Annotated in this window: 44 protein-coding genes and 1 riboswitch (2 of these 45 cut by a window edge); of the genes, 23 read left to right on the plus strand and 21 right to left on the minus strand. The window is 74.1% G+C overall.

Going from position 1 to position 57,671, the window contains the following annotated elements; genetic code table 11:
• Nucleotides 1-3,145, plus strand: the 3' portion of a protein-coding gene (locus tag ABUL08_RS10205) for a glycosyl hydrolase (protein WP_350936820.1). The gene continues 398 nt to the left of window position 1, outside the view; 3,145 of the gene's 3,543 nt are visible here — the last part of the coding sequence; its start codon lies beyond the left edge, outside the window; the stop codon is at nucleotides 3,143-3,145.
• 61 nt (nucleotides 3,146-3,206) lie between these two features.
• On the opposite strand, the gene ABUL08_RS10210 is transcribed toward ABUL08_RS10205, so the two are convergent.
• On the minus strand, nucleotides 3,207-3,587 hold the full coding sequence (locus ABUL08_RS10210; RefSeq protein WP_350936822.1) for a VOC family protein: 381 nt from the start codon (nucleotides 3,585-3,587) through the stop codon (nucleotides 3,207-3,209).
• A 172-nt stretch (nucleotides 3,588-3,759) separates the two neighbouring features.
• Between ABUL08_RS10210 and ABUL08_RS10215 the strand changes: the two genes are divergently transcribed.
• Complete coding sequence (locus ABUL08_RS10215; protein ID WP_350936825.1) at nucleotides 3,760-4,608, plus strand: S1 family peptidase; 849 nt, start codon at nucleotides 3,760-3,762, stop codon at nucleotides 4,606-4,608.
• Between the two features lie 58 nt (nucleotides 4,609-4,666).
• On the opposite strand, the gene ABUL08_RS10220 is transcribed toward ABUL08_RS10215, so the two are convergent.
• The 3 genes from ABUL08_RS10220 to ABUL08_RS10230 are packed head-to-tail and all read right to left on the minus strand — an operon-like array spanning nucleotide 4,667 to nucleotide 7,564.
• Entirely contained in the window at nucleotides 4,667-5,767 is a 1,101-nt protein-coding gene (locus tag ABUL08_RS10220) for a glycoside hydrolase family 18 protein (protein ID WP_350936826.1), read from the minus strand.
• A 53-nt stretch (nucleotides 5,768-5,820) separates the two neighbouring features.
• Nucleotides 5,821-6,594, minus strand: a complete 774-nt coding sequence (locus tag ABUL08_RS10225; RefSeq protein ID WP_350936828.1) for a nucleotidyltransferase domain-containing protein — start codon at nucleotides 6,592-6,594, stop codon at nucleotides 5,821-5,823.
• 34 nt (nucleotides 6,595-6,628) lie between these two features.
• Nucleotides 6,629-7,564, minus strand: coding sequence for a diacylglycerol/lipid kinase family protein (locus ABUL08_RS10230; RefSeq protein WP_350936830.1), 936 nt, complete (start codon nucleotides 7,562-7,564; stop codon nucleotides 6,629-6,631).
• Between the two features lie 197 nt (nucleotides 7,565-7,761).
• On the opposite strand from ABUL08_RS10230, the gene ABUL08_RS10235 reads away from it, so the two are divergent.
• Nucleotides 7,762-8,907, plus strand: coding sequence for a hypothetical protein (locus ABUL08_RS10235; RefSeq protein WP_350936832.1), 1,146 nt, complete (start codon nucleotides 7,762-7,764; stop codon nucleotides 8,905-8,907).
• Nucleotides 8,908-9,077: 170 nt separating this feature from the next.
• Nucleotides 9,078-9,770, plus strand: coding sequence for a hypothetical protein (locus ABUL08_RS10240; RefSeq protein WP_350936834.1), 693 nt, complete (start codon nucleotides 9,078-9,080; stop codon nucleotides 9,768-9,770).
• Nucleotides 9,771-9,837: 67 nt separating this feature from the next.
• Here ABUL08_RS10240 and ABUL08_RS10245 read toward each other — a convergent pair whose 3' ends face one another.
• Nucleotides 9,838-11,097 carry a glycoside hydrolase family 6 protein gene (locus ABUL08_RS10245; protein WP_350936836.1) on the minus strand — a complete coding sequence of 420 codons (1,260 nt, stop codon included), beginning with the start codon at nucleotides 11,095-11,097 and terminating at the stop codon, nucleotides 9,838-9,840.
• A gap of 817 nt (nucleotides 11,098-11,914) precedes the next feature.
• Here ABUL08_RS10245 and ABUL08_RS10250 point away from each other — a divergent pair.
• From ABUL08_RS10250 to ABUL08_RS10285, 8 genes are all read left to right on the plus strand, one after another.
• Nucleotides 11,915-13,021 carry a HesA/MoeB/ThiF family protein gene (locus ABUL08_RS10250; RefSeq protein WP_350936837.1) on the plus strand — a complete coding sequence of 369 codons (1,107 nt, stop codon included), beginning with the start codon at nucleotides 11,915-11,917 and terminating at the stop codon, nucleotides 13,019-13,021.
• The gene (locus tag ABUL08_RS10255) at nucleotides 13,018-14,232 is read left to right on the plus strand and encodes a PqqD family protein (RefSeq protein WP_350936839.1); all 1,215 of its coding nucleotides are present in this window, start codon (nucleotides 13,018-13,020) and stop codon (nucleotides 14,230-14,232) included. The genes ABUL08_RS10250 and ABUL08_RS10255 overlap by 4 nt, the downstream gene beginning before the upstream one ends.
• The gene (locus ABUL08_RS10260; RefSeq protein WP_350936841.1) at nucleotides 14,229-14,798 is read left to right on the plus strand and encodes a DUF3105 domain-containing protein; all 570 of its coding nucleotides are present in this window, start codon (nucleotides 14,229-14,231) and stop codon (nucleotides 14,796-14,798) included. Before ABUL08_RS10255 ends, ABUL08_RS10260 begins: the two co-directional genes overlap by 4 nt.
• 55 nt (nucleotides 14,799-14,853) lie before the next feature.
• Nucleotides 14,854-17,220 carry a transglycosylase domain-containing protein gene (locus ABUL08_RS10265; protein ID WP_350936843.1) on the plus strand — a complete coding sequence of 789 codons (2,367 nt, stop codon included), beginning with the start codon at nucleotides 14,854-14,856 and terminating at the stop codon, nucleotides 17,218-17,220.
• Nucleotides 17,221-17,248: 28 nt separating this feature from the next.
• Nucleotides 17,249-18,652, plus strand: coding sequence for a CoA transferase (locus tag ABUL08_RS10270; RefSeq protein WP_350936845.1), 1,404 nt, complete (start codon nucleotides 17,249-17,251; stop codon nucleotides 18,650-18,652).
• A 233-nt stretch (nucleotides 18,653-18,885) separates the two neighbouring features.
• On the plus strand, nucleotides 18,886-19,851 hold the full coding sequence (gene nadC / locus ABUL08_RS10275; protein WP_350936847.1) for a carboxylating nicotinate-nucleotide diphosphorylase: 966 nt from the start codon (nucleotides 18,886-18,888) through the stop codon (nucleotides 19,849-19,851).
• 68 nt (nucleotides 19,852-19,919) lie between these two features.
• Nucleotides 19,920-20,213 (plus strand): DUF1330 domain-containing protein, encoded by a 294-nt coding sequence (locus ABUL08_RS10280; protein WP_350936849.1) that lies wholly within the window; start codon nucleotides 19,920-19,922, stop codon nucleotides 20,211-20,213.
• Between the two features lie 97 nt (nucleotides 20,214-20,310).
• Nucleotides 20,311-21,255 (plus strand): PhzF family phenazine biosynthesis protein, encoded by a 945-nt coding sequence (locus ABUL08_RS10285; RefSeq protein WP_350936851.1) that lies wholly within the window; start codon nucleotides 20,311-20,313, stop codon nucleotides 21,253-21,255.
• 26 nt (nucleotides 21,256-21,281) lie between these two features.
• Here ABUL08_RS10285 and ABUL08_RS10290 read toward each other — a convergent pair whose 3' ends face one another.
• The 7 genes from ABUL08_RS10290 to ABUL08_RS10320 are packed head-to-tail and all read right to left on the minus strand — an operon-like array spanning nucleotide 21,282 to nucleotide 30,252.
• Entirely contained in the window at nucleotides 21,282-23,063 is a 1,782-nt protein-coding gene (locus tag ABUL08_RS10290; protein ID WP_350936852.1) for a hypothetical protein, read from the minus strand.
• 6 nt (nucleotides 23,064-23,069) lie between these two features.
• Nucleotides 23,070-24,500: a VWA domain-containing protein gene (locus tag ABUL08_RS10295; RefSeq protein WP_350936854.1), complete on the minus strand. Its 1,431-nt coding sequence runs from the start codon at nucleotides 24,498-24,500 to the stop codon at nucleotides 23,070-23,072.
• Between the two features lie 29 nt (nucleotides 24,501-24,529).
• On the minus strand, nucleotides 24,530-26,386 hold the full coding sequence (locus ABUL08_RS10300) for a serine/threonine protein kinase (RefSeq protein WP_350936856.1): 1,857 nt from the start codon (nucleotides 26,384-26,386) through the stop codon (nucleotides 24,530-24,532).
• A gap of 27 nt (nucleotides 26,387-26,413) precedes the next feature.
• Complete coding sequence (locus ABUL08_RS10305) at nucleotides 26,414-26,671, minus strand: hypothetical protein (RefSeq protein ID WP_350936858.1); 258 nt, start codon at nucleotides 26,669-26,671, stop codon at nucleotides 26,414-26,416.
• Nucleotides 26,668-27,786, minus strand: a complete 1,119-nt coding sequence (locus ABUL08_RS10310) for a hypothetical protein (protein ID WP_350936859.1) — start codon at nucleotides 27,784-27,786, stop codon at nucleotides 26,668-26,670. The genes ABUL08_RS10305 and ABUL08_RS10310 overlap by 4 nt, the downstream gene beginning before the upstream one ends.
• A gap of 10 nt (nucleotides 27,787-27,796) precedes the next feature.
• Complete coding sequence (locus ABUL08_RS10315; protein WP_350936861.1) at nucleotides 27,797-28,843, minus strand: transporter substrate-binding domain-containing protein; 1,047 nt, start codon at nucleotides 28,841-28,843, stop codon at nucleotides 27,797-27,799.
• Nucleotides 28,844-28,866: 23 nt separating this feature from the next.
• Nucleotides 28,867-30,252 carry a hypothetical protein gene (locus ABUL08_RS10320; RefSeq protein ID WP_350936862.1) on the minus strand — a complete coding sequence of 462 codons (1,386 nt, stop codon included), beginning with the start codon at nucleotides 30,250-30,252 and terminating at the stop codon, nucleotides 28,867-28,869.
• 261 nt (nucleotides 30,253-30,513) lie between these two features.
• Between ABUL08_RS10320 and ABUL08_RS10325 the strand changes: the two genes are divergently transcribed.
• Together ABUL08_RS10325 and ABUL08_RS10330 are read left to right on the plus strand one after the other, a co-directional pair.
• Complete coding sequence (locus ABUL08_RS10325; protein WP_350936864.1) at nucleotides 30,514-30,723, plus strand: hypothetical protein; 210 nt, start codon at nucleotides 30,514-30,516, stop codon at nucleotides 30,721-30,723.
• A 188-nt stretch (nucleotides 30,724-30,911) separates the two neighbouring features.
• Entirely contained in the window at nucleotides 30,912-32,939 is a 2,028-nt protein-coding gene (locus ABUL08_RS10330) for a M4 family metallopeptidase (protein ID WP_350936866.1), read from the plus strand.
• Between the two features lie 89 nt (nucleotides 32,940-33,028).
• On the opposite strand, the gene ABUL08_RS10335 is transcribed toward ABUL08_RS10330, so the two are convergent.
• The 5 genes from ABUL08_RS10335 to ABUL08_RS10355 form a co-directional block, all read right to left on the minus strand.
• The gene (locus ABUL08_RS10335) at nucleotides 33,029-33,460 is read right to left on the minus strand and encodes a YbaB/EbfC family nucleoid-associated protein (RefSeq protein WP_350936867.1); all 432 of its coding nucleotides are present in this window, start codon (nucleotides 33,458-33,460) and stop codon (nucleotides 33,029-33,031) included.
• A 61-nt stretch (nucleotides 33,461-33,521) separates the two neighbouring features.
• Complete coding sequence (locus ABUL08_RS10340; RefSeq protein WP_350936869.1) at nucleotides 33,522-34,535, minus strand: radical SAM protein; 1,014 nt, start codon at nucleotides 34,533-34,535, stop codon at nucleotides 33,522-33,524.
• 132 nt (nucleotides 34,536-34,667) lie between these two features.
• Complete coding sequence (locus ABUL08_RS10345) at nucleotides 34,668-35,357, minus strand: transglycosylase family protein (protein ID WP_350936871.1); 690 nt, start codon at nucleotides 35,355-35,357, stop codon at nucleotides 34,668-34,670.
• Nucleotide 35,358: 1 nt separating this feature from the next.
• Nucleotides 35,359-35,532, minus strand: a riboswitch (cyclic di-AMP (ydaO/yuaA leader).
• A gap of 164 nt (nucleotides 35,533-35,696) precedes the next feature.
• Entirely contained in the window at nucleotides 35,697-37,520 is a 1,824-nt protein-coding gene (locus ABUL08_RS10350) for a glycoside hydrolase family 3 protein (protein ID WP_350936873.1), read from the minus strand.
• A 118-nt stretch (nucleotides 37,521-37,638) separates the two neighbouring features.
• Nucleotides 37,639-40,332, minus strand: a complete 2,694-nt coding sequence (locus tag ABUL08_RS10355; RefSeq protein ID WP_350936875.1) for a helix-turn-helix transcriptional regulator — start codon at nucleotides 40,330-40,332, stop codon at nucleotides 37,639-37,641.
• A 112-nt stretch (nucleotides 40,333-40,444) separates the two neighbouring features.
• Here ABUL08_RS10355 and ABUL08_RS10360 point away from each other — a divergent pair, with 112 nt between their 5' ends.
• Together ABUL08_RS10360 and ABUL08_RS10365 are read left to right on the plus strand one after the other, a co-directional pair.
• Nucleotides 40,445-40,792: a nuclear transport factor 2 family protein gene (locus ABUL08_RS10360; RefSeq protein ID WP_350936877.1), complete on the plus strand. Its 348-nt coding sequence runs from the start codon at nucleotides 40,445-40,447 to the stop codon at nucleotides 40,790-40,792.
• The gene (locus ABUL08_RS10365; RefSeq protein WP_350936879.1) at nucleotides 40,789-42,195 is read left to right on the plus strand and encodes an MFS transporter; all 1,407 of its coding nucleotides are present in this window, start codon (nucleotides 40,789-40,791) and stop codon (nucleotides 42,193-42,195) included. Before ABUL08_RS10360 ends, ABUL08_RS10365 begins: the two co-directional genes overlap by 4 nt.
• A gap of 58 nt (nucleotides 42,196-42,253) precedes the next feature.
• Here ABUL08_RS10365 and htpG read toward each other — a convergent pair whose 3' ends face one another.
• Nucleotides 42,254-44,155 carry a molecular chaperone HtpG gene (gene htpG / locus ABUL08_RS10370; RefSeq protein WP_350936881.1) on the minus strand — a complete coding sequence of 634 codons (1,902 nt, stop codon included), beginning with the start codon at nucleotides 44,153-44,155 and terminating at the stop codon, nucleotides 42,254-42,256.
• A 137-nt stretch (nucleotides 44,156-44,292) separates the two neighbouring features.
• Between htpG and ABUL08_RS10375 the strand changes: the two genes are divergently transcribed.
• The 6 genes from ABUL08_RS10375 to smpB all read left to right on the plus strand — a co-directional run bounded on the left by ABUL08_RS10375 (nucleotide 44,293) and on the right by smpB (nucleotide 49,742).
• Nucleotides 44,293-45,021, plus strand: a complete 729-nt coding sequence (locus ABUL08_RS10375) for a FadR/GntR family transcriptional regulator (RefSeq protein ID WP_350936883.1) — start codon at nucleotides 44,293-44,295, stop codon at nucleotides 45,019-45,021.
• Nucleotides 45,018-45,845: a sterol desaturase family protein gene (locus ABUL08_RS10380; protein WP_350936885.1), complete on the plus strand. Its 828-nt coding sequence runs from the start codon at nucleotides 45,018-45,020 to the stop codon at nucleotides 45,843-45,845. Before ABUL08_RS10375 ends, ABUL08_RS10380 begins: the two co-directional genes overlap by 4 nt.
• Complete coding sequence (locus ABUL08_RS10385; RefSeq protein WP_350936886.1) at nucleotides 45,842-46,522, plus strand: lysoplasmalogenase; 681 nt, start codon at nucleotides 45,842-45,844, stop codon at nucleotides 46,520-46,522. The genes ABUL08_RS10380 and ABUL08_RS10385 overlap by 4 nt, the downstream gene beginning before the upstream one ends.
• 285 nt (nucleotides 46,523-46,807) lie before the next feature.
• Nucleotides 46,808-48,571 carry a S8 family serine peptidase gene (locus ABUL08_RS10390; RefSeq protein ID WP_350936889.1) on the plus strand — a complete coding sequence of 588 codons (1,764 nt, stop codon included), beginning with the start codon at nucleotides 46,808-46,810 and terminating at the stop codon, nucleotides 48,569-48,571.
• 44 nt (nucleotides 48,572-48,615) lie between these two features.
• Nucleotides 48,616-49,173, plus strand: a complete 558-nt coding sequence (locus tag ABUL08_RS10395) for a hypothetical protein (RefSeq protein WP_350936890.1) — start codon at nucleotides 48,616-48,618, stop codon at nucleotides 49,171-49,173.
• Nucleotides 49,174-49,253: 80 nt separating this feature from the next.
• Nucleotides 49,254-49,742, plus strand: coding sequence for an SsrA-binding protein SmpB (smpB, locus tag ABUL08_RS10400; RefSeq protein ID WP_350936892.1), 489 nt, complete (start codon nucleotides 49,254-49,256; stop codon nucleotides 49,740-49,742).
• Between the two features lie 7 nt (nucleotides 49,743-49,749).
• Here the strand turns inward: smpB and ABUL08_RS10405 are convergent, their stop codons facing one another.
• Complete coding sequence (locus ABUL08_RS10405) at nucleotides 49,750-50,706, minus strand: PrsW family intramembrane metalloprotease (protein ID WP_350936895.1); 957 nt, start codon at nucleotides 50,704-50,706, stop codon at nucleotides 49,750-49,752.
• A 126-nt stretch (nucleotides 50,707-50,832) separates the two neighbouring features.
• The gene (locus ABUL08_RS10410; protein WP_350936897.1) at nucleotides 50,833-53,472 is read right to left on the minus strand and encodes a glycoside hydrolase family 3 N-terminal domain-containing protein; all 2,640 of its coding nucleotides are present in this window, start codon (nucleotides 53,470-53,472) and stop codon (nucleotides 50,833-50,835) included.
• Between the two features lie 254 nt (nucleotides 53,473-53,726).
• Between ABUL08_RS10410 and ABUL08_RS10415 the strand changes: the two genes are divergently transcribed.
• A complete protein-coding gene (locus ABUL08_RS10415; RefSeq protein ID WP_350936898.1) occupies nucleotides 53,727-54,962 on the plus strand; it encodes a ricin-type beta-trefoil lectin domain protein in 1,236 nt (411 codons plus the stop codon).
• A gap of 28 nt (nucleotides 54,963-54,990) precedes the next feature.
• On the opposite strand, the gene ABUL08_RS10420 is transcribed toward ABUL08_RS10415, so the two are convergent.
• Nucleotides 54,991-57,671 carry the 3' end of a WD40 domain-containing protein gene (locus tag ABUL08_RS10420; RefSeq protein WP_350936900.1) on the minus strand. The gene runs 3,124 nt beyond the window's last position, so only the last 2,681 of its 5,805 coding nucleotides appear in the window; the start codon falls outside the window, past its right edge; it ends in the stop codon at nucleotides 54,991-54,993.

Genomic DNA, 57,671 nt, shown 5'->3' on the forward strand with positions numbered 1-57,671 from the left:
GTTGGGGGTGTCGTACACGACCACGCCGGCGATCAGCGGCACCGCCACCGGCACCGGCGAGTACCACTACCCGTACACCGAGGACATCCGGGTCGGGGTCGCGGGGCTCGGCGCGCCGATCGTCAAGGCCGCCGACTGGACCGACTGGACGGTCACCGCCGACTGGAACGACGGCGCGCGCACCATGCGGGCCACCATCGGCCACGGCCTGCCGTTCAGCTACTACCAGATCACCGGCGGCAACGCGCAGATCACCGCCGCCGCCGCGCCGACCGTCTGGGCCAACTCCGGTTCGATGATCGGCTTCACGGTCAACGGCCACGACTACGTCGCGTACGCGCCGACCGGCGCCGGCTGGACCGTGGGCGGGGCGGGCATCAGCTCCACCCTCGGCGGCAAGGGCTACTTCTCCGTCGCCGTGCTGCCGGGCGGTGCCACCGACAAGGCCGCCCTGGCGGCCGAGTACGGCAAGTACGCCCACGCGCACGTCACCGGCACCAAGATGACCTACTCGTACGACCCGGCGACCAGCACGGTCCGCACGACGTACGCCTTCACCACCACCCCGCGCGAGGGCACCGAGACCAGGACGGTGGTGTCGCTCTACCCGCACCAGTGGCGCAGCCTCGTCGGGGCCACCCCGATCACCCCCACGTACGTCTCGCCACGCGGCGCGATGCGGACCCTGACCGGCGTCGCCTCCTTCACCACCAGCATGAAGTACACCGGCGTGCTGCCGGAGGTGCCGGCGGTGGGCGACTCGTCCGGCGCCGACCTCAGCACCATCACCAACTACCTCAACGCCGAACTGGCCAACCCGGAGGGGATCAGCGGCCAGGACACCTACTGGGCGGGCAAGGGCCTCGGCCGGGCCGCCCGGGTCGCCGAGATCGCCGACCAGCTCGGCCTGACCGCCGTCCGCGACGCGGCGGTGACCGCCATGAAGACCCGGCTCACCAACTGGCTGACCGCCGGCTCCGGCGAGACCAGCCAGCTGTTCTACTACGACAAGAACTGGGGCACGCTGATCGGCTACCCCGCCTCGTACTTCTCCGACGAGGACCTGAACGACCACCACTTCCACTACGGCTACTTCATCGCCGCGGCGGCCACGGTGGCCAAGTTCGACCCGACCTGGGCCTCCACCACCAAGTACGGCGGCATGGTCGACATGCTGATCCGGGACGCCAACAACTACGACCGCTCCGACGCCCGCTTCCCCTACCTGCGGGACTTCGACATCTACGCCGGCCACGACTGGGCCTCCGGCCTGGCCTGCTTCTTCGCCGGCAACAACCAGGAGTCCTCCTCCGAGGGGATGAACTTCGCCAACGCCCTGATCCAGTGGGGTCAGGCGACCGGCAACACCGCCGTCCGGGACGCCGGGGTCTTCATCTGGACCACCCAGTCCGCGGCGATCTCCGAGTACTGGTTCGACGTGCACGACGAGAACTTCCCCGCCGCCTTCGGCCACAAGACCGTCGGCATGGTGTGGGGTGACGGCGGCGCGTACGCCACCTGGTTCTCCTCGGCCCCGGAGATGATCCAGGGCATCAACATGCTGCCGATCACCGGCGGGCACTTCTACCTCGGCAACGACCCGGCGTACGTGCTGACCAACTACAACGAGCTGGTCACCAACAAGGGCGGGCCGCCGAGCGTGTGGCAGGACATCATCTGGGAGTTCCAGGCCCTCGGCGACGGGGACAAGGCGCTGGCCAACTTCCGGGCGAACAGCACCTTCGCCAGCGAGGAGGGCGAGAGCAAGGCGCACACCTTCCACTGGATCCGCAACCTCGCCGCCCTGGGCAACGTGGACACCTCCGTCACCGCGAACCACCCGCTGGCCAAGGTGTTCAAGAAGGGCACGGCCCGCACCTACGTCGCGTCGAACATCACCGCCGAGCCGCTGACGGTGACCTTCTCCGACGGTACGAAGCTGGCCGTGCCGGCCGGTAAGACGGTCGCCTCCGGGGCGCAGACCTGGAGCGGTGGCAACGCCACCGGTGGCGTGGTCGTCCCGACCACCCCGCCGACCACGCCGACCGACTCCCCGTCGCCCACCCCGACCAGCCCGACCCCGAGCCCGACGACCACCACCTTCCCGCCGCCGCCCACCCCGACCCCGACCCCGACGACCAGCACGCCGCCGGCGACCCCGCTCAGCCCGACCCAGTACCTGCTCACCGGTGGTGCCCTCGGCGGCACGGCGGGCACCACCGGGACGGTCTCGGTGGCCGCCGCCAACGGCACCCACGACGGCACGCCGACCAACCCGCAGGTGTTCACCGCCACCGGGCTGACCGGCGCCTACAACGGCGGGACCACCGCGTTCGACCTGGCCGTCGACTCGGGCACCTCGGTCGGCAACGGCGTGCAGGCCCGGGTGTCGTACGACCTGACCGGCGACGGCACCTTCGACCGGGTGGAGACGTACAACTACTACGCCACCGACCCGGTCACGGGGGTGGAGCACTACAAGCAGACCCAGGGCCTGAAGTCGGCCACCGGCACCCTCGGTGACCTGGCCAACGGCACCGTCAAGGTGGAGGTCTGGAGCGCCCTCGGCAACGGCGCGACGAACCTGGGCGTCGGCAACGCGTCCCAGCTCGTCCTGCCGTACACCGGGAGCGCGCCGACCACCACGCCGCCGCCCACCGGCGACCCGACCGCCTTCGCCGCCGACCTGTACCTGCAGGGCAGCAGCCAGCTCTCCGGCGCGGCCGGTGCCGCCGGCACGGCGACGGTCACCGCCGCCAACGGCAACTGGGTGGGTACGCCGCACAACCCGCTGGTCTACACCAGCACCGGGGTCACCGCGACGTACAACGGGGGGCAGACCCGGTTCGACCTGTTCCTCGACGCCGGCACCGGCGTCGGCGACGGCACCCACGTCCGGGTGTCGTACGACCTGACCGGCGACGGCACCTTCGACCGGGTGGAGACGTACAACTACTACGCCACCGACCCGGTCACCGGGATGGAGCACTACACCGAGGCCAAGGGCCTGTACTCGGGCGTGGGCACGCTCGGGAACCTGGCCGGCGGCACGGTGAAGGTCGAGGTGTGGAACGCCATCGGCAGCACCCCGACCACGCTCGGCACCGGCAACCAGTCGAAGGTGACCCTCCCGTACACCGGGTGACCTGACGCAGGAGGACGCCCCGGCCGCCGGACCGGCGGTCGGGGCGTCGCGCGTCGCGGGGTCAGTCCCAGCGGCGGGCGGTCGCCGCGAACGACGCCGGGTCGCCGGCCACCGGGATGACGCAGAGCAGGTGCCCGCTCGGGGCACGCAGCACGTGACACTCCTGCCACTGGGACACCCGGGTGGCACCGAGCGCGAGCAGCCGGTCCACCTCGGCGTGGACGTCGTCCGTCTCGATGTCGAGGTGGTAGCGCGGCGCGTCGTCGACCGCCTGGAGGGCGGTGACCAGGTCGGGCACCACGTCGGCCAGCTCGGTGAACTCCGGCTCGGTGGGCACCCGCTGTGCCGGGGCGCCGAGGGCGGCGGACCAGAAGTCGCTCGCCGCCTGCTCGCCGTCGATCGGCACGTCGATGATCAGGGCGTGCAGTCGGGATCGATGCATCCCGGCACCCTACCGACATCGACGCCGTCCGGTGACCCCTTGCCGACGGCATAGATCCAGGTAGATACTCGCCGCTACAGCGTTCGCCGTGGTCACCACCCCGACGCGATACCCGGTGACGTGTCATGGGCGCCGCCGCAACCGGCAGCCCGCTCCGTCCGAGGAGGAGCCCATGCGAGTCCGCCGATCAACGTCCCTGCTCGCCGCCGCCGTCGGCCTGGTGGCCGCCACCGCGCTCACCGGTGTCGCGTCGGCCGCGCCCCGCACGTACAGCGCCGACCAGCTCGCCCGGGTCGACCGGGCCGTCGCCGCCTCCGGCGTCGGGGGCATCGCCTGGCGGGTGGACGCCGCATCCCGCCGGGTCGTGGTGACCGCCGACCGGACCGTCTCCACCGCCGACCTCGCCGCCGTCAGCCGCAGCGCCGGCCGCGACGCCGGCGCGATCCGGGTCGACCGGGCCGCCGGCGTCTTCCGCCCCCTGCTGTCGGCCGGCAACGCCATCTACGGCGGCGGCTACCGCTGCTCGCTCGGCTTCAACGTGGTCTCCGGCGGGGTCTACTACTTCCTGACCGCCGGACACTGCGGGAACGTGGCGAAGACCTGGTACACCGACTCCGGCCTGAAGACCCTGATCGGCCCCACCATCAGCTCCAGCTTCCCGGGCAACGACTACGCCCTGGTCCGCTACGACAACACCGGGCTGAGCCACCCGGGCGGCTACGCCGCCGCGAACGCGTACGTCGGGGAGGCGGTGAAGCGGACCGGGTCGACCAGCGGCACCCACGGCGGCACCGTCACCGCGCTGAACGTCACCGTCCGCTACTCCGGCGGCGGCACCGTCAAGGGCATGATCCAGACCACCGTCTGCGCCGAGCCCGGCGACTCCGGCGGCCCGCTCTATGACGGCTCCAAGGCGCTCGGCATCACCTCCGGCGGCAGCGGTGACTGCAAGACCGGCGGCACCACGTTCTACCAGCCGGTCACCGAGGCGGCCGGCGCCTACGGCGTGACCGTCTACTGAGTCACCGTCGGTTCGTCCACCGGGGACCCGCGCCACCGGGGTGCGGGTCCCCGGCCGGTCAGCTCTGGCGCAGCGCCGGCATCGGCACCGGCACCCCGAGGGCCGTCGCGCCGGCCCCCGCACCACCCTCGCAGGTGTACGGCGGGACGGTGCCGATGCCCCGGGTGGACGGGCGCTCGGCGGCCCAGAACATGAATCCGAGCAGCCCGGCGGTGACGCCCGCGCCGTGCGGGGCGGCGGTCTGCACGTACGGGGCGGCGGCCCGCTGCACCGAGGTGGCGTAGTCGACGCACTCGGGCAGCGGCTTGCCGCCGTAGGCGAGGTAGACGCCGCCGGTGAGCTTGGCCGGGGCGAGCGGCGGCACCGGCGGACTGTACTGCGCCTTGCCGTCGAGGTGCTCCTGCCAGCTCGCCTGCGAGGTGCTGGCCGACGCGGGCCGGGCCGGCACCATGGCGTTGGCGTAGTCCAGCACCGGGGCGTCGGTGCGCAGCCAGTCGGCGGTGGCCCGGCGGTTGAGGTCGATCAGCCAGCGGTCGCCGGCGGCCACGTCGATGGTGAGCCGGGCCTCGGGACGGGCACCGCTGCCGTCGTACGGGTGGACGGCGCGGTAGGCGTCGATGAACGCCTGGACGCCGGCGAGGTTCGGGCCGGTGTTCTGCTCGTAGTCGATCTCGATGCCGACGCCGAGCCGGGTGGCGACGGCGGCGGCCCGCTGGCCGAGCAGGGTGGGGTTCTCGGCGAGCGCGGCGTCCCAGTCGTCGGTGTAGGTGATACCGCCGACGGAGAGCATGACCCGGACCCCGTGCGCGGTGAAGTAGTCGACGATCTGCGAGGTCATCCCCCGGGGCACCCCGTCGAGGGTGGTCGCGTCGGTGGTGGCGTGCAGCAGCGCGAGCGGGTTGACGAAGCTCAGCACCACCAGGTTGACCGAGGGACGACCGTCGCCCCGGTCAACCAGCCAGTGGTTGCGGCTGTCGAACTCGGCAGGGTCGCGGAGGGTGCCCCAGGTGCAGTAGTCGTCGCCGCAGTGCCAGGCGCCGTAGACCTGGATCGGGGTGGCCGCGGCGGTCGCGCCGCCGGTCGGGGGTGGGGCGGCGGTCGCCGGGGTGGCGGTCGCCAGCGTGAGCAGGAGCGTGGCCAGCAGGGCGGAGCGTCGCACGGGGCCTCCCGACTTATCGGTACGCCTTGTTTACAGTAAAGCCGTCAACTCCGTCAATGCGTACCGTCCAGCTCGGCGAGGACCCGGCGCTGGAACGCCCGCGCCTCGTCGGCGGTGGGCGGCGGGCCGCCGTGCCGGGCCGCGACACAGCGGCCGAGCAGGTCGGCGTCCTCGCCCCGGTCGGCCAGGCGCCGGCCGGCGTCCGGCTTGGACAACCACACCCCGTCGCGGACCCGCACCAGCGCGCGGCAGGCGCCCAGCACCGCGTCCTCCGCGCCCGGCGCCGGCCCGTCGCCCTCGGGCAGCGGCAGCGCCAGCCACCAGCGCAGCGCCGTCGACAGCAGGCGGCGCAGGTCGGCCGGGGCGGGTTCGGCGAAGACGTCGGCGGCGGGCGGGCCCAGCAGGCGCAGGCCGCCCGAGCGCAGGATGGCCCGGTCGAGCGCGTACCAGAACCGCCCGTCGGCCGCCGGCCGGTCCGCCGGGTCGTACGTGGCCCGGAAGGGCATCGCCGGGCCGCTGTTGAGCTCCACCTCGAAGCCGGGCTCCGGGCTGCCCGAGCGCGCCACGTCGCGGCGGTAGACGACCAGCTCCAGCCCTCGCGCCGGGCAGGGCAGCGCCTCGTGCCGCAGCCGCGCCACCAGCGTGCGCTTCGCCGCGCCGGCCACCGGGTGGGCCACCACCAGCGCCACGTCCACGTCGCTGCGCCCCGGCTGGTACGCGCCCAGGCCGACCGAGCCGGCCGCGTACGCGCCGACGAGGTCGGCGCCGAGCACCGCGCGGGCCCGGTCCACCAGCTCGGCGAGATAGTGCCGCAGGTCGGAGTCCATGCCCGGCATCCTGCCCGGGAGGACGGTGCAAGGGTCAGGCCGGGGTGTCCGGGCAGCAGACCGTCAGCGCCCGCGGCACCACCTTGACCTTCAGCCGCTTCGCCGTGCCGCGCGCCCCACCGTCCAGCTCGTACGTCTTCGGCTGCGCGAAGCGTACGGTCACCTTCCGGCCCCGGGTGATCCGTACGAACGGCGACTCCGCCGACCGGCCGGCCGCCATCCGGCCCAACGTACGGGCCCAGTCGATCGCGCCGTCGGCGGTGGAGACGCCGATCTCCAGCGCGCCGTCGTCGGGGCGGGCGTCGTCGAAGGCGGGGATGCCACCGGTGATCGTGCCGACGTTGCCGAAGAGCACGCAGCTCGCCTCGCCGTCGAACCAGTCGGCGCCGTCGACCCGTACCCGGGTGCGCACCAGCTCACCACGGACGTGCCGCAGCCCGGTCCAGACGTACGCGACGCGACCGAGCTTCCCCTTGAGCTTCCGGTCGGCCTCACGGATCAGGTCCCCGTCGAAGCCGGCACCCGCCATCACCGCGAAGTGCTCGCCGTTGATCCGGCCCAGGTCCAGCTCCCGGCGACGCCCGTGCAGCCCGATCCGGACCGCCTCGGGCAGGTCGACGGGGATGCCGAGGTTGGTGGCGAAGAGGTTCGCCGTGCCGGCGGGCAGGATGCCCATCGGCACGCCGGAGCCGGCGAGGGTGTCGGCACAGCGTTGCACCATCCCGTCGCCGCCCCAGACCAGCAGCAGCTCGGCACCCTTCTCCAGGGCCTTGCGGACCTTCTTCGGCGCCTTGCGGCTCTTCGGCACCTCGTACCAGAGCAGGCGCCCGACCCCGGCGGCGACCAGCGTGGCGCGCAGCTCGTCGAGGCCGCCGCCGAAGGTCTTCTTCCGGTGCGCGACGACCGCGACGGTGCCCAGGGTCCGGGTGTCGGCGTGGGTCGCGGGGCGGGTGGCGGCGCTCGTGCTCATGGGTCGGGTGGTACCCCGCCGGCCGTTCCGCCACGCCTGCCACCCACCGGCCGGGCCGTCGCCGCACCGCTGCTCGCCTCCCGGGTGCCCGACGGATCGGCGCGCCACGCCGTGTGCGGGCAGTGAGCAGACGGCAGCCGTGGGTAGAGTGTCGGCGACGATCTCCGGCGTGGGCCGGGCTCGGGAAGGTGCTGTCGATGGGCCGACGGAGCGGGCGGGTGGCGCGGCTGGCGCTGCGGGCCGGGCTCGTGCTCGGCGGCGTCCTCTGCGCCTGGAGCGCCTACGACACGCTCACCGTCGATGCCGCGTACGCGGCGGACGCTCCGCCCGCCGGGGTCGTCGTCGACGTTCCCGGGCTGCTGCGCACCACCCTCTCCCCCGTTCTCGGCGCGGTCACCGCGACGAGTCCACCGAGCGACTCCCCGCCCCCCGGTGCCGGGGTCAGCCCCGCCGGGGCGGGGGGCACACCGGCCACCGACACCCGCAGCTCGCACGCCGCCGCGTCCACCGGCGGGGCCCGACCGTCCGCGGGTCCGCCGGGCCGCCCGTCGGGCCGGCGGGCCGGGGCCGGCGCTGACCGGCGTGCCGCCGACCCGCTCCGAAGGGGGGCGCAGGCGCCACGGCCGGCCGGGCTCGGGAAACCGGCCCGCTCGTCGACCTCGCCCACCGGAGACGGTCTGCCGCTGGTCACCGGCGCGGCACAGGTGCTCAGCCCGGTGACCGAACCGATCCGGGCGCGGCTCGTCGCGCCGGTGGCGGCGATCGTCGCACCGGTGGCCGCGCCGCTCGTCGGCGCGGTGCGCCCCGTTCTCGACCCGGCACTGGCCGCGCTCAGCCCGGTGCGCGACCCGCTCGCCCCCGTCCTGCGGCCACTCGACCCGGTGCTGGCGATCCTCCAGCCGGTCGACCCGGCTCCTCCGCCTGCGGAGGGTCCGGCGGGCACTCCACCGGCGCCGCAGCCCGCTCCGCCGGCCGGTCCCCCGCCGACCGCCGCCGCGCCGGCCGCTGTCCCGCCGACCGCCGCTCGGCCGGTCCGCACCGTCGGGCCCGACGAGCGGTCCACGCCGCGGGTGCGAAACGCGGGGGCGGGGACGGCGACCGCTGCCCCCGGGACGGCGGGCCGGTCCGCCCCGCGCGACGCCGTCCCCCAGCAGACCCCGGCCCCCGGACCGGCCGCCCCGCCGCCGGGCGCCGGCGGCACCGGCTCCCTTCACGACGGTGGGCCCGCCGACGCGACGGCGGACACCTGGTCACCCGGCACCGGGCCGGGAGGTCCGCGGCGCCGGGAGCCCGGCGCCGGGCTGCACTCCCGGTCGCCCCGGCCGGGGACCAGACCCGCCTGACCGCCCGCACCGGCAGGTCGCGACCACCCGGCCGCGACCGCCGCGGCGTCGTGCCGCGCCCTCTCACCGACCGACGGCCCGTCACGGGCCCCCGTCACCGCGCCGCCCGCCGAGGTGTGGCCGCCGGTGACCGCAGACCTTTTCCGACCCTGACCGATCAGGAGTTCCCCATGAGTTCCCTGACGCCCGTGGTGCGCGCCCGATGGCGCGACATCGACCGGCTCGTCAACCTCGTCACCGCCACCGTCTCCGCCACCCCGCTCGCCGCCTGGCTGGTGCCCGACGAGGGCCGGCGGGCCGCCGTGCTCGCCGGGACGACCCGGATCTGGACCGAGCACGCGCTGCTCTTCGGTGACGCCTTCCTCCTGCGCGACGGCAGCGCCGCCACCGTCTGGTTCCACCGCTACCGGCCGATCCCGCTGCCGGTCCGCTACGCCGACCGGCTCACCGAGACGTGCGGCGACGACCGAGACCGGTTCCTGCTGCTCGACCGGGCACTGGCCGCCCGACGGCCCACCGTGCCACACCACCACCTGGCGGTGCTGGCGGTGGCACCCGGCCCGGAACGCGACGCGCGGGCCGGGGCGGCGCTCGCCGGTGCGCAGCGCTGGATGGACACGCTCGGCCTGCCGACGTACGCCGAGGCCGGCACGAAGGCCCAGCGGGACCTGTACCGCCGGCACGGCTACGCCGACGGGGAGGAGTTCGCGCTGCCCGACGGCACGACCACCCGCCCGATGTGGCGGCTGGCGCCGTTCGGGACGGGACGGGCCGGCGCCACCGTCATCCCGTACCGGCGACCGGCCGGAGGGCGGTGGACGAACCGGCGCAACGCCCGGGTGACCGGCTGGGCCAGCCGGTGACCCGACGCGCACCACGATGAGAGGTCCGGTCCGGGGTGGTCGTCGACCGCCCCGGACCGGACCCCGGTCAGCGCAGCGGCGGGTTGGCGTACCGGACGAGTTCGAGGGCCTGCGCGTCGAACCAGGCCCCGGCGGCCGGGTCCGCGATCCCGCCCCGCGCCGGGTCGTGGCCGGTGCCGGTGCCCCGGTCGCACTGACCGTCCGACTGACCCGGGGTCTTGATCCACAGGAACGCGTCGGCGAGCGGGTCGCCGGTCTGCGTGGTGGGGCGCAGGCCGAGGCCCCGTCCCGGCGGGTTGCACCAGGTCTGCGGGTCGGGCCAGCTCACCCCGGCCGGCGGCGTCCACGGGCCCTGGCCGTTGCGGCTGGTGTCGACCACGAAGTGGGCGAGCCGGTCGGCCGGTACGGCCCCGACGTTGCTGTCGTACCAGGCGTCGGTGCGGCCCCACGTGCTGAAGTCGGTCGGATCGGCCGGGTAGTACTGGCTGGCGCACCAGTCGAAGTGGCCGCGCGCCCACTCCGGGCCTTCGGTGCCGTAGTACACGCACCGGGAGATCCAGTCGCCGTACTTGAGCTGCCGCTCGGTGGTCTCGTAGTTGGAGACGTTGAGGAAGAAGCCGTCGGCGTCGCGTACGCCGGCCTTGACCAGGCGGTCGGCGATGTCGCCGACGCCGAGCCAGGCGCTGTGCGTGCCGTCTAGGTAGACGCTGGTGCGCGGGAGTGCCTTGAGCCGGTCGACCGCGTAGCGGAGCATCGCGAAGCGCTCGGTCGCCGCGGTGGCCGCGTCGGCCTCGGCCGGCCGGCACCAGTCCTGGCTGCCGCTGATGGTGGTGTACCAGGGGATGATGCCGAGCCCGTCCGGCTCCAGCATGACGGCCACCTCGTGGTCGCCGATGCCGGCGGCGAAGGCGTCGATCCACGCCTCGTACTCGGCGACGGAGGTGGCGCCACCGGCGGAGTACTGCGCGCAGTCCCGGAACGGGATGTTGTAGGCCACGAGGACCGGCACGCTCTTCTTGCCGGCGGCCCGCTGCACCTCGGCCTTCACCGACTGGGTGAGGGTGTGCCCGGAGCCGCCGGTCACCCAGACGGCCTGCGGGGTACGGATCATCGCGCGCAGCCCGGCCGCCTGCTGGTACTGCCCGGCGACGGTCAGCTCGGCGATCTGCGTCAGGGCCCCGTGGTCGGGGCGGGGGGTGTAGAAGGTGGTCCCGTCGGGGATGACCGCGCCGGCCGGGGCGGCCGAGAAGGGTACGGCCGCGGCGAGGGTCGCGGCGACCGCGGCGAGACCGGTGACGGCACGTCGCCGGAAGGGTGTCAGAGCCACGTCGTTTGCTCCTGATCGGACAGGGGAACGCCCTATTGGGAGCGTTCCCGCAGCTCGTCCGAGGGTGCACCGGCCGTCCGCCGGTGTCAATGTTTCGCGGTCGTGACGGCGTGGCGGGCACCCGGCCGGGCGGGCCCCCGCGCAGCGCCGTGGTCGGCCTGGACTCGGCGGGGTCCACTGTCGGGGGAACGAGGTGCTCGCCGACCCGGTGGTCAGCGACCTGCTGGACCTGACGCGCCCGGTGGCGGTCCTCCTCGTCGCCGCCCCGCACCTCGTCCCGCCGGGTACGGGCTGGTCGCCCGCCTGCCGCACGTCGACCGACCATGTGACCGGCACCACCAGACCGGCCCAAACGATCCCTCAGGGGCGCATTTCCTGCATTCGCCTCTTGGCGTTCGTCAATGGTCTATAAATCCATCTGTCCGAAACGCAGCAACTGACGGAAAGAGGACCGCTGCGGCATTTATCTGTCCCTTTTCCGACGGCTCACGCAGATAGTGGAAAATGCTCAGGGCGCGGGCTTGAATTCGACACAGTTAAATGTTGTGAACCGAATTCGGGACTGCTCTAATGATGGCGACGCGGGCGCACCGGCCGCGTCGTCCCCGCTGATCCGTTGGAGGAAGCATGGACCAGAAGCTCGACACCAAGCGCAAGGCGACCAAGGTCGTCGTCCGCAAGCTGGAGAAGCTCGAGACCACCGCCGCGATCATCGACCCGGGCTGCCGCAACGACGTCTGCGGCTGATCAAGGAACTTCGGCCGGGGCGCGCTCGTCGCGCCCCGGCCGTCCCGTCCCACGAGGAGGTCACGCGGGTATGCGGCAACCACGCGTCAAGGGCATTCACAAACCGGTCCGGCTCAGTCCCACGCTCATCAACATCGGTGGTCGACAGGTCGGCATCGGCGCGGAGATCGACGACGAGGACGGCAGCCTCTGGTCCCTGCTGGGGCTGATGGACGGCAGCCGTACCCGCACCGAGATCGTCGCGGAGCTGACCGCCGCGCATCCCGACGTGACGCACGAGGAGGCGGCCGACGCGCTGCAGACGATCATCGACGCCGGTTACGTCGAGGACGCCGCCGCACCACCGCCGCCCAACCTGAGCCCCGCCGAGCTGGACCGCTACGACCGGGCGCTGACCTATCAGGCGTGGGTCGACCTCACCCCCCGCAGCTCCCGCTACGAGGTGCAGAGCCGGCTCAAGGACAGCAGCGTCGTCGTGCTCGGGCTCGGCGGCACCGGCTCGGCGGTCGCCGCCGCGCTGGTCGCCGCCGGCGTCGGCGCGGTGCACTGCGTCGACTTCGACCTCGTCGAGGCCGGCAACCTGACCCGCCAGCTGCTCTACACCGAGGACGACATCGGCGCCCCGAAGGTGCCCGTCGCGGTGGACCGCCTCCGCCGGCTCAACTCCCACGTGACCGTCACCGGGGAGGAGACCCGGGTCGACTCCACCGCCTCCGTCGCCGCGCTGATGCGCGGCCGGGACCTGCTCGTCCTCTGCGCCGACCAGCCCCGGGAGGCGATCCGCGAGTGGACCAACGCGGCCGCGCTGGAGACCGGCACCGCGTGGATGATCGCCCAGTACGCCGGGCCGATGGCCGTGGTGGGCCTCTTCGAACCCGGCCGCACCTGCTGCCAGGCCTGCCTGCCGAGCGTCGCCGACCGGCTGCGCGACCAGTACGGCACCGACCCGGAGGAGCTGTTCACCTTCACCGGGCACGCGGTGATAGCGCCGTCGGCCAACCTCACCGGCCACCTCGCCGCCCTGGACGCGGTGCACCACCTCGCCGGCATCCCGACCAGCACCCGGGGTCGGATGTTCCACCTCAGCCTCACCGACCTGACCTACCACTACGCGGTGACCCCGCCGCCCGGGCGCACCTGCGCGACCTGCGGCTGGCGCGAGGAGGAGCCGCGGTGATCGACCTCAACCCCGACAGCCGGCCCGGCGTCGGCCATGTCGTCGTCCGCCGCGAGGACGAGGACGAGTACGTCGTCGGCGATCCGGCCAGCGGCAACTTCGTCGTCGTCCCCGAGGTCGGAGCCCGGCTGGTCGAGCTGCTGGCCACCGGCCGCACCGTCGGCGAGGCCGCCGACCAGGTGGAACGCGAGACCGGTGAGCCGGTCGACGCGGTCGACTTCGTGGCGGCGCTGGTCGACGCGGGCATCATCGACGGGCGCGACGCCGACACCGCCCCGCCGGGCGGCGCACGGCACTGGTCGGTCTCCCGGATCCCCGCCCGCTACGTCCGTCCGCTCTTCGGCCGCACCGCGTGGACCGGGTACGTCGGCTGCCTGCTGGCGACCCTCGCGATGTTCGCCGCCGAACCGTCGCTGCTGCCCACCTACGAGGACACCTTCATCTTCCCCGACGTGGTGCTCAGCCTGCTGGTCACCAACGTGGTGGTGATCGCGCTGACCGTGCTGCACGAGGTGTGGCACGCCCTGGCGGGCGCCGCCGTGGGCGTACCGTCGCGGTTGCGCCTGGAGCGGCGCGGCATCTTCCCGGTGCTGGAGACCGACCTGTCGGGGCTCTGGGCGCTGCCGGCCGCCCGCCGGTACGGGCCGTTCCTCGCCGGCATGGCCATCGACGCGGTGCTGCTCTTCGCCGCCGTCGCGCCCCGCTTCGCCTGGTCGCGGGGCTGGGTCGACCTGCCGCCGGAGCTGATCCGCTTCCTCGCCATGGTGGTGTTCAGCCAGGTGGTCAAGCTGGCCTTCCAGACGCTGGCCTACCTGCGGACCGACATGTACCTGGTGATGGCCACCGCCACGGGCTGCCGCAACCTGCACGAGGTGACCCGGCTCTCGCTCAAGCGGCTGGTCCGCCCGCTGCGCCCGCAGGAGGCGGCCGTGCTGCGCGACGCGCACGCCCGCGACCTGCGGGTGTCCCGCTGGTACCGGCTGCTCTACCTCGCGGGCGCGCTCTGGATGGCCTGGTTCGCCCTGCACTTCCTCTGGCCCAGCGCCAAGGTCACCTTCGGCTGGGCGGGCGGCGTGCTGCTCGGTGCACCCGTCGCCAGCGCCTACTGGTGGGAGGGGATCGCCCTGCTGCTGTTCATGTCCCTGAACGTGCTGCTGCCGCTGTGGGTGGTGGTACGCAACCGGTTCCAGGCCCGGAGGGCGGTCGCGTGAGCCGCAACTGGTTCGGCACCCTGGTCAGCGTCGTGGTCACCACGCTCAGCGTGGCGACGATGTCGAGCCTCGGCGTGGGGGTGCTCGTCGGGCTCACCACCGATGCCGGCGCGCTCCCGTGCGACCAGCTCCCCGGCACCGCACAACCGTTCGAGGGGAACCGGCACATCCCGTACGAGGGCGCGCCGCACCAGCCGTACCGGACCATGCCGCCGACCTCCGGGCCGCACTCGCCGCGGGTGGTCATCCCCGGCGTCTACCGGGCGCCGATCCGCGAGGAGCTGCAGGTGCACGTCCTGGAGCACGGCCACGTCCTGGTCCAGTACGCCCCGGACGTCCCGCCGGCCGACGTCCGGGCCCTGGAGCGGCTCGGTCGCCGGCACCTGCGCGACGTGGTGGTCGCCCCCTACCCGGCGCTCGGCCACGGCATCGGATTGAGCGGCTGGCAGCGACTGCAACGGCTGGACACCCTCGACGAGCGGACGGTCGAGGAGTTCATCACGACGGTGGCAGGCCGCTACGATCACGACTGGCAGCACGGCGCGACCGACTGCCTGACCGGCTGACCTGCGACTCGGCGGCCGGTCGTGATGATTCGGCGGACCGGCCGGAGGGTAACGCGTGCCAGTGCTTCCTCACGGTGACAACGACAGCGTCGACGGCCGGCCCGGAGCCCGGGTCGCCCCGACCGGGCGGAAACGACGGCGGAACCGCGTCCTGATCTTCCTGGCGGTGTTCGCGCTGCTCGCCGGCTCCGGCCTGGTGGCGGGCGGCTACTACGTCGACAGCGTGCCCACGCCCACCGATCTGAAACTGCCGGAGTCCACGACCGTCTACTACGCCGACGGCCGGACGAAGATGGCGACGCTGGGCACCGAGAACCGGACGATCGTCCCGTACGGGGAGATGAACGACTCCGCCAAGCAGGCGATCGTGGCGGCCGAGGACCGCACGTTCTGGAAGAACCGGGGCATCGACTTCAGCGGGGTGCTCCGCGCCGCCTGGTCGAACGTCACCGGCGGCCAGCGGCAGGGCGCGTCGACGATCACCCAGCAGTACGCGCGGGTGGCCGCGGACCTGAAGGGGGTCACGTACTCCCGCAAGCTCCGCGAGGCCGTGATCGCGTGGAAGCTCGACGACAAGTACTCCAAGGACGAGATCCTCGGCTTCTATCTGAACACCGTGCCCTTCGGTCGCGGCGCGTACGGGATCGAGGCGGCGGCGCAGACGTACTTCGGCAAGACGGTGCGCCGGGACGCCCCGGCGGCGCAGCAGCTCACCGTGGCGGAGGCGATGGTGCTCTGCGCCATGGTGAAGCAGCCCGAGGCGGACCCGAACGACCCGGAGGGCCAGCCCGGCTACGACCCGGCGCGCAACGCGACGGCGAAGCAGAACTCGATCGACCGGTGGAACTACATCCGCGACGGGATGGTCAAGCTCGGCTACCTGACGGCCGACCAGGCCGCGAACCTGGCGTACCCGGACTCGGTCAAGCCGATCGACCGCAACGCCGGCCGGTCGGGCCTGGACCGGCCGACCGGGCTGGTGGTCAACCACGTGCTCAGCGAGCTGCGGCAGACCGAACAGTTCCGGGGCAAGCCCGCCGACTACCTGCGCGACGGCGGCTTCAAGATCGTGACGACGATCGACAAGCGGGTGCAGGACGCCGCCGAGGCCGCGGCGGACATCCGCCGCGACACCGCACCGGAGGCGGTCCGCGGCCAGCCGAAGAACTGGCAGGCCGCACTGGTCGCGGTGGAGCCCGGCACCGGCCGGGTGCTCGGCTACTACGGCGGCAACAACGGCTCCGGCGCCGACTACGCCGGCTGGTACTACGACGAGAACGGCGAGGCCCGCGGCTTCGGCCAGCACCCGCCGGGCTCCTCCTTCAAGGTGTACGACCTGGCGGCCGCCGTGAAGGACAAGATCTCGGTGAAGCAGCACTTCGACTCGCCGGACACCAAGGAGTTCCCCGAGTCCGGACGCACCAAGGACAGCCCCGCCGGCCCGATCCGGAACGCGGAACGCGCACCCTGCCAGCCGGACTGCGCGCTCTGGGAGGCCACCGTCGCCTCCCTCAACGTCACCTACTTCGAGCTGACCGAGAAGCTCGGCACCGCCAAGGTGATCGACATGGCCAGCCGGGCCGGCGTCGACTCGATGTGGGCGGTGGAGAAGGGCAGCCCTCAGCCGAAGCGGGTGGACCTGCGCGGCAAGGACCCCGACGAGGTGGCCCGCCAGTTCTCCACCGAGGTCGGCATCGGCCAGTACGGCATCACCGTGCAGGACCACGCCAACGGGATGGCCACCTTCGCCGCCGGCGGCAAGCGCGCCGAGTCGCACTTCGTCCGCTGGGTGGCCAAGGGCGAGGACCGCGTCTATGAGGAGGCGCTGAAGCAGACCGACCTCGGGCTGGACTCCGAGGCCGTCGACCAGCTCGACTGGGCGCTGCGCCGGGTCAAGGCGGCCAAGCTGGACAACGGCTGGGACTCGGCGGGCAAGACCGGCACCTGGCAGGCCGGGCAGAGCACCACGCAGAACGTGCACACCTGGATGGTCGGTTACACCAGGGCGCTCGCCGCGTCGGTCTGGCTCGGCACCGTCGACGGCAAGCCGCTGCGCACGAAGGACGGCAGCTACCAGGTGTTCGGCGCCACCGGCGCCGGGCCGATCTGGCGGCAGTTCATGGAGCAGGCCACCGCGGCGCTCAAGCTCGACCCGGACAAGTACCGCTTCGGTGATCCCCGCTTCCCCGACGACGCCCCGGAGCCGACCGCCACCCCGCCGACTGCGGAGCCGACCACGGCCGCGCCGAGCCCGAGCAGCAGCTCACCGAGCCCGAGCCCGAGCACGGTCCGGCCGACCTGCGACCGGCGGATCTGCATCACGACGAGCCCGACCGGCAGGCCGCTGCCGACGCCGGACCTCTCCCCCACGCTGAGCCCGACGCCGAGCCTGTCGCCGTCGCGCAGCAGGGGACCGAAGTGAGCCGCCCGGCGCGTACGACGGCGGTCCGGTGACCGACGCGATCCGGGCCGCCTGGGCCGCGCTCGACGGCGACCCGGCGGACGTCGGGCAGGTGGACGTGCGGGGGCCGGACGGGGTGCTGCCGGCCCGGCTGCCCGTGGCGGACCTCGCCGTCGCCACGGTCGCCGCCGCCGGGTTGGCGGCTGTGGAGTTGGCGCGTGCCCGGGGCGCTCCGGTCTTCGGACAGGTGCCGGTGGAGACCGCGGCGGTGGCCACCGCGTTCACCAGCGAACGGCACCTGCGACGGGACGGGGTGGCGTTCGACGGGTTCGCGCCACTGTCCCGGTTCTGGCGCACCACGGACGGCTGGGTCCGTACCCACGCGAACTATCCGCACCACCGGCAGCGGCTGTTGACCGCGCTGGGCGCGGACCCGGGCCGTACCGACGACGACCGCCTCGCCACCGAGCTGGCCGACCGGATCGGCGGCCTCCCGGCGGCGGAGGTCGAGCGGCGGGTCACCGCTGCCGACGGGCTCGCCGTCGCGGCCCGTACGCCCCCGGAGTGGAGTGCGCACCCGCAGGGGGCGGCGGTGGCGGGTGAGCCGCTGGTCGACCTGCGCCTCGACGCCCCGGCCCCCGCCCGGCGGCTGCCCCCGGCGCCGGAACACCCGCTGCTGCCCGCCGCCGGGCTGCGGGTGCTCGACCTGACCCGGGTCATCGCCGGACCGGTGGCGACCCGCGTCCTCGCGCTCCTCGGCGCGGACGTGCTCCGGGTCGACGACCCCCGGCTGCCCGAGATCACCGGCCAGCACCTGGACACCGGCAGCGGGAAACGCTCCACCCTGCTGGACCTGCGGGACCCCGCCGACCGGTCCCGCTTCACCGCGCTGCTCGCCGACGCCGACGTGCTGGTCACCGGCTACCGGCCGGCCGCCCTGGAGCGGTTCGGCCTCACCCCGGACGCCCTCCGGCGGCACCGGCCCGACCTGGTGCTGGCCCGGCTCTCGGCCTGGGGGCGCAGCGGGCCGTGGGCGGGCCGGCGCGGCTTCGACAGCCTGGTGCAGGCGGCCACCGGCATCGCCGACGTCGAACACCGGCCGGACGGCACCCCCGGGGTGCTGCCGGCGCAGGCCCTGGACCACGGCACCGGCTACCTGCTCGCCGCGGCGGTGCTGCGCGCCGTGACGCGACGCGGCCGGCAGGGCGGCGCCTGGAGCGTCGAGGTGTCGTTGGCGCGTACCGCCCGCTGGCTGCTGCACGAGCTGACCGCCGACGCGCCGGGCGCCCCGGCGGTCGGCGTGGACCCCGACCCCTGGTGCGACGAGCGGGACTCGGCGGTGGGCCGGCTCCGGTACGCCCGGCCGCCGGTCACCCTGCCGGACGGGGCGTCCACCTGGGCCACTCCCCCGACCCCGTGGGGCAGCGACCCGCCGGCCTGGCGACCGGCCTGACCCGACGGTGCCACCGTCCGCCGGCGGCGGACCACCCGAGGTCACCGAGGCGCGTGGCACGCGAGGTAGGCTGTGGTCCTCGGCGGCCACGCCCGCCCGACTCCGAGCCGCACGGCACCCACGCCGCCGGCGGCGATGAGGACAAGGGTCCACGACTCGCGTGCTGCTCCACCGCTGTGGACGTTGAGCCTGTGGCGCAGGGGCGTGGGACCTTCGCCCGATCGGACTCCGTCATGACCAGCGACAAGCAGCGCAAGACCGAGGCTCGCGCCCTGGCCGCGGCCGAGGGCATCTCCTACACCGCCGCCCTGCGCCGGACGGCGGTCGCCGGCGACGCCGTGGCGGACGCCGTGCGCCGCGCCCTGGCCGAGGACCGCGCGGAGGACGACATCACCACCCGTTGGTCGGTGCCGGACGGCACCCGCGCCCACGCGCGCGTCGTCGCCCGCCAGGACGGCGTGATCGCCGGCACGGCGATCCCCGCAGAGGTGTACCGGCAGCTCGGCAGCGATGTCGTCGTCACCGCGCACGTTCAGGACGGCGACCGCGTCCGCACCGGGCAGGACCTGCTCACGCTGGCAGGACCCGCACGAGAGATCATCACCGGCGAGCGGACAGCCCTGAACTTCCTGCAACGGATGTCCGGCATCGCCACCACCGCCGCGGCCTTCGCGGAGGCGGTGAGTGGGCTTCCGGCACGGATCCTGGACACCCGCAAGACAGCGCCCGGGCTTCGCGCGCTCGACAAGGCCGCGGTCGCCGCCGGCGGAGTGAGCAACCACCGGCTCGATCTCGCGGCGATGGTCCTGCTCAAGGAGAACCACATCGCCGCGGCGGGCGGCGTGGCGGCCGCGATCGCGGCAGTGCACGCCTGCAACACGCAGGGCATCGCCGTCGAGGTGGAGGTCGAGTCGACAGCCCAGGCCATCGAGGCGCTCCGCGCGGGAGTTGAGTGGATCATGCTGGACAACATGTCCGTCGAGGACATGCGGTACATCGTGACGCTGCGCGGGCCGGAAGGGCCCCGACTCGAGGCGTCCGGATCCATCACGCTGGACACGGTGCGGGCCGTCGCGGAGACCGGGGTCGACGCGATATCCGTCGGCTCCATCACCCACAGCGCGCCGGCCTTCGACCTCAGTCTGCTGTTGACGCCGACGGCAGCGCCGGGTGGCGTACCCCCGGCGAGGGTCGGATGAGGCGGCATCTCCACTGCGAGCGGGCGGGAACGCCCACCACACCCACCCGCCGAACACCGGAGGTTTCCATGGCCAAGGGCTACTGGGTCAGTGTCTACCCCGTCATCTCCGACGCTGAGCGGCTGACCGCCTACGGCGAGCTGGCCCGTGCGGCTGTCCAGGCCGGAGGCGGGCGGACCCTGTCCCGTGGCGGTCGAGTCGTCGCCCACGAAGCCGGAATCACGCAACGCGTCGTGCTGGTCGAGTTCGACAGCTTCGAGCAGGCCGTCGCGGCATACGAGAGCGAGGCGTACCAGAAGGCGCTGGTGGCCCTCCCCGACGGCCTCGAGCGCGACTTCCGCATCATCGAAGGCATCGACTGACCGGCGGGCCGGTCATCGCCGGGCCGTTGCGGCCAGGCCCGACCAGCGATGGCCGCCGTTCCCGGTCGCCGGTGCGTCGAGCGTCAGGGGTGAGCCCATGTCCTGGCCGGATGTCACGGTCGTTGACGCGTGCGTGCGACGCGACGGCCGGGGCGGCAGCCCCACGGCCGTCACCGACGACGACCCGGCGGCGACGGACGCGGACCGGTGTACGGTCGCTGCCGCGGCCGGCACCTCGCACGCGGCGTTCCTCGGCCCGGGGCGGACGCCGGACGGAGGCTGGCCGGTCCGGTTCTTCACCGCCACCGCCGAACTGTCCGGCTGCGGCCACGGCACCGTCGCCGCGCAGGCCGTCCGGTTGACCCGCACCGCGCTGGGCGAGCTGCCCGACCGCCAACACACCGGCGGGCGCACGTTCGACACCGTCGCGATCCGCCGTCCCGCCGGCATCGAGGTGTGGTTCGACCAGGGCCTCGTCGCGCTGCGCCACCCGGCGCCGGACGAGCACGTCGCGATCGTCGCCGCGCTCGGGCTCACCGCGGGCGACCGGCATCCGACCGACGCGTCACGCATCGCCTCGCCCGGCGCACCCCGCATGCTGGTACCGGTCCCCGACCGGTCGACGCTGCTCCGCGTCCGCCCACACCTCGGCAGGCTGACCGCGGCGTGCCGGCGGTACGGGCTCCTCGGCTGTTTCGTGTACGTGGCGCCGGTGGGCGACCGACCGGGTGCGGCGCGGATGTTCGCGCCGGCGATCGGTGTCGACGAGGACGTCGCCAACGCCAACAGCACCGGCTGCCTGGCCGCCCACCTGCTCGACACGACAGGGACACAGGCCGTCGCGATCGAGGTGGAGCAGGGTGACACCCTCGGTCGACCGGCCAGCGTGCTCGCGTCGGCCCGACGCGGGCCGGCGGGCATCACGACCCGGGTCGGCGGGTTGGCGGTGGTCCGCGACGGACACCGGGGCGACGACCGGACCGTCCGCCCGGACGGCGCGTGCGCCGCTGTCGACACCCGACGGCGTCCCGGCCCACGATGATCCACCCCGCCGGGAACGGGTGCCCGTCAGCCGGCGACGTCCGCACCGGGCCGGACCCGGCCGGCGGTCTGCTGGCGTACGGCGAAGAAGAGCGCGGCGGCCTCGCGGACCACCCTCGGGCGCTGCGGATCCGTGCCGATCCGGCGCAGCAGCTCCCGGGTGGACCGGACGGCCGCCAGGGTGATGAGCAGCGACAGGCACTCCCGGGCCGGGTCCGCGTCCGGGTCGGTCCCGGGGTCGGTCGTCGTGGGGTGGGCGGACCAGTGGGTGAGCAGAGCCGCCAGCACCTCCGCGCGGACGGCGTCCGCGACGGGTTGACCGGCGGCGAGGGCGTACCCGGCGGAGACGGCGCCGGCCGGCCCCTGCGCCGCCATCCGCTGGAGGAAGTCCGGTGCGGTGGCCACCCGGGTCAGCGCGTACAGCCCGAGGCCACGGTCGCCGGTGGTGGTCATCGCCGCGATCCAGCGGTCCTCCCGCCAGTCGTCGGCGAGCGGCCCGGCCGCCAGATAGTCCAGCAGCCCCGCTCCGGCGGGCAGCAGCGCCGCCGGGTCGCCGGAGCCGCTCCGCTCGTCCGCCCGCGGCTCGCGGAACAGGCCGGTGGCCAGCAGCACGGCGCGGACCTGCCCGGCCCAGTCCGGCTCGATTCCGGCCGGCGGGCCGGGCGCGTGCCGGGCCGACCAGGCGACGGCGGCGTCGACCGGGTCGTGGCCGTCGCGGGCGGCGATCGCGGCGACCTCGACCAGCTCCGGCTGGTGGGTGGTCAGCCAGGCGGCCAGCGGCTCCCCGCCGGGCGTGGCCCGCAGCCGCCCCGCCACCGCCTCCAGGGTGGCCCGCCCGCCGGCCAGCAGCGCCGCCACGAACCCCTCCAGCAGGGCGGCGGGACCGGTCCCCGGGATCGACCCGGCCCACTCGTTGTCCCAGACCAGGGCGGCGATGGTGGCGGTCAGCGGGTTGCGTACCGGCTCGTCGATCCGCTGGTCGCGCAGCCACCGCAGGAACGCCGCCGCGGTGCCACCGGTTGGGAACCAGCGCGACGCGAGCAGCGCCACGTCCGCGTCGGTGAAGGGCACCAGGTGGTGGGCCTGGTAGTCGCGCAGCACGGCCAGCTCGGTCCCGGCGAGCTGCCGGGTGGTCACCAGCACCCGCCAGGGCCGGGGCCCGGTGGTCTCCGGCCCGCCGGTGCGGGCCGCGTCGGCGAGCCGGTTGAGCACCCGGCCGCGGTCGTCCGGGTCGGTGACCGCGTCGACCCCGTCCACGCAGACCAGCCAGACCCGGCCGCGCGCCGGCGGCCGGGTGACGTCCAACCCCGGGCAGACCTCCCGGTACGCCGCCCGCAGCGCGGCCGGCAACGCCTGGTCCACCAGGGCGGCCGCCGGCAGGCTCAGCACCACCGGCCCCGCACCGGTACGCCGCAGCCGCCCCCGCCCGGCCAGCCAGCGTCGCGCCGAGTCGGTGCACGCCTGCCGGACCAGCGCCGACTTGCCGCTGCCCAGCTCGCCGAGGAGCAGCACGTGCCCGGTGCCGGTGAGCAGCCGCGCGACGTCGACCTCGCCGCCGGCCGGGTCGAGCCGGGGCACCGCCCGGCGTGGGACGTACACCTGCGCCAGCGGCCGGACCGGGCCGCGACCGAAGCGGTGCGGGTGCAGCATCCGCTCGGCGTGCTGGTGCTGCCACAGCGGGCGCAGCGCGGTCCACCAGCCGCGTTCGGCGCGGCCCCGCTGGTGGCGGCGGACGGCGGCGACCCCGCCGACCAGCGCCAGCACACCGCTGACCACGCCGGCCACCTGGTTCCAGGAGTCGAGGCTCATCCGCGCTCAGGCGTCGACGCCGGAGGCGTGCCGCCCGACCCCGCAGTCCCCGCAGAACGCGCTGGTGCGCTCCTGGCCACAGTGCCGCCACGGTCCGGCCGCGACGGCCGGTGCCGGGACGGCGGCCGGCTCGGCCGCGCGCCAGCGGGACGTCTGCGAGGCGTGCACCACGGACGGCTGCCGCTTGCGCGGGTCCACGCCCCGCCTGAGCCGGACCCGACCGGCGGGGGCGTCCAGCACCTCGACGATCCGGGCCAGCAACGCCAGCTTGTCGCGGTTGCCGCCGGCGTGCGCGAGCGCCACGGCCCGACCGAAGTGCTCTTCGGCCTCGTCGAGCCGCCCCGCCTCGGCCGCCCGCAGACCGCGCCGGAAGGCGTCCGCGTAGTCCTGCTGGCCGGTGTAGTGGGCGACCGTGTCGTGCACGGTGCTGAACAGGTCCACCTCGTCGGTGAACTCCACGGTCAGCGGCTCCTCGTCCCCCTGCGCCCCGGAGCCGGTGTGCAGGCTCAACCAGCCGATCCGCCGGGTCGCCCCCGCCGGCATCGGGTCGACCTCCAGGGCGACCTGGTAGTCACGCTGGTCGGTCGGGCTCCACGCGCCGATCGGGAAGTCGGTGCCGAGCGCGCCCACCGCCACCCCGCGCGGCGTCAGGTCCACGATGGTCGGAAAGACCTGCTTGACGAAGCGGATCCGGGCGATCTCGGGGGTCCGGACCCGCAGCCGTGCGTCGCCCACCCGGCGGGTCATCGCCTGGGTCAGCACGACCGCGAAGTCGGCGGCCAGCGCGGCCAGGTCCTCCACCGGTACGACCGGGTTGCCGCCGAGCGTCTCGGCGATGCCCAGCAGCTCGGTGCCGTCCCAGTCGTGCACCCCGTCCGCCGAGCCGACGGCCCGGCAGTCCACCGTGAACCGGTCGGTGCAGGCCGCCACCGCCGCGCGCAGCTCGTCGGGGTGCTGCGACTCGTTACGGCCGTCGGTGAGCAGGATGACGTGCCCGATGGCGTCGGGCCGACCGGCGAGGAGATCCCGGGCGAGCAGCAGCCACCGGCCGATGGCCGTACCGCCGTGCGGCTGCATCCGGCGGACCACCTGCCGCGCCTCGGCGCGGGTCCGCTCGCCCGCGACCGCCAGCCCGGGCTCGGCCGGATAGCACATCGTGGCCCGGTCGGTCCCCTCCACCACCGCGAACGCCACCCCGTCGGGGAGCGCGTCCAGCGCGGCCAGGGTGGCCGCCCGGGCGGCCCGCATCTTGGCCTGCGGGGCACCCATCGAGCCGGAGCAGTCGAGCAGGATCACCTCGGCCAGCCCGTCGTGGGACGTCTCCCCGCCGCCCGGCGCGCCGCCCCGCACGGAGGCGACGACGTCCACCACGCCCCCCTCGGCGGGCAGGTACGCGCTGTGGTGCGCGGTCAGGGTCAGCTCGGCACCGTCGGACACCGGCGCGCTCCTCTCCTCGGGGTCGGCGGTCACCACCAGGTCACCGGGCGGTGGGTGTTGGCCAGGTCGACCAGCTCGGTCCGCTCCGCCCGGTCGCCGGTCCGACGGGCCAGGCGCAGGCAGCGGCGTTCGAAGGCGCGGCGGACGTGCCGCTCGTCGAGGGGGCGGCCGAAGAGACGCCGGCCGGCGTGCCGGGGGTCGGCGAGGTCGTACTCCAGCAGGATCCGCAGCAGGTACGCCTCGACCAGGTCCCGTTCCGCGAACCGGGACAGCCCCTCGACCACCCGCGCCGCGTCGAGCGTGGCGTCCAGCCGGTGGCCGTCGTCCGGCGCCTCCAGCAGGATGCGGACCGCGCAGGTCACCGCCAGCGCGGTGGCCCGGGACGCCTCCGGCATGGTGAGCAGCACGTCCGCCGCCCGGCGCGGGTCCGCGGTGACGCGCAGGCAGCGGGCCAGCCCGAAGGCCGCCGCCACCACTCCCCGGTCGGCCGTCCACACGCCCCGGTAGTGGGCGGCGGCGGTGGCCAGGTCGTCGTCCAGCTCGCACGCCACCGCGTACGCCAGGCGGGCGGAGACCTCCCCCGGCAGCCAGCCGTAGACCCGGTCGAACCAGTCCCGCGCAGCGGTGGTCTCGCCGCCGACCAGCGCCACCAGAGCCCGGTGCCACCACAGCGACCAGTCCCCCGGCTCGTCGGGGACGTCGGCGAGCAGGGCACGCGCGGGCTCGACCCGGTCGGCCGCCAGGTGGGCGCGGACCATCCGGTAGACGACCTGGGCGGTGCGTTCCGGGGCCTTCTCCAGCAGGACGATCAGCTCGTCGGGCTCGGCGGGCCCCAGGGAGGCGAGGAAGCCGGCGGCCGGGTCGGCGCCGTCCACCAGCGGCATGGGCAGGCCGAGCAGGATCTCCCGCACGTCCAGGTCCCCCACGTCGGTGTGCAGCGCGAAGGCGCACGCGGCCGGGCTGAACAGCGTCGAGCGGGTCGGTCGCGGCTCGCCGTCGGCGGCGGAGCGGACCTGCCGGCGTACGCCCCGGACCTGCTCGCGCATCTGCGCGGCGGAGGCGAAGCGGTCCTGCGGCGCGGTGGCGGTGGCCCGGGCCAGCAGCCGCACGAACGGGTCGTGCGTCGCCGGGAGGCCGAGCCGGTGCAGGTCCGGCCCGGCCGGCAGTGCCCGCAGGTCGGCCGAGCTGGTGGCCAGGGTCAGCGCGGCGAGGGTACGACCCACGGTGTAGATGTCCGACCGGACGCTGGGCCCGGCCGGGCCGAGCGGCGCCACCTCGGGCGCCTCGAAGCCGGCGGTGCCCCACGGTGGGCTGACCCGGTTGTCGATCCGGCGGGCCGCCCCGAAGTCGACCAGCTTGAGCGGGCCGTCCACGCCCTGCCCGGCGATCAGCATGACGTTGTCGGGCTTCAGGTCGCAGTAGAGCCAGCCCTGGTCGTGCAGGTACTCGAAGGCGTCGAGGATCTGCACCCCGTACCCGAGCGCCTGGCCGACGTCGACGGCCGCCGGCCCGCCGTCGGCGCCGAGGTCGCGCCGGGCGTCCTCCAGGGTGCCGCCGTCGACGTACTGCATGACCAGGTAGCCGGCGTCGGTGTCGGACTCGCGCAGCGCGTCGGTGATGGTGACGATCCGGGGGTGGTTGAGCGCGATCAACGCCTGCCGTTCGGCGACGAAGGCGGCGGCCGCCTCCTGGTCGTCCGGGTTGCGCTGTCCCTTCAGGACCCGCCAGATGCCGTCCATCGCCTCGTCGCGGGCGAGGAACACCCAGCCCACGCCGCCGTGGCCGAGGCAGCCGACGATCCGGTACCGGCCGGCGCGCAGCTCCCCGTCGGACAGTGGCGGGGTCAACGAGAGGCGGGTGCCGCAATCCGGGCAGAACTCGCTCACCTTCTCCAGCCGACTGCGGCAGCCGCTCTACGGGCAGAACAGGGGGTGGGCGGAGACGACCGACCGGGGCAGCACGGCGGTCTGCGGGTCCCGGGGGGCGACCGGCGGGATGACGGCCGGGTGCAGCCACGGCCTGGACGTCGGCCGGAGCCGCACCGGGGCCGGTCGGGCCGGTACGGCGGCGGCCGGCGCGACACCCGCGCACTCGTGCCCCCACAGTCGGCAGAAACCGTCCCGGTCCACCTCTCCGGGGCAGTTGCGGTCGGCGCAGGTGCGGTGGGTCATCGCGTCCCCTCGTTCACGGCCTGCTGGTAGGCGCGTACCGCCCGGCTGGCGGCGGTGACCGCGAAGCCGTCCGGACGCAACCGGTCCCGCGCCTCGCGGTAGTGCCGGTCCAGCTCGGGGTGCTCGGCCCGCCCCTCGTCGGCGGCCCGCTGCCGGTACGCCTCCAGCCGGCCGCCGAGTTCGGCGTGGCAGCGGCGGCGCAGCCGGCGGCGGGCGGCGTCGACCCGTTCGGTGGTCCGGTCCAGCTCCTCGCCGAGGACGGCCTGCGCGTCCGGGCCGCTCGGGACGCCGTGGCCGACCCGGTCCAGCAGCGCGTCGACGGGGAGCCCGACGACCGGGTCGGTGCCGTCGCCCAGCCCTTCGCGGGTCGCCTCGGTCACCAGGTGTCGCCACCGTCGTACCGCCGTGCGCAGCCGCTCGGCCCGGGCGGTGAGGTCCTGCTCGGCCGCCGCCGCCCGGGCGCGACGCAGCACGGCGACCTCGTCGGCGGCCCGGTTCACGGCGTCGCGCCACGGGCCGGGCCGGGCGCAGCCCAGCGGATCGGCCGCGGCCTGCCGCTGCAGCGCGGCCAGTCGACCGGCCGGCCCGTCGCCCGGGCCCGTGCCGTCGTCGCCGGTCCGATCCCCGTCAGCCCGGCCGGGGCCGGTTCGGGCGGCGAGTTCCTCGAAGTCGGTACGGAGCCGGGCGAGTCGCGCCGCCACGCTCGACGCGGCCGACCGGTGGCCGGCCACCAGGTCACCGATGCGGTCGGACTGCTCGCGGGCCGCCGCGACGATCCCGACGACGGTCAACGCCTCGTCGTGGGCCGGTTCGCCGGTGTTTGCGGTGAACCGGACCACGCAGGGCTCGGCGAGCAGCCGGGCCAGGGCGGGTCGGCCGCCCGGCGACTGCTCCCGCTCGTCGATCCGCTCCATCAGCGCGTCCAGGGCCAAGGAGAGGCAGCCGAGTCGGTGCAGCCGCTCCCGGGCGTCCCGCTCGGCCGCCGCGCTGGCACCGGTCCAGGAGCGCTGCCGACCGAACTCCTCGTCGACCAGCTTCCGGGCGTCCAGCAGGCACCGGGACACCCGGGCGTGACTCTCCCGGGCCTCGGCGATCAGCCGCGCGTCGATCGTCACGGCGCGCCCCTCACGCCGGCGGCCAGGAGGTGACGGGGGTGCCCGGCGAGGGCATTCCCCGGTCCGGGTGGTCGGGGAGCCAGCGCTGATGGGCCTGCTGCCAGACGCGCTGCCCCGCCGGGCCGTCGGCGGCCAGGACGTGGTTGACGAAGGCGACCAGCTCGACCTCGCCCTTGGCGAAGGCGAACGCGTGCGGTTCGTCGGTCAGCCAGGTGCACGGTTGCCGCGCCGAGGTGACGTGGTAGGCGCAGAACGCCGCGTTGTCCGCCGGTGGAGCGGTGACCAGGACGGTGTCCGGGGCCATCTGGGCGAAGCCGAGGAGGATGTTCTCGTCGGTGCTCACCGCGTCGACCTGGTGTTGACGCAGCATCACCAGGCAGTCGATGACGTTCTCGGCCTGCACCGGCACCAGGCGTCCGCCGTCCCTGGTCCGATAGCTGGCGACGGTCTCCAGCGAGGTCGTCCCCGCCGCCGCGCAGACCCGACGCCCGGCCAGGTCGTCGATGCCGGCGTACTCCGGTGCCGTTCCGACCCGCCGCACCAGGGCGGTCTGCCCGGAGTCGAGGTAGTCGTTGGAGAAGACGACATCCTGCGCGCGCCGGCACGAGGCGGTGAGGGAGGTGGCGATCACGTCCACCGGGTCGTCGCCGACGAGCGCGTCGAAGGCGCCCTGACCCGGTCGGACGGCCCGGAACTCGGTCATGCTGCGCGGGTCGCGGTCCGGCCAGATCGCCTTCGCCACGGCCAGCACCAGGTCGATGTTGAAGCCCTCGAAGCGCTGCGCGGTCGCGTCCCAGTGGCTCATCGTCGCGTCCGACGGGTCGACCCCGGCGACCAGCCTGCCCCGGGTCAGCACCCGCCCGGGCGGTACCGCACTGGGCGGGTAGCTGTGCCGGACGGTGCACAGGCCGCCCGTACGCGCAGCGGCGGTGGGGGTGCTGGTCACCTCGGCGGGCAGGGCGGGCGGGGCGGCCGTCGACCCGGACGTCGCCGAGCAGCCGGCCGCCGCCAGCAGCACGACGGCCGCCAGCCACCCCACCGTCGGGCGGATCCTCACCCCACGCTCCCCTTCCTGCCGGCTCACCGGTAGTCGACCAGGCGTCGCCGCAGCCCGAGGAGCATGGCGACCCCGGCGAGCAGGGTCACCCAGGCGGCTGACCCGCCGAGCTGTCGCGGTGCCCGGGGCAGCCGCGCCACCGCCGCGTCGACGGCCCGGTCGCCGTCGTTGAGTTCGCCGGTGAGTCGGTCGGTCACCTGGTCGAAGGAGCGCGCCGCCGCTCCCGTCCGGCCCGACCCGTCCTTCAGCACGGTGTCGACGGCGGCCCCGAACGCCCCCGGCGGGTAGCCCTGCCGGGCCGACCAGACCGGATTGAGCGTGCCGCAGTCGACGGCGTCGGGCGGGACGCCGCAGACGCCCCGGCTGAGGAAGTCCTGCCGGTGGCCTGCCGGGTCGACGCTCGACCCGAGGGCCAGGTAGACGTCCGCGCGCCCCCGCAGCAGGTCACCGAGGCGCTGCTGGGTGCCGCTCTGCGTCCCGATGGCCTGCTCCAGCACCGGGAACCGGTCGTCCGCCGCGGGCCAGTGCCACCACGACGCCACCAGCATCCCGAGTACGGCGGCGACGCCCACGGTGGCGGCCAGCAACCCGGCGTTCAGCCGGCGGCGGGTGCGCCGCCACAGCCACCACTGCACGGCCACGAGTGCCACCAGCGCGGCGAGCGGCACCAGCAGGGAGGCGAGCAGCCACCACCGGCCCGTCGACCGGGCCTCGCGCAGTTGCCGGGTGTCGTAGTTCCACAGGTCCTGAGCGGTCCGCAGCAGTTCGGCGGACATGTAGTGGGAGGCCTCCCGGGCGTACGCCGAGGCGAGCACGCCCCGGTTCTTCGCCGTCGCGACCGTCTCGTCGTCGGCCTTGGCGCAGATCGCCGGGCCTTCCGGGCTGGTCCGGTCGTCGCAGCGGCGGCCCAGACCGTCGTCGATGATCCGCTGATAGACCTGCAACCGGGCGGCGATGGTGGCCAGCCGGGCCAGCCGGTCGGGGTCGTCGACGGCGGCGCCCATCGAGGCGCTGAGCGCGGCCCGGACCTGGCGGATCCGGTCGTCGTACCCGTCGATCAGGCCGCGTCGGCGGCGGTCGCCCGGGGAGAGCAGGAAGACGGCGCTGGCGGCGGCGTCCGCGTCGGCGAGGGTGCGGTAGATCTGCCGAGCGCTGGTGCTGGTGCCGGCGGCGAGGTCGGCGGAGCGGCGGCCGAGCGTGCGGGCCGGACCGCTCGATCCGGCGGCGACCACCGCAGTGGCCAACAGCAACGCGGTGAGCAGGGCGCCGTGCACGACGATCAGGACGGGTGTGCTCCGCATCGGGTGCCGGGGCGGGCGCGGGACGCCCCGGTCGGTCCGGGTGCCGGCGGCGGTCAGGGCCGCGGTCGACAGGGCGGAGCGCCGGTCGGCTCCGGTCCGAGTGGCCATCCGTTCCCCCGTTCACGCCTGTCGCGGGTCGTACCTCCGCTCGCCGGGATGCCCCGGCGGTCAGCGGGGTGCCGGCGGGGAAAGCTCAGGATGGCAGGCCGGAGCGTGATGATCCGCTCGCTGTCCGGTATCCGACCACCCTCGACCGACCGGGATCCGGGCCGGGGCTTCCGGGGCCGGCGTGACCATTTTCGGACATCCACCGAACGGTGCCCGGCGCCACCGGTCGGTCGGCCGCACCCGGGCCGTCCGATGGGGCCGATGAACCGGAAGGCGGGAGGGATTGGCATCTCGGATGAGACCGAATGTGCGTCACCAGCACAACGCGGCAATAGCCATCAATCCGGTCAAGATCGCGCTGGCACCGAATGGCAAATGCGCTGGCCAGGGGCTATTGAAGATCATGGCTTCGTGAACGACAGAGGCGCTTCCGGTAACCCAAACGAAACAGTTGCCCTGGTCACCCATTGATCTGTGACACCTGGCCGTGTGATTGTGCTCCCGCGAGTCATCGACCCCCGGTGACTCCGAGATGGTCGGTCGGTTTGTTCCGGGCACGCCGGCAGCTCCGGAGACCGCCCATCGCCCCACTCGCGTCACGGTGCGACGCGCGACCCCACCGGGCTCCGCGCGTCGCCGAGGAACAGGAGCACACCCCCTTGAAGCTCTCACCCCGCCTGGTCGCGCTCTCCGGCGCGGCCGCGGCCGGCCTGATCGCCGCAGGCACCGCCGCGGCCGTGCAGGCCGCGCCCCCCGCCCCCGCCCCCAACGCCGCGCAGGCCCGTACGCTCGCCGCCAACACGGCCAGCTCGCTGGTCGCCAGCCGGCCGTCCTATCTGCACGCCAGCGCCGACGACGCGTTCGTGCAGAAGTCGGTCATCTCCTCCGAGGGCACCCAGTACGTGCCCTACGAGCGCACCTACAAGGGCCTGCCGGTCGTCGGGGGTGACTTCGTCCTGGCGACCGACTCGGCCGGCCAGGTCAAGTACGCCTCCGTCGCGCAGCAGCAGACCATCGGCAACCTCGCCACCTCGCCGAAGCTCACCTCCGCCGCGGCGGTGAAGACCTCCCGCGCCCAGCTCAAGACGGTCTCCTCCGTCGAGAGCACCAAGCTGGTCGTCTTCACCCTCGACAGCGCCCCCACGCTGGCGTGGGAGACCACCGTGCGCGGCACCACCGCGGACGGCCCGAGCCGCCTCACCGTCGACGTGGACGCGGCCACCGGCAAGGTGCTGCGCAAGCAGGAGCACGTCGTCCGCGGCAGCGGCTCCGGCATCTGGAACGGCCCGGTCACCCTGGGCACCACGCTGTCGGGCGGCACGTACTCGATGAAGGACCCGGGCAAGCCCACGCTGGTCTGCCAGGACGCCGCGACCAACACGACCTTCACCGGCTCGGACGACTCGTGGGGCAACGGCGTCGGCACCAACCGGGAGACCGGCTGCGTCGACGCGCTCTTCGGCGCGCAGACCGAGGACAAGATGCTCTCGGCGTGGCTGGGCCGCAACGGCGCCGACGGCAACGGCGGCTACTGGCCGATCCGGGTGGGCCTGAACGACCAGAACGCCTACTACGACGGCTCGCAGGTGCAGATCGGCAAGAACACCGCCGGCCAGTGGATCGGCTCGATGGACGTGGTGGCGCACGAGATCGGCCACGGCATCGACGACCACACCCCGGGTGGCATCTCCGGCAACGGCACCCAGGAGTTCGTGGCCGACACCTTCGGCGCGGCGACCGAGTGGTACGCCAACGAGCCGTCCACCTACGACGCTCCCGACTTCCTGGTCGGCGAGAAGATCAACCTGGTGGGCAGCGGCCCGATCCGCAACATGTACAACCCGTCGGCGCTGGGTGACGCGAACTGCTACTCCAGCAGCATCCCGACCACCGAGGTGCACGCCGCCGCCGGTCCGGGCAACCACTGGTTCTACCTGCTGGCCATGGGCACCAACCCGACCAACGGGCAGCCGACCAGCCCGACCTGCAACAGCAGCACGGTGACCGGTCTGGGCATCCAGAAGGCCATCAAGATCATGTACAACGCGATGCTGCTGAAGACCACCGGCTCGTCGTACCTCAAGTACCGCACCTGGACGCTGCAGGCGGCGAAGAACCTGTACCCGACCAGCTGCACCGAGTTCAACACGGTCAAGGCCGCCTGGGACGCCGTCAGCGTTCCGGCGCAGGCGGGCGACCCGACCTGCTCCGGCACCACCACCCCGCCGCCCACCGGCTCCTGCTCCGGCCAGAAGCTGGCCAACCCGGGCTTCGAGTCCGGCAACGTCAGCTGGACCGCCTCCTCCGGCGTCATCGACAGCTCCACCGGCCAGGCCGCGCGCAGCGGTTCCTGGAAGGCGTGGATGAACGGCTACGGATCGGCCCACACCGACACCCTGTCGCAGTCGGTGAGCATCCCGGCCGGTTGCCGGGCGACGCTCTCCTTCTACCTGCACATCGACACCGCCGAGTCGGGTACCACCGCCTACGACAAGCTGACCGTCAAGGCCGGCAGCACCACCCTGGCGACGTACTCGAACGTGAACGCGGCGGCCGGCTACGTGCTCAAGTCCTTCGACGTCTCGTCGCTGGCCGGCACCACCGCCACCATCTCGTTCAGCGGCGTGGAGGACAGCTCCCTGCAGACCTCCTTCGTCGTCGATGACACCGCGCTCAACCTGAGCTGATCACCAACGAAGCGGCCGGTCGTCGTCCTCCCGACGGCCGGCCGCTTCGTCGTGTCCGGACCAGCGACGGAGCGGGCCGACGGGCGGCCTCAGCGGTCCCGGTGGAGCCGGGCGGCCACGTCATCCATGGCCTGGCTGAACATCGCCATCCGCCGCGCGGACGGCTCCCGTACCCCGCCCAACCGCGCCGCCAGGGCGTCGACGTCGGCCCGCGCGGACTCACTGACCCGCTCGTCGAGCTCGGCGAGGGCGGCGTTGACGGCGCCCACCACGTGGTCGCAGACCGCCTCGCTGCCCTGCCGCAGCAGCTCCGGGTCGACGGTGAGCGAGGCCAACCGGCCACCCTGGACGACGGTGGCCGTCACCCGCCCGTCGGCGGCGGTCCCCTCCGCCCGCAGCAGGGCCACGGCGTCGCCGTCGGCCGGCTCCACCGCCTGCGACCGCAGCATCGCGAGCATCTGCTGTGTGCTGGTGAGCAGGTCGTCGAGGGTCGCGGCAGGGGTGATCGGTTCGTTGGTCATAGCCGCGCTTTCTTCACGTCCGGGCCGAGCAGGCTGACGATAGCAACCGGGGCGACGCGGCTCAGAAGGTGCGCCGGTAGAGCGAGCAGCCGCGGCACACCGAGGGGGGCGTCTCGCCGGCGAGGCGGCGCCGGAACCGGCGGTACTCCTCGCCGTGCCAGATCTCCGGGAACGACCGCTCGTCCAGCGAGCCCAGCCGCACCCGGTCGTCGCCCATCACCATGCAGCACGGTTGCACCACGCCGGCGCTGGTCACGTACGCCGCGTCCCAGGGCCACGAGCAGCCCGGGCCGGCGGTGCGCGGGGCGGCCGGCGCCGCACCGGGGTGCGGCAGCCGCAGGCGTACGCCGGTCTCCCGCGCCACCGCGGCGGCCTCGCCGAACAGCGCGGCGGCCCGGTCGGTGTCCACCCCGGCCCAGAGCGCCTGGTCGGCGGTGAACTCGCGGATCTCGGCGTAGCGGCCGGCCGGGTCGGCGTCGGAGAAGCTGTGCGACAGGTTCTGCACGTGCAGCTCGTCCACCCCGATCCGGCCGAGCAGGCGGACCAGCTCGGGCAGCTCCGCGACGGTGTCGCGCATGGCGACGAAGACCACCCGGATCCAGGGGGTGGCGCTGCCCGCCGCCCGCTTCGCCTCGACCAGGCCGGCGAGGTTGGCCACCACGACGTCGAAGTTCGCGCCGTCGCGGACCCGCTCGTACGCCGCCGCCCGGGCGCCGTCGAGCGAGACGTGCAGCCAGTCGACCCCGCTGGCGACCAGTTCCTCGGCGCGGCGCCGGTGCAGCAGGGTGGCGTTGGTGTTGAAGCCGACCGTGATGCCCCGGCCCACCGCCGTGTCGATCATGTCGGCCAGGTACGGCGACAGCAGCGGCTCGCCGAGCCCCTGGAGGGTCAGCCGGCGCAGCCCCGGCACGTCGGCCACGATGCGGTCGAAGAGTTCCGGGGCCATCGCCCCGGCCAGCTTGTTCACCGGCGGTCGGTAGCGGACCAGGCACATCAGGCAGCGCAGGTTGCACGCCGAGGTGATCTCCAACTGGAGGTGCGTCGGCAGCGGCGGATCCTCGACGACGGTCGACATGCCCCCGAATGCCCTGATCCGGCCCCCGCAAACCCGACGTCACCCTCCGGGCCGGCTACGACGGAACGCCCGGCCGGTGGACCCGGCCGGGCGTTCGTGGTCGATCGGCACCGGGCGGACCCGGTACGCCGATCAGCGCAGGCGCAGCTGCTGACCCGGGAAGATCAGGCCCGGGTCGGCGCCGACGACGCGCTTGTTGCGCTCGTACAGGGCGTGCCAACCGCCGGCGAGGTCCTTCGCGTCGGCGATCATCGACAGCGTGTCGCCCGACTTCACCACATAGGTGGAGCCGCCCGAGGCCGGCGCGGTACGCCGGTGGTCACGGGTCGCGGGCTTCTCGTCCCGCGAGGAGCGGTGCTCCGCCTTCGACTTGGTGCCGGAGTGGGAGCGGTGCTTGGTGCCGGAGTCCTTCTTGGCCGACGAGCCGGAGTCCTTGCTGGAGTAGTGCTTGGTGGAGCCGCCCTTCTTGCCGCAGACCGGCCAGGCGCCGATGCCCTGCCCGTCGAGGACCTTCTCGGCGATCGCGATCTGCTCACCGCGGCTGGCCAGGTCGGCGCGGCTGGCGTACTTCTGGCCGCCGTAACCGTTCCAGGTGCCCTTGGTGAACTGGAGGCCACCGTAGAAGCCGTTGCCGGTGTTGATGTGCCAGTTGCCGCCGGACTCGCACTGGGCGATGGCGTCCCAGTTGACGCTGGCCGCGCTGGCCGGCGCGACCGGGCCGAGGATCGCGGCGGCACCGGTGGCGGCGCCGGCGACGAGCGCCCCGACGGCGACCCGACGGGCGCTGGTCCGACGGTGGCGAGCGATGTGTGCAGTAGCCATTGTGTGGTTTCCTCCACGCCGACGAGGTGAGCTGTCGGGTTCGGGCCGAGGAGCCCGGCCGCCGGATGGCGGCTTCACCCCGAGGTGTCGAGCACCGAGGAACGTGTGGGTCCCCCGCTCCCGCCTGAGGTCCAGGTACCACCGGACCGGCGGCGGGATTAGGCGTTGCCGGTCCGTGGTGTCCGCGATCGCGAACGCATACGACGTTAGGGACGGTTTCGGGCGATCGCCCACTTCTTGTGAAGTTCTTCACCCGGCTGAGCGACGGCACGACATCTCGAGTTGCGGGGTGCGGAAGCGTGCCTTACAAGCTCCCGCTCGGACAGTCCACGCGTGTCGTCAGTAGGTCAGGCCGAAGCCCTGAGGGAAGAGTGGGACCTGGCCGTCGCCGGCGTTGATGGGCTGCTGGCTGACCGAGTTCATCCAGGTCATCGGCAGTTTTCCGGTCGGCGCGGCACCGAAGAGCACGTCGGCCACCCCGGCGCCCTCGGTGCCGGGCAACCAGGACGCCAGCAGCGCGTCCCAGCGGGGCAGCTCGGTGGCGACGTCCAGTGGACGGCCGGACACCAGCACCACGACAACCGGCACGCCCGCGTTGCGCAGCGTCGAGATCGTCCGCAGGTCGTCCCGGTCCAGGCTCATACTGCCGGTCCGGTCGCCCCGCCCCTCGGCGTACGGCGTCTCGCCGACCACCGCGATCGCGGCCCGGTAGCTGCGGTCGATGCCGGTGCCGCGCTGGTTGTAGGTGACGGTCGTGGTCGGACCGACCGCCGCGCGAATGCCCTGCAGGATGGTGGTGCCGGGGGTGATCGCGCCGGACGAGCCCTGCCAGGAGATGGTCCAGCCGCCGCTGGAGTTGCCGATGTCGTCGGCGTTCTTGCCGGCCACGAAGATCTTGTTGTTGTCCCGGGCCAGCGGCAGCACACCGCCGGCGTTCTTCAGCAGCACCTGGGACTCCCGCACGGCCTGCCGGGCCAGCGCCCGATGGGCGGCGTCGCCCACCGTCGCGGTCCAGCTCCGGTCGGTGTACGGCCGCTCGAAGAGGCCCAGCTCGAACTTCTTGGTGAGGATGCGCCGGTTCGCGTCGTCGATCCGGCTCAGCGGGACGTGGCCGTTCTGCACCTCGGCGCGGAGCGTGCTGAGGAACGTCTTCCAGGCGGTCGGCACCATCACCATGTCGATGCCGGCGTTGATCGCGACGGTGACCTCGGCGGCGGTGAAGCCGGCGGCGCCGTCGATCTGGTCGATGCCGTTCCAGTCCGAGACGACGAAGCCGGAGAAGCCGAGTTCGCCCTTGAGGACGCTGGTGATCAGGTACTGGTTGCCGTGCATCCTGACGCCGTTCCAGCTGCTGTAGGAGATCATCACCGAGCCGACCCCGCGCTGCACGGCGGCCTGGAACGGCGGCAGGTGGACGGCCCGCAGGTCGGCCTCGCTGAGCCGGGTGTCGCCCTGGTCGACACCGCCAGTGGTGCCACCGTCGCCGACGTAGTGCTTGGCGGTGGCGAGCACCGAGGTCGGCCCGCCGAGGGTGCTGCCCTGCAGGCCGGTGACCAGTGTGGACATGCTCGACGGCAGGTCCGGGGTCTCCCCGAACGACTCGTAGGTGCGGCCCCACCGGTCGTTGCGGGCCACGCAGAGGCAGGGGGCGAAGTCCCAGTCGACGCCGGTGCCGCTGACCTCCTCGGCCACCGCCTGCCCGATCTGCTGCACCAGGGCGGGGTCGCGGGTCGCGCCGAGGCCGATGTTGTGCGGGAAGATCGTCGCGCCGTGGACGTTGTTGTGCCCGTGCACGGCGTCCACTCCGTAGATCATCGGGATGGCCAGGGGCGTGGCGAGGGCGGCGCGCTGGAAGCCGTCGTACATGTCGGCCCAGGCGGTGGCGGTGTTGGGCGTGGGCGCGGAGCCGCCGCCGGAGAGCAGCGAGCCGAGCCGGTAGGTGGTGAGGTCGGCGGCGGTCACCGAGCCGCGCTCGGCCTGGGTCATCTGGCCGAGCTTCTCGTCCAGGGTCATCCGGGAGAGCAGGTCGGCGACGCGGGTCGCGACGGGCAGGGTCGGATCCTGGTAGGGCAGCCCGGCGGCGGTGGCCGGCGCGGGCGCGACCAGGGCGGTGACCGCGACGAGGAGGCCGACGATTGCGAGGGGGCGGTGGCGACGGATCACGGATCGCTCCTTCCGGAGGAACGCTGAGGCCGTTCACCGGCACCCTATGCCAGCTTGCATCGACTGGGAACGATGCGCCGGTTCCGGAACCGCCGGGCGGTTCGGCGACCGCCGGCGGTCACACCCCCGTCAGGTCCAGGTCGGACAGCTCGGCGCGGGACACCACGCCGAGCTTCGGGTACGCCTTGTAGAGGTGATAGCCGACCGTGCGGGCGGAGAGGAACAGCCGCGTCGCGATGTCCTTGTTGGACAGGCCGCTGGCGGCGAGCGTGACGATCTGCAGCTCCTGCGGGGTGAGCCGGGCGGCGAGACCGGTCGGGCGGCTCGGCGCCGGGGTGCCGGCGGCAGCCAGCTCGGTACGGGTCCGCGCCGCCCACGGCGTCGCCCCCACCTTCTCGAAGCCGTCCAGCGCGGCGGCCAGATACGTCCGTGCCTCCGCCCGACGGCGACCCCGGCGCAGCCACTCCCCGTACAGCAGCGCCGTGCGGGCCTCGTCGAACGGCCGGTTGAGCCGGCGGTACGCCGACAGCGCCGCGGCGTACGACTCGCCGGCCGTCTCGTCCGGGCCGAGCAGCGCCCGACAGCGCAGCACGACCGCGTCGATCCACGGCTGTCGCGCGTGCGCGGCCCAGCGCTCGTACTGGCGGAACGCCTCGACCGCCGCCTCCGGCCGGCCGGTCCGGACCGCCGCCTCGACCAGGTCCGGGGTGCTGCGGGTGGCCGAGACGTGGAACCGGGCCCGGCCGTCGGCCAGCGGTGTCAGCCAGGTCAACGCCGACCCGGCGCGCCCCTGACCGAGTTCCAGCAGGCCGAGCGCCGCGTACACCCAGGGCACCTGCCAGGCCGGATCGCCGCCCGCGACGCGGGCGAGCGCCTCGTCGGTGATCCGCCGGCACTCGTCCTCGTCACCGGCCACCGCGCTCAGGTACGCCAGCGGCTCACCGAGCCGGTCGATCCACTGGCGCTGGTCGGTGTCCCGGGCGATCGCCAGGGCCTCCTGCGTCGCCGCGGTCGCCTGGGCCGGCCAGCCCGCGAACTGCCAACCGCACGCCAGGTAGAACAACGCCTGCGGCAGCCAACCCACCCGGCCCTGGCGGCGGGCCCGGTCCACCTGCTCCTCGGCCAACTCGACGGTGACCGTCTCCTGCCCGAGGATCAGCCCGAGCCCCGCGACGAGGATCGCGACACCCGGCTCGTCCGCCGCCGTCCGGGCCACCTCGATCATCGCCCCGGGTGCCGCCCAGTCGACGCCGTCGCCGTCGTCGGTCACGCCGACGATCGGGGTGACGGCGTGCATCGACAGCCGGGCCAGCGGGGTCAGCGGATCGTCGGGCACCAGCGCCGCCCGTAACCGCGCCACCGACTCCGACAGCTCCCGCTCCCCCGCGTACCAGCCGACGTGCAGCGCCTCCACGAGCAGGCTCAGCGCCAGGTGCCGGTCGGTGGCGGCCACCCGGGTGGCGCCGCGCAGCAGCCGCCCGTGCGCCGACGGCAGCGCCCCGCGCCAGAAGTCCGCTGCGGCCCGCACCGCGGTCAGCCGGGCCGCCAGCACCGGATCGTCGGCGCCGGGGCGCTCGGCTCGGGCGGCGAGGGCGTCGGAGCGGTCTAGGTCGCCCGCCTCGGCGGCGGCCTCGGCGGCGAGCGTGAGCCGCCGCAGGTGGGCGGCGGGGTCCGCGGAGAGCTGCGCGGCCCGCTCGTACGCGGCGGCCGCGGCGGCGTGCCCGCTGCGCTCACCGGCCCACGCCGCGGTGCGCTCCAGCTCGGCGGCGACCCGCTCGTCGGTGCCGGTGGTCGCCGACGCCAGGTGCCAGGCGCGACGATCGGCGTCGCCCGGCCGGTCCAGCGCGGCGGCCAGCGCGTCGTGAACGGCGATCCGCCGCCCGGGGGGCGTCCCGTGCCACACCGCGGCGCGGACCAGGGGATGCCGGAACGTCACCGTGCCGTCCGCGGTCACCAGCCCGGCCCGGACCGCGACGTCCAGGTCGGTGCCGTCGGCGCCCAGCTTGCCGGCCGCGCGCAGCAGCACACCCAGGTCGCCGGTGTCGTCGGCGGCGACCACCTCCAGCATGGCGCGCACACCGTCGGGCAACGTGCGCACCCGGGCCTGGAACGCGTCCCGCAGCCGGTCGGGCAGCGCCGCCCCGGCGGACGCCGCCACCGCCGGCAGCTCGATCAGCGCCAACGGATTACCGACGGCGTCGGCGAGCACCCGGTAGCGCGTGCCGGCGTCCAGGTCGGCGGCGTGCGCGGCCAGCAGCGCCGCCGCGGCGGACGGGTCCAGCCCGCCCAGCGGCAGCTCGGGCACGCCGGGCGCCGGAAAGCCGTCCGGACGGGCGGCGAAGAGCAGGCCGACCGGCTCGGCGCCGAGCCGGCGCGCCGCGAACAGCAGGGCGTCGGCGGACGCGCGGTCCAGCCACTGGGCGTCGTCCACGACGGCCAGCAGCGGACCGTCGTCGGCCAGCTCGGACAGCAGCGACAGCACCGCGAGGCCGACCAGGAACCGGTCCGGCGCACCCGCCTCGGCCAGCCCCAACGCCCCGCGTAACGCCTCGGCCTGCACCGGTGGCACCGCGTCGAGCCGGTCCAGCACCGGGTGCAGCAGCAGGTGCAGGCCCGCGAACGGCAGCTCGGCCTCGGACTCGACGCCGACCCCGCCCAGCACCCGCAGCCCGGACGTGTCGGCGTGCGCGAGCAACGCCGTCTTGCCGATGCCCGGTTCACCGCGGACCACCAGCGCGGCGCTGCCACCGGACCGGACGGTGTCCAGCACCCTGCTCAGCACCGCCGACTCCGCGTCCCGCCCGTACAGCATGGCGAGAGGTTACCGACGCGCGCCGACAGAAGTACTGATGCGCGACAGATTTCGGGACCGGCGCCGCGCCATAGCGTTTCCGGCATCGGAGAAACGAGCGGGAGGAACCCCCATGAAGGTCATCGACCGGTACATCGAGAGCTGGAACGAGACGGAGCCGGCGCAGCGGCGGCTGCTGATCGACGAGGTGTGGGCCGAGGACGGCCGCTACACCGACCCGCTGGCGGTCGTCGAGGGCCGGGACGCGATCGCCGCGCTGATCGGTGCCGTGCAGGGGCAGTTCCCGGGCCTGCGGTTCAGCCTCGGCCCGGTGGACGCCCACCACGACATCGCCCGGTTCACCTGGGCCCTCGGCGCGCCCGGCGCGGAGCCGCTCGTCGTCGGCTTCGACGTCGCGGTCTTCGCCGAGGACGGCCGGATCGCCCGGGTGCACGGCTTCCTCGACAAGGTCCCGGCATGACGACCCTGCAGGAGCGGGCCACCGGCACCATCGCCGCGCCGCCCGCCACCCCGGTACGGGCCGAGACCGGCTGGGGCGCCCTGCTGGTGCTGCTGACCGGCACGTTCGTCACGCTGCTGGACTTCTTCATCGTCAACGTGGCCATCCCGTCGATCCAGGTGGACCTGCGGGCCGGTCCCTCGGCGGTGCAGTGGGTGGTCGCCGCGTTCGGGCTGGCGCTGGCCGCCGGACTGATCACCGGTGGCCGGCTGGGCGACCTGTACGGCCGACGCCGGCTGTACGCGTCCGGCCTCGGCCTGTTCACCCTCGCCTCGGCGGCGTGCGGGCTGGCGCCGACCGCGGGCGTGCTGGTCGCCGGCCGGGTCGTGCAGGGTGTCGGCGCCGCGCTGCTGATGCCGCAGGTGCTGGCCATCATCACCACCGTCTACACCGGTCCCCGGCGGGCCCGCGCGTTCAGCGCGTACGGCGTGGCGGTGGGGCTGGGCGCGGTGTTCGGGCAGCTCATCGGCGGCCTGCTGATCAGGATGGACATCGCGGGTCTCGGCTGGCGGAGCATCTTCCTGATCAACCTGCCGATCGGCGTGGCGGCCGTCGCGGCCAGCCGGCGCCTGCTGCCCGAGTCGCGCTCCGCCACCGGCGCCCGCCTCGATCTGCCCGGCACCGTGCTGGTCACGCTCGGCCTGGTCGCCGTCGTGCACCCGCTGGTGGCCGGCGAGCCGGCCGGCTGGTGCCTGGCGGCCCTGCTGCCGCTCACCGTGTTCGCGCTGCACCAGCGGCGGCTGGCGGCACGCGGTGGCGCACCCCTGGTGCACCCGGGCCTGTTCGCCGACCGCGCGTACACCGTGGGCGTGCTGGTGAGCCTGGCCTTCCAGCTCACCATGGCGTCGTTCTTCCTGGTGCTGGCGGTCTATCTGCAGGACGGGCGCGGCCTGTCGGCGCTCGCGTCCGGGGTGCTCTTCGTGCCGCTCGGCGTCGGCTACCTGGTCACGTCGGTGCTGTCGGGCCGGTTGGCCGCCGGGCGGGGCCGCCGGACGCTGACCGTCGGCACGCTGGTGGTCGCCGCCGGGTACGCCCTGCTCGCGCTCGCCGCACACGACCCGGTCGGCTGGCTGGTGCCGGGCCTCACGGTGGCCGGCGTCGGGATGGGCCTGGTGGTCGCGCCGCTGCCGTCGATCGTGCTGGCCGGGGTGGCGGCCCGGCACGCGGCGGCGGCCTCCGGGGTGCTCTCCGCGGCGCAGCAGGCCGGCAACGCGATCGGGGTGGCCCTGATCGGCAGCGTGTTCTTTTCCGCGCTCGGCACCGGCGGCTTCCCGCACGCGTTCACGCTCGGCCTGGACGTGCTGGTGGCGCTGGGCGTCGCGGTGGCGCTGCTGGTCCGGCTGCTGCCGCGACACACCGCCTGACCTGGTCACGCCAACCGGCCCGGCATCCGCCGGGCCGGTTGGCGTGCCGGCGCAGGAGCTACAGGGTACGGGCGAGCCGGTCGGCGAGGATCCGGGTGAACCGGGCCGGGTCGGCCAGTTCACCGCCCTCGGCGAGCAGGGCCATGCCGTACAGCAGCTCGGCGGTCTCGGTCAGCGCCGCGCCCTCGGCGTTCTGCTCGTGGGCCTTGCGCAGGCCGGTGACGAGCGGGTGGCCGGGGTTGAGTTCGAGGATCCGCTTGACCCGCGGCACCTCCTGCCCCATCGCCCGGTACATCTTCTCCAGGGTGGGCGTCATGTCGTGGGCGTCGCCGACCACGCAGGCCGGCGAGGTGGTGAGCCGGGAGGAGAGCCGGACCTCCTTGACACTGTCGGCGAGCGCCTCGCTCATCCAGGTGAGCAGGTCGGCGTACTCCTTCCGCTCCTGGTCGGTCTTCGCCTTCTCCTCGTCGGTCTCCAGGTCCACCTGGCCCTTGGCGACCGAGCGGAGGGTCTTCCCGTCGTACGCACCGACCCGCTCGACCCAGACCTCGTCGACCGGGTCGGTGAGGATGAGCACCTCGTAGCCCTTGGCGCGGAACGCCTCCAGGTGCGGGGAGTTCTCGATGGTGCCGCGGGAGTCGCCGGTGGCGTAGTAGATCTCGGTCTGGCCGTCCTTCATCCGCCCGACGTAGTCGGCCAGGGTGGTCGGCTCGTCGGCGTCCCGGGTGGACGCCAGCCGCAGCAGGTTCAGCAGCGTCTCGCTGTTGTCGGTGTCCTCGAGCAGGCCCTCCTTGAGCACCGCCCCGAACTCGCCCCAGAAGGTCCGGTACGCCTCGGCCCGCTCGGCCTTCATCTCGGTGAGGGTGGCGAGGACCTTCTTGACCAGGCGGCGGCGTACGGCGCGGATCTGCCGGTCCTGCTGGAGGATCTCCCGGGAGATGTTCAGCGACAGGTCGTGGGCGTCCACGACGCCCTTGACGAAGCGCAGGTAGTTGGGCATCAGCGCGTCGCAGTCGTCCATGATGAAGACGCGCTTGACATAGAGCTGCACGCCGCGGTGGCCCTGCGGGGAGAAGAGGTCCAGCGGGGCGTGCGAGGGCAGGAAGAGCAGCGCCTCGTACTCGAAGGTGCCCTCGCCGCGCATGTGGATGGTTTCGAGCGGGTCGGCCCAGTCGCGGGCGACGTGCTTGTAGAACTCGTGGTACTCGGCCTCGTCGACCTCGTCCCGGGAGCGGGCCCAGAGCGCCTTCATCGAGTTGAGGGTCTGCGTCTCGGTCGTGGTGGCGCCCTCCTCGCCGGGGCGTTCCACGGTCATCCGGATCGGCCAGGCGATGAAGTCGGAGTAGCGCTTGACGATCTCCCGGACGGTCCACTCGGCGGTGTAGTCGTGCAGGTTGTCCTCGGTGTCGGCCGGCTTGAGGTGCAGCGTGACCGAGGTGCCCTGCGGGGCGTCGTCGACGGACTCGACGGAGTAGGTGCCCTCGCCGGCGGACTCCCAGCGGGTGCCGCCGGACTGCCCGGCGCGCCGGGTCACCAGGGTCACCGTGTCGGCGACCATGAAGGTGGCGTAGAAGCCGACGCCGAACTGGCCGATCAGCTCCTGCGAGGCGGCGGCGTCCTGCGACTCGCGCAGCTTGCGCAGCAGCTCGGCGGTGCCGGACTTGGCGATGGTGCCGATCAGGCCGACCACCTCGTCGCGGGACATGCCGATGCCGTTGTCCCGCACGGTGAGCGTACGGGCGTCCTTGTCGATCTCCAGCTCGATGTGCAGGTCCGCGGTGTCGACGTCCAGGTCCTTGTCGACCAGGGACTCCAGCCGCAGCTTGTCCAGCGCGTCGGACGCGTTCGAGATGAGTTCGCGCAGGAAGACGTCCTTGTTCGAATAGATCGAGTGCACCATCAGCTGGAGCAGCTGACGAGCCTCGGCCTGGAACTCCAACGTCTCGACCCGGTCGCTCACACCGACTCCCTTCCACCTCTTGCGGGGCCTTCCGGCGGACAGGATACGAGGTGTGCGCACCCGGGCAGCAGAGGGTGGCGGATCGAACTGGTCCAACCAGTTGACGAGTTGATGTGCGCGGGCTCACACTGCTGCGCATGGTGTTCCTCCCCGTGCCCCGCGCCTCGGTCTCCGACCACGTCTTCGGCCAGCTCCGCGACGCCATCGTCAGCGGCCGCTACCGGCCGGAGGAGACCCTGCCCGGCGAGCGCGAGCTGGCCGCCGCGTTCGCGGTCAACCGGCACGCCGTCCGCGAGGCGCTGCGCCGGTTGCAGCAGCTCGGCCTGGTCCGGGTCAGCCAGGGCGGCGCCACCCGGGTGCTCGACTGGCGGGTGCACGCCGGGCTGGACCTCGCGCTGTCACTGACCCAGTCGGGAGACGTACTCCCGGTGGAGACGCTGGTCCGCGACATGCTGGAGATGCGGGCCTGCATCGGCGTCGACGCGGCCCGGCTCTGCGCCGAGCGCGGCGACCCGGACGTCACGGCCGCCCTGGTCCGGGCCGCCGAGGAGTACGGCGCCCTCGCGCCCGACCTCGACCGGATGGCGGCGGCCAACATCGCCATCTGGCGGCTGGTCGTGCACGGCAGCGGCAACACCGCCTATCTGCTGGCGTTCAACAGCCTGGTGGCCGGCACCCTCGCCGTGGGCGACGTGCCGCCCGCCGGCCGGGCCGCCGAACTGCTCGACGTCGCCGGCCACCGCCGGCTCGCCGCCGCCATCGCCGCCGGCCAGGGTACGGCCGCCGCCCGGCACGCCCGGGCCCTGCTGACCGCTCCGGTCACCACCCCCACCACCACCCCGTCCGAAAGGGAAGCGCGCGCATGATCCCCGCCGTGCTCTACGCCGTCCCGGCTTTCCTGCTGCTCGTCGTCATCGAGGCCGTCTCCTACCGGTTCCTGCCCGACGACGACGAACGCGGCTACGAGCTGCGCGACACCACCACCAGCCTCTCCATGGGCCTGGGCAGCCAGCTCATCGGCGTGCCCTGGAAGCTGCTCACCGCCGGCCTCTACGCCGGGCTGTGGCTCGTCGCGCCGGTCCACCTCTCCCCCGCCCACTGGTGGACCTGGGTGATCGTCTTCTTCGCCGACGACCTCGCCTACTACTGGTTCCACCGCCTGCACCACGAGGTACGCGTGCTCTGGGCCAGCCACGTGGTGCACCACTCCAGCGTCTACTACAACCTCTCCACCGCGCTGCGGCAGAGCTGGACGCCGATGACGTCGCTGCCGTTCTGGCTGCCCCTCGCGCTGCTCGGCATCCCCCCGTGGATGATCTTCCTCCAGCAGTCGATCAGCCTGCTCTACCAGTTCTTCCTGCACACCGAGCGGATCACCGTGCTGCCCCGGCCGATCGAGTGGGTCTTCAACACCCCGTCGCACCATCGCGTCCACCACGGCTCCAACGCCGAATACCTGGACCGCAACTACGGCGGCATCCTGATCGTCTGGGACCGGCTCTTCGGCAGCTTCGAGCCGGAACGCGCCGCCGTCCGGTACGGGCTGACCACGAACATCGCCACCTACAACCCGCTGCGGGTGGCCACCCACGAGTTCGCCGCGATCTGGGCCGACGCCCGGTCGGCCACCTCCTGGCGGCACCGGCTCGGCTACGTGTTCGGCCGCCCCGGCTGGCAGCCAGCCCGGTGAGCCGCCACTGGTGGCGCCTGTTCGGGGTCGTCGCCGTCGTCGAGCTGGTCGGCGTCGGGTTCGGGTGGACGGCGGTGCAGTGGGTGGCCAAGCCGCTGCTGGCGCCGCTGCTGCTGGCATACCTGGTCGGGGTGCGGCGACGGGTGGACCCGGTGGCGGTCGGGCTGGTCGCCGCCACCGCCGGGGACGTGGCCCTGCTGGTGCCGGGGCGGACCGCGTTCCTGGTCGGGATGGGCTGCTTCCTGGTCACCCAGCTCGCCTTCGGCACCGCGTTCGTCCGGCACCGTCGGCCGCCGGTCGTGGCGGTGGCGGCGTACCTGGTGCTCTGGGCGGGGGCCAACACGCTGCTGTGGGGCACGCTGGGGCCGCTGCGGCTGCCGGTGCTCGGCTACAGCCTGGCCCTGTCGTTGATGGCCGCCGCCGCGACCGGGGTCTCCCGGCGCACGGCGGTCGGCGGGGCGCTCTTCCTCGGCTCGGACCTGCTGATCGGGCTGGGCGCGGCCGGGGTGCGACTGCCGGCGCAGGGGCTGCTGGTGATGACCACGTACGCCGCCGCGCTGCTGCTGATCACCACCGGCTGGGTCGGCGCCCACGCCACCGACCCCGCCACCCGACCGGCCGACCCGACCACCCGGGCCGCCGACCCCGCCGGTGCTCACTCGCCGCGCCGGCCGTGATCGTGCTCGATCCAGGAAACAGTGGCATCCGGGGCCCGGCGAGGCCACTACTTCCTGAATCGAGGGTGATCTCCGATCAGCCGCGCCAAGGCGACGTCCCAGAGTGCGAACGCGTCGTCGTGGCGCGCCGCAGGCCAGCGGCCCGGCGTTCACTTTCGCAAGATGCCGGAAATTCTTTCTTCTCATGACTGTCTACTTGCAAGTCTTGAAAGGTCTTACATGGACACCTAGCGTGGACCCGGCTCCGCGGTGCGCGGGGCCGCGTCCGAGTGCGAAGGAAGACCCGTGTCCATCCGTACCCCGATGCACCTGGTGGTGGCGGTCGTCGCCGCCACCCTGCTGCCGGCGGTCCCCGCCGCGGCCGCCCCGGCCCCGCCCCCCGGGACCACCGGCACCAGCTCTTTCCTGATCGGTCCGGCGAGCCCGGCGGCGCGACGCGGCGTCGCCCCCGACCCCGGCCGGCTCGCCGACGACCTGGCCGCCGTGGGCCGGGCCACCGGCCAGCGGCTCACCGTCGCCCGGGTGCTCGCCACCGGCGACCTGCTGGTCCGCGCCGACCGGTCGCTGGCCCCGGCCACCACCGCCGCGGTGCTCGACCGGTTGCGCCGCCGCGCCGACGTCGGCTGGGCGGCGCCCGAGGCGCGGTTGCGCGCCGACGCCACCCCCGACGACACCCGCTGGACCGACCAGTGGGACCTGCACGACCCGCTGGGCGGCGTCTACGCCGAGCCGGCCTGGGACACCGGTGCGGACGGCGCCGGCGTCACGGTCGCCGTGCTCGACACCGGCGTCACCCGCCACCGGGACCTGGCCGCCCACCTGGTCCCCGGCTACGACTTCGTCAGCTCCGCCGCCGACGCCCGGGACGGCGACGGGCGCGACCCCGACGCCACCGACCAGGGCGACTGGACCGAACCCGGCGACTGCGGCGACCGGTTCCGGCCCAGCAGCTGGCACGGCACCCACGTCGCCGGCACCATCGCCGCCGGCCGGGACAACGGCACCGGCATCGCCGGGCTCGCCCCCGGCGCGCGGATCCAGCCGGTCCGCGTCCTCGGCCGCTGCGGCGGCAGCACCGCCGACCTGGTCGACGCCATCGCCTGGGCCTCCGGCGGCAACGTGCCCGGCGTGCCGGAGAACCCCACCCCGGCCCGGGTGCTCAACCTCAGCCTCGGCGCGCCGGGCGCCTGCGACCCGGCCACCCAGGCCGCCGTCGACGGCGCGGTCGCCCGCGGCGTCACCGTCGTGGTGTCGGCCGGCAACGCCGGTGCCGACGCCGCCGACTACACCCCGGCGAGCTGCGCGGGCGTGGTCACCGTGGCCGCCAGCACGCTGACCGGCGAGCGGGCCGGCTACTCCAACCGGGGTACGGACGTCGACCTCGCCGCCCCCGGCGGCGACCAGGAGCACGGCGTGCTCTCCACCGTCGACACCGGCACCACCGTGGCCGAGGGCGACGGCTACGCCGCGTACGCCGGCACCAGCATGGCGGCCCCGCACGTGGCCGCCGCCGCGGCGCTGCTGCTCTCCCGACGGCCCGACCTCACCCCCGCCGAGCTGACCGGGCTGCTCACCCGTACCGCCCGGCCCACCGCCCGGCCCGACGAGTGCCGGTGCGGCGCCGGGGTGCTCGACGTCGACCTCGCGCTGCGCGCCGCCACCGGCGACGCCGGCGACACCACCCGGCTGCTCCTCCAGGTCGGTGTTCGACCCGGCGACCCGACCGTCGACCGCGCCGGGGTGCACCTCGCCGGCACGCTCGGCCGACTCGGCACCGGGCTGCCGGACTGGGACCCGGCCGCCCTGCCGATGCGGCGGGTCGACCCGACCGGGCCGTACCGGACGGTGCTGACCGTGCCGAGCGGCACCGAGCTGGAGTACAAGTACGCCCTCGGCGACTGGGCGCACGTCGAGCAGGACTACACCGACAGCGACGCCGGCTGCTTCGACATCGCCAACCGTCGGCTCACCGCCGACGCCGCCGGCACCGTGCAGGTCGTCCGCGACCTGACCGGCAGCTTCCGCGGCGTCTGGCCCTGCGACCGCTGACCACCACCGTCCCCACCCGCGACCCCGCAACCGGAAGGATCACCATGCGAAGGACGCTGCGCGCCCTGACCACCGCCCTGACCCTGCTCGTCGCCGTGCTCGCCGCACCGGCCGCCGGACACGCCTCCCCACCGCCGCCGCAGGAGCTGGGCGGACTGGACCTGTCCGCGTACTGCCGGTCGGTCGGCGCGGCCGAGGCGACGCTGACCGGCGGCACCGCGTACGACTGGCACTGCCGGAGCGCCGACGGGCGGCAGACCGACCTGGCCTTCGACGCGGCCTGCCGGTGGACGTACCGGACCGACGCGGCCGTCGACCGGATCGGCAACTTCTACGACCCGACGTCGGTGCGCTGCTGGCGGGTCCGCGCCGACGTGGTCGCGCCGGACTTCAGCCGCTGGTGCCAGGCCACCGGGCACTCCGACGCGCTGCTGACCGGCGGCACCGTCTATGACTGGCGGTGCGTCTCCTACAGCCGGGCCGGGGTGATGTACTCCGACGTCGACGTGCTGGCCACCTGCCGGGAGACCACCTTCGGGTACGCCACCGTCGAGCGCTTCGTCAGCTTCCGCGACGCGTACTCCTGGCAGTGCCGGATCTGAACCGGCGACCACCCGTCGGTGCCGGTCCCGGCCGGCACCGACGGGTATCCTGCTCCCGGTCGAGCAACGGGGAGGTGGGCGTGGCCAGGGAGACCGGGCGCAAGGTCATCGCCACCAACAAGAAGGCGCGGCACGACTACACCGTGCTCAAGACCTACGAGGCGGGGCTGGTGCTGGCCGGCACCGAGGTGAAGTCGCTGCGCGAGGGGCGGGTGTCGCTGGTCGACGCGTTCGCCCAGGAACGCGACGGCGAGCTGCTGCTGTACGGCCTGCACATCGCCGAGTACGGCTACGGCACCTGGACCAACCACGCGCCCCGCCGCACCCGCAAGCTGCTGCTCAACAAGATCGAGATCGTCCGGATCCTGGACAAGCTGCGCGACGCCGGTGGTGGATACACCCTGGTCCCGCTCTCGATGTACTTCTCGAACGGCTGGGCCAAGGTCGAGCTGGGCCTGGCCCGGGGCAGGAAGTCGTACGACAAACGGCAGGCCCTCGCCGAGCGGGACGCCAACCGGGAGATCGCCCGCGAACTCGGCCGCCGCCTCAAGGGCCGCACCCCCCGCTGACGACCGCTCAGCGCGGGGGCGCCACGGCGAGCGCACCCGTCGGCACCCGCCAACCGGTCTCCCGCGGCGGACGCCGCCGGCCGGCCCGCCACTCCAGCAGCAGCCAGCCGATGCCGATCAGCGACACCAGCGCCAGCCCACCCCACTCGATCACGGGCAGCAGCCGCACCTGCGCCGCGGTGGGCGAGACCAGCCAGCCGTTCGGGGTGGAGCGGTACGACTCACCCTCGGTGAGGAGCAGGGTGAGCGTCAGCGCGATGTTGTGCATGGAGTCCCAGAGAGCGTGCAGCAGCGACACCCCGAGGAAGGTCAACAGCAGCCGCAGCCCGACGCGGAAGTGCGCCCGGGTGCTCGGGGCGAAGAGCACGCCACCGAGGATCGCGGTCCACAGCCCGTGCCCGACCGGGGCGAGCAGGCCGCGCAGGATCTCGGTCTGCACCACCTGCATCAGCGACAGGCCGTTGACGGTGAACAGGGCGGTGAAGGCGTACCCGGCGGACTCGAAGGCGGCGAAGCCGAAGCCGACGGCCGCGCCGAGGATCATGCCGTCCCGGATCGACTTGTGCGCCAGGTGCCGGGTGAGCAGGGCCAGCGCGGCGAGCTTCGCGGCCTCCTCGATCAGTCCCACGCCGACGAAGAGCGCCGCCGAGGGCCGCAGCAGGTACGCCTCCAGCACCGAGGAGGCGAGCACGCCGAGCACCCCACCGGTGACGAAGGTGCTGAACACCAGGCCGGCGGTGACCTCACCGGTGTCGCGGTGCGCGAACGCCCACGCCACGAAGGTCACCGGCACCAGGAAGCTGCCCAGCAGCACCAGCGTGGGCACCAGGTTCGGGTTCCCGGTGACCAGGATGATCACCACGGTGGCCAGCCAGAGCGCCAACCCGACGACGAACATCCGCAGCCACTGCCGCCGCCCACGGCGACCGACGGGCGCCTCGACGGGCACCGTCATCCGATCCATGCGGCCCTCCCCGGGAATCCGGTCCTGACTCGGCCGGTACCCCGGGCGCTGGACCCGAACCGTCTTCGCGGGCTTCCGATGCGGAAGGGCCCCACCCGGTCGTCGGGCGGGGCCCTTCCGCATCCCTCAGCGGACGACGCGGACGAGCAGGGTGAACGCGCGCAGCGGGTCGCCGGTGAGCTGCGCGTGCTCCGCGTCGGCGATCAGCGCCGCCCAGTCCGCGGGTGCCGTGCCGCGCACGACGGCCGCCTGGGCCGCGTCCCGGACCACGGCGAGGATCGCGTCGACCAGCGCCGGGTCACCGCCGCGCAGCTGCCGCCCGAGCAGCGGCAGCACCTCGGGGGCGTTGCGCAGCGAGCCGTCGGCGTTCCACGTCGCCGCCGCGAGCGCCGCCCGCACCTGCGGCCGGTCCGCGGCGACCGCGGCCAACCGAGACCGCGCCGGGTCGGTCCGCAGCCCCCAGCCGAACGGGTACAGCGGCCGGTAGTCCGCGTCACCGACGTTGATCGGCACCTGCGCCTCGGCGCGCGGCCAGCTCACCGGGAGCCGGCCGGTGAACGGACGCCGACCGAAGAGCACGTCGGCCACCCCGGCGCCCTCGCTGCCCGGCAGCCAGGACGCGACCAGCGCGTCGATCTCGCCGAGCTGGTCGGTGACGACCTGCGGACGGCCGGAGACGACCAGCACCACGCAGGTGGGCAGCGCGGCGCAGACCTTGTCGACCACGGCCCGGTCGGCGGGTTGCAGGCGCAGCGACTTCTCCTCCTGCTGCGGCACGGTGCACCAGCCGCACTCCGGGCCGCCGACGTCGCCGTAGCCCTCCGCGTACGGGGTCTCGCCGACCACCACCACGCCGACCTGCGCGTCGCCGGTGGGCGCGGAGGCGTCCGCGCTGTACGTCACCCGGGCCTGCGGCGCGACCTCGCGGATGCCGTCCAGGATCGAGGTGCCGGGGATCGTGTCGGCGCCGGAGACGCCCTGCCAGGCGATGGTCCAGCCGCCGGCCTGGTTGCCCAGGTCGTCGGCGTTGCGGCCGGCCACGTAGAGCTTCGTGTCGGGGCGCAGCGGGAGGGCCTGCCCACTGTTCTTCAGCAGCACCTGCGACTTGGCCGCCGCCTCCCGGCCGATCGCCCGGTGCGCGGCGCTGCCGACCTGGTCGACGTTCGCGGCCGAGGCGTACGGCTGCTCGAAGAGGCCGAGGGCGAACTTCTGGCGCAGGATCCGGCGGACCGCGTCGTCGATGCGGGCCTGGCTGACCCGGCCGGCGGTGGCCTCGGCGAGCAGCAGCTGCTCGAACTGCTCGGCGGTGTTGGGCTCCATGAACATGTCGCTGCCGGCGTTGACACCGACCCGGACCTTGTAGCCGGTCAGCCCGCCGTTGGTGGGGTCGGCGGGGTCGGGGATCTGGTGGATGCCCTCCCAGTCGGTGATCACGAAGCCGTCGAAGCCCAGCCGGCCCTTCAGCTCGCCGGTGATCAGGTCGGGGTTGGCGTGCATCTTGGTCGGGTTGCCGAGGCCGTCCTCGGTCCAGTCCACGCTGGAGAACGAGGGCATCACGCTGCCGACCCGGTGCCGACGCACCGCCGGGCCGTACGGGGCGAGGTCGACGCGGGCGAAGTGGTCCCGGTCGGTGACGGTGACGCCCTGGTCGATCGGGTACTTCTGCTCCCACCACGGTCTGCCCTCGTTGGCGGCGGCGGTGGCCTCGTCGTAGTCGGTGTCGCCGTCGCCGGCGAAGTGCTTGGCGGTGGCGAGCACCCGGTCGTCGTCGGCGAGCCGGCCCGGGCGCCCCTGGAGGCCGTCGATGACGGTCTCCATCGACACCACCAGGGCCGGGTCCTCGCCGAAGCTCTCGTAGCTGCGGCCCCACCGCTCGTCCCGGGAGACGCAGACGCAGGGGGCGAAGTTCCACGGGATGCCGGTGGCGCGCACCTCGGCGGCGGTGGCGTGGCCGACCCGTTCGACCAGCGCGGGGTCGCGGGTGGCGCCGAGGCCGACGTTGTGCGGGAAGACCGTGGCGCCGTACACGTTGCCGTGGCCGTGCACGGCGTCGACGCCGTAGATCAGCGGGATCTGCAACCGGGTGGTCATCGCCTGCGCCTGGAGGCCGTTGACCATCTCGACCCAGGCGGCGGGGGTGTTGCTGGCCGGCGTGGAGCCGCCGCCGGAGAGCACCGAGCCGAGCTGCCACCGGGCGACCCGGCCGGGGTCGTCGGCGACGGCGGCCCGCTCCGCCTGGGTCATCTGGCCGATCTTCTCGGCGAGGGTCATCCGGGCGAGCAGGTCGTCGACCCGCCGCCGCACCGGCAGCCGCCGGTCGAGGTACGGCAGGCCGTGCGCGTCGATCACGACGGTCGGCGCGGTGCCGACGGTGGCGTCGGCGGAGTCCAGGGTCAGCGGGACGGTCTCGGCGGTCTCGGCGGCCCGGTCGCGGTGCAGCGTGACGGTGACCGGCCGGGCGGTGCCGGAGGGGCTGCCGGCCGGGAAGGTGAGCACGCCGGACGCCGTCGCGTAGTCCACGCCCGGGGTGGCGGTGCCGGCGCCGGTGGCCCAGCGCACGGTGACCGCGGCGGCCAGCGGTCGACCGTCGGAGGTGGACACCGCCACGTCCACCGGCACCCGGCTGCCCTCGGTGGCCGGTTGGACGGGCCGGACGGCGCCGACGGTGACCGTCTGGGCGTCGGCTGCCGCCGCGGGTAAGGCGGGTGAGAGGGCCACGGCCAGGGCACCGGCCCCGACGAGCGCGGCGTACCTGTGCGGTCTCATGTGGTGCCTCCTCACGGGACCGGTCACCGGTCTCCCCGTCGGCCGGGGCGGGCCGGGTCCGCTTCGGCATCCTTTCCGACTCGATCGGGTGACGTCAATGTTTTCGGCTGGTTCCGGAACAGCTCGGGGAGCGCTCCCTTGACAGCTCCCCGCTTAATTCATAGCTTCATTGAAGTCTATCTTTATGGTGTGTTCACCGTTCGTCCGGTGCGCAACGGCGGGGCGGGGACGACCGCGACCCGAACGGAGCAACCGTGCGCAGCATCCGCACCCTCGCGGCCCTGGCCCTGGTCGGCCTGGGGCTGACGGCGGCACTGACCGCCACCACCGGCAGCCCCGCCCAGGCCGCTCCCGGCGCCGTCACCTGGTCCGACGACTTCACCGGCGCCGCCGGCACCGCCCCCGACCCCGGCAGGTGGCGCTATGACACCGGCGGTGGCGGCTGGGGCAACAGCGAGCTGGAGTACTACACCTCCAGCACCCGCAACGCCGCCCTCGACGGCAACGGCAACCTGGTCATCACCGCCCGCCGGGAGAACCCCGCCGGCTACACCTGCTGGTACGGCAGCTGCCAGTACACCTCCGCCCGGCTGCTCACCAACGGCACCTTCAGCCAGGCGTACGGCCGGTTCGAGGCGCGCATCAAGATCCCCCGGGGCCAGGGGATGTGGCCCGCGTTCTGGATGCTCGGCAGCGACATCGCCAGCAACCCGTGGCCCAACAGCGGCGAGATCGACATCATGGAGAACGTCGGCTCCCAGCCGTCCACCGTGTACGGCACCATCCACGGCCCCGGCTACTCCGGCGGCGGCGGGCTGGGCGGCTCCACCTCGCTCCCCGGCGGGCAGGCCCTCGCCGACGCCTTCCACACCTACACCGTCGACTGGGCGCCGGACTCCATCACCTGGTACCTCGACGGGGTCGCGTACTCCCGGAAGACCCCGGCCGACGCGGGCGGCAACAAGTGGGTCTTCGACCACCCGTTCTTCATGATCATGAACGTCGCGGTCGGCGGTGGCTGGCCCGGCTCCCCCGACGGCAGCACGGTCTTCCCGCAGCAGATGGTCGTCGACTACGTCCGGGTCCAGGCCTGGGACAGCGGCGGCGGCAGCACCGCCGGGCCGATCGTCGGATACGGCAGCAAGTGCGTCGACGTGGCCGGCGCCAACCCCGCCAACGGCACCCGAATCCAGCTCTGGACCTGCAACGGCACCCCCGCCCAGCAGTGGACCTGGGCCGCCGACGGCTCCGTCCGCGCCCTCGGCAAGTGCCTCGACGTGGCCGCCGGATCGACCGCCAACGGCGCCAAGGTGCAGCTCTACGACTGCAACGGCACCGGCGCGCAGCGGTGGGTGTTCAGCGCCGCCGGTGACATCGTCAACCCGCAGTCCAACAGGTGCCTCGACGCCACCGGCGTCAGCTCCGCCGACGGCACCCCGTTGCAGCTCTGGGACTGCACCGGCGGCGCCAACCAGAAGTGGCGCCGCTGAACCCGGCGACCAGGTGCCCGGCCGGCGGTCAGAACGGCGCGTCGACCGCCAGCCGGCGCACCTGCGTCAGATAGGGGTCCAGCTCCCCCACCTCGAACCGGCAGGTGCCGATGACGTGCCAGAACTGGCCGCCCGGGTCACCGTCCAGCTTGTAGCGACCGTCCGGACTGACCGCCGCCCAGCCCTCCGGCAGCCCGATCAGCGTGGTCCGCAACTGGGCGTGCTCCGGGTCGGCCACGTCCCACAACCGGACGGTGCCGTCGTCCCCCGCACTGGCCAGGAGGCTGCTGTCCGGGCTGAACGCCACCGACCAGATCCGCCGGGTGTGCGCGGCGAGACTGCCGTGCAGCCGCCCGGTGCCCGGATCCCACAACCGGATCGACAGGTCGTCCCCGGCGGTGGCGAGCAGGTTGCCGTTCGGGCTGAACGCACAGCCCCAGAGCCGACCGGTGTGCTCCGTCAGCACCACCCGCCGCTGTCCGGTCACCGCGTCCCAGACCACCGCCGTACCGTCGTTGCTGACGCTGGCCAGCAGCGTCCCCTCGGCGTTGAACGCCACCGCGTACACCCGGTCGGTGTGCTGCTCCAGGGTGAGCCGGCAGGTGGCGGTCGCGGCGTCCCAGAGCCGGACCAGCTGGTCGTCGCAGCCGGTGGCGATGGTCTCGCCGTCCGGGCTGAACGCGACCGCCCGGACCCGGCCCCGGTGCGGGGTCAGGGTGGCGAAGTGCCGGCCGGTACGCCGGTACCACAGCCGCACCGTGTCGTCGTCGTTCGCGGTGGCCAGCGCGTCCCCGTCCGGGCTGAACGCGGTCGCCCAGACGTGGTCGGTGTCCACGTTGAGTTCCCGCTCGTCGGCGCCGGTGTCGGTGTTCCACAGGTGCACCCCGCCGTCCCCGCTCGGCGCGGCGACCAGCGACTCACCCGGGCAGAACACCGCCGACAGCAGCCGGTCCGCCGGGCTGGCGAGCTGCCGCACCAGCCGCCCGGTACGCGGCTCCCACAGCCGCACCACCCCGTCGTTGCCGCAGGTCGCCAGCACCGCCCCGTCGTCGCGGAAGGAGAGCGCGGTGACCCGCCGCCCGTGCCCCCGCAGGGTGTGCTGACACTGCCCGGTGCGGACGTCCCACATCCGGGTGGTGCCGTCGTTGCTGCTGGTCGCCACCTGCTGGTCGTCGGGGCGCCAGACCACCGGCCAGACCGAGCCCCGATGCCGGGTCAGCTCGTGCCGCGGCTGACCGTCGGCGGTGTCCCAGAGCGCGATCGCGCCGTCGCTGGCCGAGGAGGCCAGCAGCGAGCCGTCGCCGTTGAACCGGACGCTGTAGATCGCGCCGCGCTGCCGCCCGAGGACCCGTACCGGCCGGCCCGTCGCCACCTCCCAGAGGCGCAGCGCGCCGTGGGTGTCCCCGGTGGCCATCAGCTGCCCGTCCGGGTGCACGTCGAGCGCGTACACGTCGGCCTCGTGACCGCGCGGCCGGCGCAGCAGCTCCCCGTCGACCGCCCGGCGGATCCAGACCCGACCGTGCTGTCCGACGGCGACGAGCGACTGCCCGTCGGGGGTGTGCACCACCCGGTAGACCACCTCCGGCTCGCGGACGGCGAAGACCAGCTCGCCGGAGGCGACGTCCCAGCCGCGGACCACGCCGGCGCTGTCCACCACGACCACCCGCCGGCCGTCCGGGCTGAACGAGGTGCCCCAGATCGGGGCGGCGTGCCCCGGCCACTCGTGCCGCAGCCGGGCGGTCCGGGTGTCATAGAGGCGGACCGTGCCGGCGGCGTCACCGACCACCAGCCGGCCGCGCGTCCCGTCGGTCAGCACCGGCCACACCCAGCCGGCGAAGACGTCCTCGATGACGTGCCGCACGTCGCCGTGGTCGGCGTCCCACAGCCGTACGGTGAGATCCGCCGCGCCCGTGACGAGCTGGTGCGAGGCGGCGTCGAAGCGCACCGCGTAGACCCGCCCCCGGTGGCCCTGGAGGGTCCGCACCGGCAGCCCGGTGACCGTGTCGCAGATCAGCACGCCACCGTCGTCGCTGCCGACGGCGAGCACCGCCCCGTCCGGGCTGTACGACACCGGCACCGGCAGCCGGCCCACCTCGAAGCCGTACGAGACGCCCACCGCGGGCGGGGCCAGCCCGGGCACCACCGGGCGGCCCGGTGCCACCACCGCGCCGCGCAGCTCCGGCGCCCGCAGCAGCGCGGCGTCGGCGGCGACGTCGATCAGCGCCGCCCGCCGCCAGCGGCTGCCGGTGACCCGCACGCCCCGCAAATCGGCGCGGAACAGCCGGGCCCCGGCCAGGTCGGCGTCGCGCAGGTCGGCGCGGGCCAGCCGGGTCTGGTCCAGGCGCGCCCCGCGCAGCCGGGCCGCCTCCAGCCGCGCCTCGGTCAGGTTCGTCGCCACGAGCCGGGTGGCGCTCAGGTCCGCCCCGGTCAGGTCGGCCCGGGCCAGCTCCCGGTGCGACAGGTCCTCACCGCGCAGTGAGGCGCCCCGCAGGTCGGCCCGGTCGGGCAGCCGCAGCCGGGCGCTGAGCCGCAGCGCGTTGGCCCGGACCGTCTCCCCGGCGTCCTCGTCGCCGAGCACCCGGGCGGTCCACGCGGTGCACCGGCGCGCGTCGGCCAGGTCACCGAGGAACTCCACGGTCAGCGCGGAGAGCGGCCGCACCGCCAGGGCGGACGGCTCCTCACCCCGGTTGAACTGCGCGGCGATCCCCT

The organism is Micromonospora sp. CCTCC AA 2012012 (assembly GCF_040499845.1).
Lineage (GTDB): Bacteria > Actinomycetota > Actinomycetes > Mycobacteriales > Micromonosporaceae > Micromonospora > Micromonospora mangrovi.

Excerpts from the sequence above, each read along its gene's own strand:
- ABUL08_RS10380 (WP_350936885.1), top strand. The coding sequence starts at position 45,018 with ATGATCCCCGCCGTGCTCTACGCCGTCCCGGCTTTCCTGCTGCTCGTC.
- ABUL08_RS10210 (WP_350936822.1), bottom strand. The coding sequence starts at position 3,587 with ATGCATCGATCCCGACTGCACGCCCTGATCATCGACGTGCCGATCGAC.
- ABUL08_RS10345 (WP_350936871.1), bottom strand. The coding sequence starts at position 35,357 with ATGGCTACTGCACACATCGCTCGCCACCGTCGGACCAGCGCCCGTCGG.
- ABUL08_RS10395 (WP_350936890.1), top strand. The coding sequence starts at position 48,616 with ATGCGAAGGACGCTGCGCGCCCTGACCACCGCCCTGACCCTGCTCGTC.
- ABUL08_RS10230 (WP_350936830.1), bottom strand. The coding sequence starts at position 7,564 with ATGAGCACGAGCGCCGCCACCCGCCCCGCGACCCACGCCGACACCCGG.
- ABUL08_RS10360 (WP_350936877.1), top strand. The coding sequence starts at position 40,445 with ATGAAGGTCATCGACCGGTACATCGAGAGCTGGAACGAGACGGAGCCG.
- ABUL08_RS10240 (WP_350936834.1), top strand. The coding sequence starts at position 9,078 with ATGAGTTCCCTGACGCCCGTGGTGCGCGCCCGATGGCGCGACATCGAC.
- ABUL08_RS10290 (WP_350936852.1), bottom strand. The coding sequence starts at position 23,063 with ATGAGCCTCGACTCCTGGAACCAGGTGGCCGGCGTGGTCAGCGGTGTG.
- ABUL08_RS10405 (WP_350936895.1), bottom strand. The coding sequence starts at position 50,706 with ATGGATCGGATGACGGTGCCCGTCGAGGCGCCCGTCGGTCGCCGTGGG.
- nadC (WP_350936847.1), top strand. The coding sequence starts at position 18,886 with ATGACCAGCGACAAGCAGCGCAAGACCGAGGCTCGCGCCCTGGCCGCG.
- ABUL08_RS10215 (WP_350936825.1), top strand. The coding sequence starts at position 3,760 with ATGCGAGTCCGCCGATCAACGTCCCTGCTCGCCGCCGCCGTCGGCCTG.
- ABUL08_RS10250 (WP_350936837.1), top strand. The coding sequence starts at position 11,915 with ATGCGGCAACCACGCGTCAAGGGCATTCACAAACCGGTCCGGCTCAGT.
- ABUL08_RS10285 (WP_350936851.1), top strand. The coding sequence starts at position 20,311 with ATGTCCTGGCCGGATGTCACGGTCGTTGACGCGTGCGTGCGACGCGAC.
- ABUL08_RS10305 (WP_350936858.1), bottom strand. The coding sequence starts at position 26,671 with ATGACCCACCGCACCTGCGCCGACCGCAACTGCCCCGGAGAGGTGGAC.
- ABUL08_RS10375 (WP_350936883.1), top strand. The coding sequence starts at position 44,293 with ATGGTGTTCCTCCCCGTGCCCCGCGCCTCGGTCTCCGACCACGTCTTC.
- ABUL08_RS10320 (WP_350936862.1), bottom strand. The coding sequence starts at position 30,252 with ATGGCCACTCGGACCGGAGCCGACCGGCGCTCCGCCCTGTCGACCGCG.
- ABUL08_RS10325 (WP_350936864.1), top strand. The coding sequence starts at position 30,514 with ATGAACCGGAAGGCGGGAGGGATTGGCATCTCGGATGAGACCGAATGT.
- ABUL08_RS10340 (WP_350936869.1), bottom strand. The coding sequence starts at position 34,535 with ATGTCGACCGTCGTCGAGGATCCGCCGCTGCCGACGCACCTCCAGTTG.
- ABUL08_RS10235 (WP_350936832.1), top strand. The coding sequence starts at position 7,762 with ATGGGCCGACGGAGCGGGCGGGTGGCGCGGCTGGCGCTGCGGGCCGGG.
- ABUL08_RS10410 (WP_350936897.1), bottom strand. The coding sequence starts at position 53,472 with ATGAGACCGCACAGGTACGCCGCGCTCGTCGGGGCCGGTGCCCTGGCC.
- ABUL08_RS10225 (WP_350936828.1), bottom strand. The coding sequence starts at position 6,594 with ATGGACTCCGACCTGCGGCACTATCTCGCCGAGCTGGTGGACCGGGCC.
- ABUL08_RS10365 (WP_350936879.1), top strand. The coding sequence starts at position 40,789 with ATGACGACCCTGCAGGAGCGGGCCACCGGCACCATCGCCGCGCCGCCC.
- ABUL08_RS10355 (WP_350936875.1), bottom strand. The coding sequence starts at position 40,332 with ATGCTGTACGGGCGGGACGCGGAGTCGGCGGTGCTGAGCAGGGTGCTG.
- ABUL08_RS10335 (WP_350936867.1), bottom strand. The coding sequence starts at position 33,460 with ATGACCAACGAACCGATCACCCCTGCCGCGACCCTCGACGACCTGCTC.
- ABUL08_RS10280 (WP_350936849.1), top strand. The coding sequence starts at position 19,920 with ATGGCCAAGGGCTACTGGGTCAGTGTCTACCCCGTCATCTCCGACGCT.